Annotated in this window: 42 protein-coding genes (1 of these 42 running past the window's edge); 13 read left to right on the top strand and 29 right to left on the bottom strand. The window is 61.3% G+C overall.

Annotated features, from left to right (window positions below; all coding sequences use genetic code 11):
- The 3 genes from queA to DW136_RS06065 form a co-directional block, all read right to left on the bottom strand.
- Positions 1-773, bottom strand: partial view of a tRNA preQ1(34) S-adenosylmethionine ribosyltransferase-isomerase QueA gene (gene queA / locus DW136_RS06075; protein ID WP_117629596.1) — the 5' portion only. It extends 439 nt beyond the left edge of the window; the window shows 773 of its 1212 coding nt (coding positions 1-773); it begins with the start codon at positions 771-773; its stop codon lies beyond the left edge, outside the window.
- Positions 774-843: 70 nt separating this feature from the next.
- A complete protein-coding gene (locus DW136_RS06070; protein ID WP_117564473.1) occupies positions 844-1419 on the bottom strand; it encodes an epoxyqueuosine reductase QueH in 576 nt (191 codons plus the stop codon).
- 67 nt (positions 1420-1486) lie between these two features.
- Positions 1487-2056, bottom strand: a complete 570-nt coding sequence (locus DW136_RS06065; RefSeq protein ID WP_117564474.1) for a DUF3267 domain-containing protein — start codon at positions 2054-2056, stop codon at positions 1487-1489.
- 133 nt (positions 2057-2189) lie between these two features.
- Between DW136_RS06065 and DW136_RS06060 the strand changes: the two genes are divergently transcribed.
- Together DW136_RS06060 and DW136_RS06055 are read left to right on the top strand one after the other, a co-directional pair.
- Positions 2190-4340 carry a methionine--tRNA ligase gene (locus DW136_RS06060; protein WP_117629595.1) on the top strand — a complete coding sequence of 717 codons (2151 nt, stop codon included), beginning with the start codon at positions 2190-2192 and terminating at the stop codon, positions 4338-4340.
- Between the two features lie 36 nt (positions 4341-4376).
- Entirely contained in the window at positions 4377-5480 is a 1104-nt protein-coding gene (locus DW136_RS06055; protein WP_117629594.1) for an RsmB/NOP family class I SAM-dependent RNA methyltransferase, read from the top strand.
- Positions 5481-5504: 24 nt separating this feature from the next.
- On the opposite strand, the gene DW136_RS09980 is transcribed toward DW136_RS06055, so the two are convergent.
- Positions 5505-5675 carry a hypothetical protein gene (locus DW136_RS09980; RefSeq protein WP_156058414.1) on the bottom strand — a complete coding sequence of 57 codons (171 nt, stop codon included), beginning with the start codon at positions 5673-5675 and terminating at the stop codon, positions 5505-5507.
- A gap of 190 nt (positions 5676-5865) precedes the next feature.
- Between DW136_RS09980 and DW136_RS06050 the strand changes: the two genes are divergently transcribed.
- Positions 5866-6957: a hypothetical protein gene (locus DW136_RS06050; RefSeq protein WP_118289280.1), complete on the top strand. Its 1092-nt coding sequence runs from the start codon at positions 5866-5868 to the stop codon at positions 6955-6957.
- An 81-nt stretch (positions 6958-7038) separates the two neighbouring features.
- Here DW136_RS06050 and DW136_RS06045 read toward each other — a convergent pair whose 3' ends face one another.
- A complete protein-coding gene (locus DW136_RS06045) occupies positions 7039-7929 on the bottom strand; it encodes a DegV family protein (protein ID WP_117629592.1) in 891 nt (296 codons plus the stop codon).
- 320 nt (positions 7930-8249) lie between these two features.
- Here DW136_RS06045 and DW136_RS06040 point away from each other — a divergent pair, with 320 nt between their 5' ends.
- The 3 genes from DW136_RS06040 (at position 8250) to DW136_RS06030 (ending at position 11266) form a co-directional block, all read left to right on the top strand.
- A complete protein-coding gene (locus tag DW136_RS06040) occupies positions 8250-10166 on the top strand; it encodes a fructose-1,6-bisphosphatase (RefSeq protein WP_117629591.1) in 1917 nt (638 codons plus the stop codon).
- 78 nt (positions 10167-10244) lie between these two features.
- The gene (locus tag DW136_RS06035; protein WP_117629590.1) at positions 10245-10640 is read left to right on the top strand and encodes a GtrA family protein; all 396 of its coding nucleotides are present in this window, start codon (positions 10245-10247) and stop codon (positions 10638-10640) included.
- Positions 10641-10858: 218 nt separating this feature from the next.
- Positions 10859-11266: a GtrA family protein gene (locus DW136_RS06030; RefSeq protein WP_118289279.1), complete on the top strand. Its 408-nt coding sequence runs from the start codon at positions 10859-10861 to the stop codon at positions 11264-11266.
- 159 nt (positions 11267-11425) lie between these two features.
- Here DW136_RS06030 and DW136_RS06025 read toward each other — a convergent pair whose 3' ends face one another.
- The 7 genes from DW136_RS06025 to DW136_RS05995 all read right to left on the bottom strand — a co-directional run bounded on the left by DW136_RS06025 (position 11426) and on the right by DW136_RS05995 (position 21942).
- Positions 11426-12319: a DUF4430 domain-containing protein gene (locus DW136_RS06025; protein WP_233505679.1), complete on the bottom strand. Its 894-nt coding sequence runs from the start codon at positions 12317-12319 to the stop codon at positions 11426-11428.
- A gap of 9 nt (positions 12320-12328) precedes the next feature.
- A complete protein-coding gene (locus tag DW136_RS06020; protein WP_158552055.1) occupies positions 12329-16108 on the bottom strand; it encodes a DUF4430 domain-containing protein in 3780 nt (1259 codons plus the stop codon).
- Between the two features lie 431 nt (positions 16109-16539).
- Positions 16540-18303, bottom strand: coding sequence for an AarF/ABC1/UbiB kinase family protein (locus DW136_RS06015; RefSeq protein ID WP_117629587.1), 1764 nt, complete (start codon positions 18301-18303; stop codon positions 16540-16542).
- Between the two features lie 8 nt (positions 18304-18311).
- Positions 18312-18728, bottom strand: a complete 417-nt coding sequence (locus tag DW136_RS06010) for a hypothetical protein (RefSeq protein WP_117583986.1) — start codon at positions 18726-18728, stop codon at positions 18312-18314.
- Between the two features lie 99 nt (positions 18729-18827).
- Positions 18828-20351: a C69 family dipeptidase gene (locus tag DW136_RS06005; RefSeq protein WP_117629586.1), complete on the bottom strand. Its 1524-nt coding sequence runs from the start codon at positions 20349-20351 to the stop codon at positions 18828-18830.
- Between the two features lie 101 nt (positions 20352-20452).
- A complete protein-coding gene (locus DW136_RS06000) occupies positions 20453-21307 on the bottom strand; it encodes a bifunctional 5,10-methylenetetrahydrofolate dehydrogenase/5,10-methenyltetrahydrofolate cyclohydrolase (RefSeq protein WP_117583984.1) in 855 nt (284 codons plus the stop codon).
- A 2-nt stretch (positions 21308-21309) separates the two neighbouring features.
- On the bottom strand, positions 21310-21942 hold the full coding sequence (locus DW136_RS05995) for a cyclodeaminase/cyclohydrolase family protein (RefSeq protein WP_158571442.1): 633 nt from the start codon (positions 21940-21942) through the stop codon (positions 21310-21312).
- A 308-nt stretch (positions 21943-22250) separates the two neighbouring features.
- Here DW136_RS05995 and DW136_RS05990 point away from each other — a divergent pair, with 308 nt between their 5' ends.
- Positions 22251-22838: a hypothetical protein gene (locus DW136_RS05990; RefSeq protein WP_117583982.1), complete on the top strand. Its 588-nt coding sequence runs from the start codon at positions 22251-22253 to the stop codon at positions 22836-22838.
- A gap of 304 nt (positions 22839-23142) precedes the next feature.
- Positions 23143-25632 (top strand): phosphatidylinositol-specific phospholipase C, encoded by a 2490-nt coding sequence (locus DW136_RS05985; RefSeq protein WP_118289277.1) that lies wholly within the window; start codon positions 23143-23145, stop codon positions 25630-25632.
- Between the two features lie 95 nt (positions 25633-25727).
- Here DW136_RS05985 and DW136_RS05980 read toward each other — a convergent pair whose 3' ends face one another.
- Positions 25728-25997 (bottom strand): hypothetical protein, encoded by a 270-nt coding sequence (locus DW136_RS05980; protein WP_117583980.1) that lies wholly within the window; start codon positions 25995-25997, stop codon positions 25728-25730.
- Between the two features lie 88 nt (positions 25998-26085).
- On the opposite strand from DW136_RS05980, the gene DW136_RS05975 reads away from it, so the two are divergent.
- Complete coding sequence (locus DW136_RS05975; protein ID WP_117583979.1) at positions 26086-26526, top strand: helix-turn-helix domain-containing protein; 441 nt, start codon at positions 26086-26088, stop codon at positions 26524-26526.
- Positions 26527-26620: 94 nt separating this feature from the next.
- Here DW136_RS05975 and DW136_RS10055 read toward each other — a convergent pair whose 3' ends face one another.
- Both DW136_RS10055 and DW136_RS05965 read right to left on the bottom strand, forming a co-directional pair.
- Positions 26621-27088, bottom strand: a complete 468-nt coding sequence (locus tag DW136_RS10055; protein WP_117583978.1) for an SHOCT domain-containing protein — start codon at positions 27086-27088, stop codon at positions 26621-26623.
- A gap of 114 nt (positions 27089-27202) precedes the next feature.
- The gene (locus DW136_RS05965) at positions 27203-28540 is read right to left on the bottom strand and encodes a hypothetical protein (protein ID WP_117583977.1); all 1338 of its coding nucleotides are present in this window, start codon (positions 28538-28540) and stop codon (positions 27203-27205) included.
- A 218-nt stretch (positions 28541-28758) separates the two neighbouring features.
- Between DW136_RS05965 and DW136_RS05960 the strand changes: the two genes are divergently transcribed.
- The gene (locus tag DW136_RS05960) at positions 28759-29940 is read left to right on the top strand and encodes a cation diffusion facilitator family transporter (protein WP_117583976.1); all 1182 of its coding nucleotides are present in this window, start codon (positions 28759-28761) and stop codon (positions 29938-29940) included.
- Positions 29941-29952: 12 nt separating this feature from the next.
- On the opposite strand, the gene DW136_RS05955 is transcribed toward DW136_RS05960, so the two are convergent.
- From DW136_RS05955 to DW136_RS05900, 12 genes are all read right to left on the bottom strand, one after another.
- Entirely contained in the window at positions 29953-30942 is a 990-nt protein-coding gene (locus DW136_RS05955) for a hypothetical protein (RefSeq protein ID WP_089572154.1), read from the bottom strand.
- Positions 30943-31118: 176 nt separating this feature from the next.
- A complete protein-coding gene (locus DW136_RS05950) occupies positions 31119-32786 on the bottom strand; it encodes a formate--tetrahydrofolate ligase (RefSeq protein ID WP_117583975.1) in 1668 nt (555 codons plus the stop codon).
- A gap of 146 nt (positions 32787-32932) precedes the next feature.
- Positions 32933-34000 (bottom strand): Holliday junction branch migration DNA helicase RuvB, encoded by a 1068-nt coding sequence (gene ruvB, locus DW136_RS05945; protein WP_117583974.1) that lies wholly within the window; start codon positions 33998-34000, stop codon positions 32933-32935.
- Entirely contained in the window at positions 34000-34620 is a 621-nt protein-coding gene (gene ruvA / locus DW136_RS05940; protein WP_117583973.1) for a Holliday junction branch migration protein RuvA, read from the bottom strand. Before ruvA ends, ruvB begins: the two co-directional genes overlap by 1 nt.
- Positions 34620-35141 carry a crossover junction endodeoxyribonuclease RuvC gene (ruvC, locus tag DW136_RS05935; protein ID WP_035137351.1) on the bottom strand — a complete coding sequence of 174 codons (522 nt, stop codon included), beginning with the start codon at positions 35139-35141 and terminating at the stop codon, positions 34620-34622. The genes ruvA and ruvC overlap by 1 nt, the downstream gene beginning before the upstream one ends.
- A gap of 137 nt (positions 35142-35278) precedes the next feature.
- Positions 35279-37264, bottom strand: coding sequence for a hypothetical protein (locus DW136_RS05930; RefSeq protein ID WP_117583972.1), 1986 nt, complete (start codon positions 37262-37264; stop codon positions 35279-35281).
- Positions 37265-37381: 117 nt separating this feature from the next.
- Positions 37382-37744 carry a desulfoferrodoxin family protein gene (locus DW136_RS05925; protein ID WP_089572163.1) on the bottom strand — a complete coding sequence of 121 codons (363 nt, stop codon included), beginning with the start codon at positions 37742-37744 and terminating at the stop codon, positions 37382-37384.
- A 150-nt stretch (positions 37745-37894) separates the two neighbouring features.
- Complete coding sequence (locus DW136_RS05920; RefSeq protein ID WP_117716860.1) at positions 37895-41359, bottom strand: SNF2-related protein; 3465 nt, start codon at positions 41357-41359, stop codon at positions 37895-37897.
- A gap of 28 nt (positions 41360-41387) precedes the next feature.
- A complete protein-coding gene (gene dnaE / locus DW136_RS05915; RefSeq protein WP_117583970.1) occupies positions 41388-45191 on the bottom strand; it encodes a DNA polymerase III subunit alpha in 3804 nt (1267 codons plus the stop codon).
- 175 nt (positions 45192-45366) lie between these two features.
- Positions 45367-48990 (bottom strand): UvrD-helicase domain-containing protein, encoded by a 3624-nt coding sequence (locus DW136_RS05910; protein WP_117583969.1) that lies wholly within the window; start codon positions 48988-48990, stop codon positions 45367-45369.
- A 3-nt stretch (positions 48991-48993) separates the two neighbouring features.
- A complete protein-coding gene (locus DW136_RS05905; protein ID WP_117583968.1) occupies positions 48994-52164 on the bottom strand; it encodes a PD-(D/E)XK nuclease family protein in 3171 nt (1056 codons plus the stop codon).
- 219 nt (positions 52165-52383) lie between these two features.
- On the bottom strand, positions 52384-52683 hold the full coding sequence (locus tag DW136_RS05900) for a YerC/YecD family TrpR-related protein (RefSeq protein WP_022094855.1): 300 nt from the start codon (positions 52681-52683) through the stop codon (positions 52384-52386).
- A gap of 323 nt (positions 52684-53006) precedes the next feature.
- Between DW136_RS05900 and DW136_RS05895 the strand changes: the two genes are divergently transcribed.
- Entirely contained in the window at positions 53007-53372 is a 366-nt protein-coding gene (locus tag DW136_RS05895; RefSeq protein ID WP_117583967.1) for a phage holin family protein, read from the top strand.
- A 137-nt stretch (positions 53373-53509) separates the two neighbouring features.
- Here the strand turns inward: DW136_RS05895 and DW136_RS05890 are convergent, their stop codons facing one another.
- Entirely contained in the window at positions 53510-53938 is a 429-nt protein-coding gene (locus tag DW136_RS05890) for an Rrf2 family transcriptional regulator (protein WP_117583966.1), read from the bottom strand.
- A gap of 253 nt (positions 53939-54191) precedes the next feature.
- On the opposite strand from DW136_RS05890, the gene cysK reads away from it, so the two are divergent.
- A complete protein-coding gene (gene cysK / locus DW136_RS05885) occupies positions 54192-55130 on the top strand; it encodes a cysteine synthase A (protein ID WP_055250951.1) in 939 nt (312 codons plus the stop codon).
- Between the two features lie 57 nt (positions 55131-55187).
- The gene (mnmA, locus tag DW136_RS05880) at positions 55188-56411 is read left to right on the top strand and encodes a tRNA 2-thiouridine(34) synthase MnmA (protein WP_255413361.1); all 1224 of its coding nucleotides are present in this window, start codon (positions 55188-55190) and stop codon (positions 56409-56411) included.
- Positions 56412-56503: 92 nt separating this feature from the next.
- Here the strand turns inward: mnmA and DW136_RS05875 are convergent, their stop codons facing one another.
- Positions 56504-57523: a M42 family metallopeptidase gene (locus DW136_RS05875; RefSeq protein ID WP_118289275.1), complete on the bottom strand. Its 1020-nt coding sequence runs from the start codon at positions 57521-57523 to the stop codon at positions 56504-56506.
- Between the last annotated feature and the right edge of the window lie 148 nt (positions 57524-57671).

Genomic DNA, 57671 nt, shown 5'->3' with positions numbered 1-57671 from the left:
TGCTGCGTGGGGTCGTCCTCCTCCACCAGACGGAAGGTATCAATACCCACCTCGAGCTCGACGGCGGCAAACTTCGCGCCCTTGGCCTCGATAGCGGCCATGAGCTCGGGGGTAAAGTGCAGACCCGCCGTAGGAGCGGCAGCCGAGTGCTCCTCCTTCATGGCGTAGACGGTCTGGTACTTCTCGGGATCGCCCTCGTAATCGGTAATGTAGGGCGGCAGCGGCACGTGACCGGCAGCATGAATGGCCTCGTCGAGCGTGCGCGGCTCGCCGGCGGCATTGCAGCCGGCCGGCTCAAAGCGCACCAGACGGCCTCCGCGGCTATCAGTGACAAAGTCGATGACCTCGGCCGTCAGCACCACGGGAGCCCCCTCGGGCGCATGGGCGCCACCGGCGCGATACTCAATCTGAGCACCGGGCTTCAGGCGCTTACCCGGCTTGACCAGGCACTCCCAAACGTGGCCCAGCGGGTCAACATCCTCACGGCGCTTGAGCAGCAGCGTCTCGACCACGCCACCCGAGCCGGCTTTGCGACCGATCAGGCGGGCCGGCATCACACGCGTCTTGTTGATGACGAGCACATCGCCCGGCTCGATATAGTCGATGATGTCGCGGAAGATGCGGTGCTCAACGGTACCGCCGTGCTCCAGCGGCTTCCCCGCCTGGGAGCCTTTGCGATCCACCACCAGCAGGCGGCAGGAGTCGCGCGGCTCGGCAGGAGCCTGGGCAATCAGTTCCTCAGGAAGGTTGTAGTCAAAATCATCGGTACGCATAGACACGTCGGATACTCCTTATATAGCTAAAGTCCGCTCTACATCCTAGCAGGCTGACGTCCCAAACGAACTACTTTTTGGCGGCTTTGCGCTCGTCGCGGATGCGGGCGCGGTCCATGGCCGCCTCGACAGCAGAAAAGCGGCAGCCGCAGTAGTTCTGTCGATACATGCCCAGTTCGCGCGAACGGCGCGTAGCCTCGGGATAATACGGGCGAAAATCGCGAATCACCGGGGTGAGCCCATGGGCGGCCGCCAAACGCTCAAGCACGTCATTGCAGGTGTCGAACAGCTGATACGGCGAGACGGCGAGCGTCGTACCCACATATTCAAACCTGCGCTCCTGGGCAACGCGGCATGCCTCGGCCAAGCGCAAGGCATAGCACGAGCGACAGCGACGGGGCCGATCGGCACCCAGCGGGGCCACGCCGGCCTCCCAGCGCTCGCGGTCCTCCCCCGCCTCGATGAGCTCGATGTCGCCATCGGCACACCACCGGCGCAGCTCGTCCAGACGCCGCCGCCATTCATCGCGCGGTTGAATATTGGGATTGGTCCAGCAAATCGTGGGCTCAAACCCCTCCTCGCGCAGCAGGCGAACCGGCTCAAGCGAGCATGGTGCACAGCACGCATGCAGCAACAACGACTTCATCGACATCCCCGTCCCAGAAAACTCACCCCGACATCATGGCAGCTAAAATAGCCCCGTCCCAAAAAGACTACTTTGCGAAAAAGCGCACGCCAAAGGACGTATCCTCGCAGGCGACGATACGGCGGTCGCGCAGAATGGTCCGCACGTAATACCAATCACCCACACAGCCCGACAAGTGCAGACCAGCCGCCAGGTAGCACAGCAGCGGATAGTCCGAGAACGCAAACCCCAGGGCAAATGCTGTCGTCACAACAACCGTCGGCGCCAGGCAAACCGCCATGTACCGCCGGCGCGAATACACAACGCCCTCGGCGCAGGCATAGATCATCGCCGTCTCGCGATTCGCCCCAAAGGTCACCTGCGCGCCCGCAGGCGCCAGCAGCTTAAAAAACACCGCATGCACCAGCTCGTGCACGGCAAACGATGCCATTGAGACCGCAGCCAAGCCGACTATCCAGCCCACGACAGCCATCCAGCCGCCCGCCTCAGCCGCGTCCAAGTCCGCAGGCCCGCCCAACAGCATAAACACCGGCACCAGGCACACGGCAAACACCGCGATCACGGCCATCCCCCACACGAAGCAAGCGTGTAGAAAATCCTCGTCCTCAAACGCATGTATGTTGGAAATCTCATTCATAGCATCTTAGGATAGCGCCCCTGCCACGCACCCGCCCGCATGTGCGATAATGTCGAACGATATGCACGAATTGACCACCGCGCCGCCGAACCCCGTGCCCGGCCGCGCTCTTACCTATATGCGAAGGAGTCCCATGGCATCCAAATACTCCATGAACGACCGTCCCAGCTGGCCGCGCCGCGCCATCGTTACCGCCGGCGAGCCCTACGGCAACAAGGGTCTGCACTTTGGCCACGTCGGCGGCGTCTTTGTCCCGGCCGACTTCTTCGCCCGCTTCCTGCGCGACCGCCTGGGCCGCGAAAACGTCATCTTCACCTCGGGCACCGACTGCTACGGTTCGCCCATCATGGAGAGCTACCGCAAGCTCAAGGAGAACGAGGGCTACGACAAGTCCATCGGCGAGTATGTCGAGTCCAATCACTCCCGCCAGGCCGCGACCCTCAACAACTACAACATCAGCTGCGACATCTACGGCGGCTCGGGCCTTGAGCCGGCGGCCCAGATCCACAACGAGGTGACTGCCGAGATTATCGAGCGCCTGCACGAGCAGGGCACCATCTCCAAGCGCTCCACGCTGCAGTTCTACGATGCCAAGGCCGGCACGTTCCTCAACGGCCGCCAGGTCATCGGCCGCTGCCCCATCCAGGGCTGCAAGTCCGAGAAGGCTTATGCCGACGAGTGCGATCTGGGCCACCAGTTTGAGCCCGAGGAGCTCATCGCGCCCAAGAGCCAGCTCACCGGCGAGGTGCCCGAGCTGCGCCCGGTCGACAATCTCTACTTTGACCTGCCGGCCTACCTCGACTTTATGAAGACCTACACCGCCAAGCTCGCCCAGAACCCGCAGGTTCGCTCCGTGGTCTCCAAGACCATGGAGGAGTGGCTGCTGCCGGCTCAGCTCTACATCCAGAACAAGTTCCGCGAGGCCTTCGATGCCGTCGAGGACCAGCTCCCCGAGCACACCGTGCTGGAGCCCGAGGGCAACAAGAGCAGCTTTACCGTCACCTTCCCCAGCTGGAAGGAGCGCGACGACGCCCACGCGGTGCTCGCCAACGGTGGCGTGCGCTTCCGCAGCGGCAAGGCACTCGTGCCCTTCCGCATCACCGGCAACATCGACTGGGGCGTTCCGGTGCCCGAGGTCGATGGCGTCTCCGACGTCACCTGCTGGTGCTGGCCCGAGAGCCTGTGGGCGCCCATCAGCTATACGCGTACCGTGCTCGCGCGCGATGCCAAGGCCGCCGGCGTGACCGAGGGCGTCGCCGCCCAGGATGCCGCCCTCATGGGCGAGCCCGCCGCCGACTCCACGCAGGTGCCCGCACCCACCTACCAGCACAGCTCGCTCGACTGGCGCGACTGGTGGTGCTCTGACGACGCTCAGATTTACCAGTTCATCGGTCAGGACAACATCTATTTCTACTGCATCGCGCAGACCGCCATGTGGGAGGCCCTGGGCTGGGACCTCACGCAGAGCACCGTCAGCGCCTGCTACCACCTGCTCTACATGGGCAAAAAGGCCAGCTCGTCCTCGCAGACGCCTCCCCCGCCGGCAGACGACCTGCTCAACCACTATACCTGCGAGCAGATGCGCGCGCACTGGCTGTCGCTCGGCCTATCCGAAAAGCCGGTGAGCTTTAGCCCCAAGGCATACGACACGCGTGTGACCGGCAAGGACAAGGACGGCAACGAGGTACGCGCCTGCGACGACAAGCGCGTTATCGACCCGGCCCTTAAGGAGAGCGCGCTGCTGACCGGCGTGTTCAACCGTCTGGCCCGCAGCTGCTTCTACGGCGTCGCCGTCAAGGAAGGCGACGAGAGCCCCTACCGCAACGGCTGCATCCCCGCCGGTGCCGCTTCTGACACCGTGGTCGAAGCCGCCGAGCAGGCAGCTCTCGCCTTTGAGCAGGCTATGTACAAGTTCGAGACGCACCGCGCGCTTGCCGTGTGCGACGACTACCTGCGCGCCGCCAACAAGCGCTGGAGCGACGCTTCCAAGGCCGCCAACAAGCTCGAGGGTAACGAGGCAAACGCCGCAATGACGCAGGCGCTCGTCGACGCCTTTACCGAGCTGCGCGTGGTGACCGTGCTCATGCACGGCATCGTCCCTGCCGGCTGCGAGCTCATCTGCGAGTACTTCGACATCGACCCGGTCGCCTTCTTTAGCTGGGATAACATCTTCGCCTCCACGGATGAGTTTGTGGAGAGCTTGGGCGAGAAGCCCGGCGAGCACCGCGTAAAGCCGCTGCCCCAGCGCTTCGACTTCTTTAGCAAGCACGAGAGCCAGTACTAAACACTCGACATGTAATGGAATGGGAAGGAAAGACGGATGTCCAAGCCGCGTCGTCGTAAGCAGAAAAAGCAGGTCAAGGCCGAGCTCAAGCTCAGGCAGTTTGCCGCCACCGAGCTTTCCGACCAGCTTGCCGCCCTTCCTTGCGCCGCCGACCTGCCGCGCTTTATGGTCGACACGGTCGCCGGCGCCTATGCGCCCGCCGATGCCGAGCTCATGATCGAGGGCTTCGGCGCCGCGGCCACACGCCCGGTCACGCTGCGCGCCAACACGCTCAAGGCAACCGCCGAGGACATCGCTGCGGCGCTCGATGCCGCCGGCATCGCCCACAACGCTGTCGCCTGGTACCCGGACGCCTTTATCCTGCCCGAGGCCCAGGTTTCCGATCTGTGGGATCTCGACATCTACCGCGACGGCAAAATCTACCTGCAGAGCCTGTCGTCCATGATGCCGCCGCTGGTCCTGGGCGCACAGGCAGGCGAGGACATCCTGGACATGTGCGCAGCCCCCGGTGGCAAGACGACGCAGATCGCCGCCCTCACGCAGGGGCAGGCGCACCTTACCGCCTGCGAGATGAGCATTCCCCGCGCCGAGAAGCTCGAAGCCAACCTCCACCGCCAAGGCGCAAAAAACGTGCCCGTCATGCGCATCGACGCACGCGAGCTCGACGAGTTCTTCCGCTTTGACCGCATCCTGCTCGACGCCCCCTGCACCGGCACGGGCACCGTCATCAGCGGCAACGAGAAAAGCCTGCGCGGCCTGACCGAGCAGCTGCTGAGCAAGTGTGCCCGCTCGCAGCGAGCACTTCTGGACCGCGCCATGGGAGCCCTTAAACCGGGCGGCACGCTCGTCTATTCGACTTGTTCGATCTTGCCGCAGGAAAACGAGGACGCCCTGCAAGAGGCCCTCGACAAGCACATGGATTGCGAGCTTATCCCCCTCGACGGCACGCCGAGCGAAAGTGAAACGCGCCGTGCTCAGGAAGTTGGCGAAGAGCCACGCATCGAGTGCAACGCCCTCACCGAGGCCATCGCCGCCAGCCACGTCTCGTCCGTCGCCAACGGTATGCCCGGCACGCTGACCATTCCGCCTAGCCGCGACTTTGAGGGCTTCTACATTGCCCTGATCCGAAAACGCAGCTAGCGCACGGATCCAAAACTCAACAAGCTATCTCTGTGCGCGTTTGCCCTGCTGGTCGCGATGCTGTTTAAGCATCGTGCGCTCCTTGCGTTCGGCCCTTTTGCCCTTAATGGCCGTGACCACAAAGTAGATGACCGCGGCGGCTACGATTGCGCCCACGCATAGGCCAATCGAGCCCAACATTGCCGAAAATTCCATACCGCGTCACCTCTCTTTTAAACGGGACTTTCAAGATAGCACCCCGATCACCGCCACCACAGCTCCTTCACGTTCGCCGCCCTTCGGTCTAACGGAGGACGCGGCGGGGAAAAATCAACTCGTCAAACGGTTTAGCATTCGCAATTCCGGCTGCATCGCGCCGGCCGTCATCACATAGAATCGAGCTTCCATGGATACCCTCAACGATCTAAATGAGCGCGTCGACGCCTTCGTCGGCACCAGCTCTTTCGACACGCCTGCCGCGGCAAACGACCAAGCCCCCATCGATGTGCCCGCCGAGGTTCACGAGGACATTGTCGCCTCGGTCGATTTCTCCGAGGTCGAGCTCGCAGACGAGTTCACCGAACCCCAGGTAGCTGTGACCCCCAACGGACTGCTTCCCATGGAGCCGCTGCCCATCGACGGGCGCCTGCGCAAGGCGGCCCTTCGCATGCCTGACGAGATTGAGGAGGCCAGCGGCTTCACGCTCTTCGGCCGTCGTATCAAATCGCTCATCTACACCACCGACGTCGCGGTCATCCGCAACTCCAACGCCGATGCCGTCTTTGCCGTTTACCCCTTCACGCCGCAGCCCGCCATTACGCAGGCGCTGCTGACCGTCGCCGAGTGCCCGGTCTTCGTAGGCGTGGGCGGTGGCACCACCACCGGCAAGCGCTCCGTTCAGATGGCAGCCGTCTCCGAGATGCAGGGCGCGGCGGGCTGCGTGGTCAACTCCCCCGCCACCGCCGAGATGGTCGAGCACATCACCAACATCGCCGACATCCCCGTCATCGCCACGGTCGTACGTTGCGACGACGATGCTCACGCAAAGGTGCGCGCCGGCGCCAAGATTCTTAACATCGCCGCTGGCAAAAACACGCCGCAGGTCCTGCGTGAACTGCGCGAGCACTATCCCAACCTGCCGCTCATCGCGCCGGGCGGCAAGACGCCCGAGAGCATCCGCGAGACCATCGCTGCCGGCGCCAACGCCATCATCTGGACGCCGCCTTCGGCACAGCAGCTACAGACCGACATGATGCAGCGTTATCGCAAGATGAAGAAAGACGCCACACCTGTCATCTCGCACGACGATGTGCCCATTATCGACCAGGTCTCCGCCGCCGAGGTCAGCCAGGTCGAGAACATGAATCCCGACGTGCCGATTCCCGACGAGGTCATCGAGCGCGTCGCTTCGATCCACGAGCGCGTCGAGGAGCGTCGCGCCAACCGCGGGCTCAAGCCCTCACTGCACGGCTTTTTCTTCCGAGGAAAGAAACGCTAACCCCAACAGCAAGGCCCGCCCCACAAACGTGAGGCGGGCCGTTTTCGTTTGAGCAATCATGCAGCGATGTGATGGGGCAAATTAATCCACGCGCTTGTCGCCCATAAAGAAGAGCGCCACCGTACCAGGTCCGGTATGCGAGCCAATCAGAGTACCGATGTTATTGATCTCAATCTTGCCTTTAAGCTGCGGAACCTGTTCCTCAATCAGCGCCGCAACTGCCTCGGCATCCTCGCGGCACGCCGAGTGCGACATGATGCACTTACCCGAATAATCCGCACCGTCCTGCACGTGTGCCATCATGGTCTTAGCCATCTCGGAAATCGCGCGCTTCTTAGTGCGAATCTTCTCACGTGGCGACAGCTTACCTTCGCAATCGACCGTCATAAGTGGGCAAATCTTAAGCGCCGTGCCGATGATCGCGCTCGCAGCCGAAATGCGACCGCCGCGCAGGTAGCTCGACAGATCGGTCGAGAAGAACCAGTGGTGCAGGTTGAGCTTATGCTCCTCGATCCAAGCGGCCGTCTCGTCGAGTGAAGCCCCGCTATCGCGCACGTCGGCGGCACATTCCGCCAGCAGGCCAAAGCCCGAAGACGCTGCCAGCGAATCGATGACGCGCACCTTGCCGCCCTGGGGATAGCGATCCGCGAGCATCTGCGCCGCAACGCAGGCCGATCCATACGTGCCCGAAATACCCGACGACAACGTCAGGTGCAGCACGTCTTTGCCCTCGGCAACAAGCGGCTCCCAAAACTCTTCGTACTCACCCACGCTCACCTGAGACGTCTTGGGCATGGCGCCCGCGGATATCTGGGCAAAAAACTCGTCCGGCGTAATCGACTGATACAGATCGTCCGTATAGACAACATCGTCGATCTCGTAATGAAAACACACGACGGGGATATTGCGCGATTCAAAGAACTCACGGGTTCGATCGGCGGCAGATTCACAGGTCAGGACAAAATCACTCATATGAGGCTCCTTAAGTATTGCTGCGCAAATTATCGCACAGCAAGCCTAAATACGATACAAATGTCCGCTATTTACCAATGCGAACCATTTGCATCCAATATCTTTATCACGAACATCCCCATCCCCCGCCATGGGCCAACGTGGGCAAAATCACCCGCTTCGTCTCCACTCAACCGCCATATCTACCTCCACTAAATCGATTTAGCAAACCGTTCGGCTAACAATTCGGCCGCCCATCCCCAATCGAAACAAAAGCGGCGCATACTGATAAACGTTTGACACTGTTTATCAGTTTTACCAGCCCTATCGGAAGGTGTTTCATGGTCGCATTCGATCGCAATCCGCAAGACTTCAAGTATCTGCGCCTGCTGTCGAGACAGTTCCCCACCGAACAATCCGCATTTACCGAAATTATCAACCTCTCGGCCATCCTCAACCTACCCAAAGGCACCGAGCATTTTATGAGCGACGTGCATGGCGAGTACGAAGCCTTTATGCACATCCTCAACAACTGCTCGGGCGTCGTGCGCGAACATGTCGACGAGATTTTTGGCGACACGCTTTCCTTTGACGAAAAGGGCGAGCTGTGCACGCTCATCTACTACCCGCGCGAGAAGATCGACCTGGTCCGCAGCCGGCGCGAAGACTCGCCCACCTGGTACAGGACGATGCTTGACCAGCTCATCATGGTCGCCCGCTCGCTTTCGAGCCGCTATACGCGCTCCAAGGTGCGTAAGGCCATCCCACGCGATTACGCCTACATCATCGACGAGCTGCTGCACACGCATCCGGACGAGAACAACTATCGCGTGCGTTATCACGAGCGCATCGTGGAGTCCATTCTGGAGACCGCCAGCGCCGACGACTTTATCGAGTCGCTCGCCTCGCTCATCAAGCGCCTGGCCGTCGACCACCTGCACCTGGTGGGCGACATCTTCGACCGCGGCGGCGGCGCTGCCAAGATTATGGACCGCCTGCTCACCTACCATTCACTCGACATCCAGTGGGGCAACCACGACCTGCTGTGGATGGGCGCTGCGGCCGGTGAGCCCGCCTGCATCGCAACGGTGCTGCGCAACAACCTACGCTACGACAACTACGAGATCCTGGAGAACGACTACGGCATCTCGCTGCGTGAGCTTGTCGCCTTTGCCGATGCCACCTACACCGCCGGTGAGTCCATCACCCCACTGATCAAGGCCATCAACGTCCTGCTCTTTAAGCTCGAGGGCCAGATTATCCAGCGCCATCCCGAGTTCGACATGACCGACCGTCTGTTACTCGACAAGATCGATCACGGCACCGGCACGGTCACGCTCGCCGACGGCAGCGTGTGGCCGCTCACGACCAACGACTTCCCCACCGTCGACCCGGCGGACCCCTATACGCTCACGTCTCAGGAGCAGCACATCATCGACAAGCTCGTGTCCGAGTTTGTCACCGCCGATCACCTGCATCGCCATATCGATTTCCTCTATTCCCACGGCTCGATGTACAAGGTCGCCAACGGCAACCTGCTGTTCCACGGCTGCGTGCCGCTCAACGAAGACGGCACCTTTAGCAGCATGAACTGCCTGGGCACCTGGCACGCTGGCCGCGATTATCTCGATTTTTGCGACCACATCGCCCGCCGCGCCTGGCGCGTGGGCGACCGCGACGCTCTCGACTGGATGTGGTACCTGTGGATTGGCTTTAACTCACCCGCCAGCGGACGCCTGGTGCGTACCTTTGAGCGCGCCTATATCGCCGACAAGAGCACCTGGGTCGAGCCGATGGACCCGTACTTTACGCTTACCAAGTCGCCCTCGGTCTGCGACGACATCATGCGCGAGTTTGGCGTCGCGCCCATGGCATGCTCACCGACCGGTCACATCATCAACGGCCACACGCCCGTTAAAACCACCAAGGGCGAGCAGCCCATCCGCGCCGAGGGCAAGCTGCTGGTCATCGATGGCGGATTCTGCCGCGCTTACCATCCCAAGACGGGCATCGCCGGCTACACGCTTATCTCGAGCTCGCGAGGATGCCGCCTCAAGTCGCACCAGGCCTTTACCACCGTTGCCGAGGCACTCACGCGCAACGTGGACATCGAAAGCGAGACCAACCGCTTTGACGAGGCCGACCGCCGCCGCATGGTGAGCGACACCGATACCGGCGCCAAGATCCGCAGCCAGATCCAGGATCTGCGCCAGCTGCTCGATGCATATAGAAACGGTGCTATCGAGGAGCGCGTCTAGCCCCACCCGCGGGGATTGGCTAAACTTGCTGAGTTTGTCATCCCCGCGGCGCCCCGGCGCCACCATAAGGCAGGTACCATGCAAAAGCTCCTTGCGCAGATCATGAAGTTTGGCGTCGTCGGCGTCATTGCCACGGTCATCGACTTTGGCATTATGAATCTGCTCCACTACGGTCTGGGCCTTAACATCCTAATCGCCAACACCAGCGGCTTTATCATCTCACTCATCTTTAACTACCTCGCAAGCATGAAATACGTGTTTGCGCACAAGGAAGGCATAAGCCGCCGCCGCGAGTTCATTATCTTTGTCGTGCTGTCCGTGATCGGCCTGGCACTCAACGACGGTATCGTGTTGACACTCAACGCCGGCCTGGGACTCGAGGCCAATATCGCCAAGATCTGCGCCACCGCGCTTGTCATGGTCTACAACTTTGTGACCCGAAAGATCTTCCTGGAAGGCGACGAGACCAAGTAACTCGCAACCTTACAGCTTTACAATGCCCACGGATGACGCGCGTCGAGCGCCGTGTTGTTCGCGGGCATTGCTCGTTTACGGGCAAGTTTTCAACGTTTGCGGATTAGCTCTTGAAAATTTGGCGAGTTCGTATAGTTCTTGGCAAGGACCTTACGTTTCCCTTGCAAAAGCTCTAAAGTATCCTCTGCTCGATTCATCAACGCATTGGATGTGATTACGTGCGCAAGGCACTGGCACAACCTCATACCAAGCAGTTCCTCAAGTTCGCTGTCGTGGGTCTTGTCTCCTTTGGCATCGACTGGGGTATGCTCATTGCGCTCGTCGAGCTGTTTCACCTCGACTTCTTGATGAGCACCACGGTTTCGTTCATCACGTCCGTCGTGGTCAACTACTGGCTCAGCATGAAGTACGTGTTCGACCACCGCGAGGGCATGAGCCGCAAGCGCGAGTTCACGATCTTCACCATCCTGTCGGTGATCGGCCTGGGCCTCAACGACCTGTACATGTTTGTGGGCGTCACGTTTTTGAGCATCGGCTACCAGGCCATGAAGGCCATCGCCACGTTCCTCGTCACCTGGTACAACTACTTCTGCCGCCGCTTCTTCCTCGAGGGCGCACGGTCGTAGTCGATTCACTATTTGCTTGAATGTAAAACCGGTTGGAATTCCCGTTCCAACCGGTTTTTTGTTTGCCGAGAGACCCGGCGACCCAGTCCCATTCGCATGAAAAACGGGCGGCCCGGATGTTTGTCCGAACCGCCCGTCTGGCGCACTATGTCGAGGTCCCTAGCCTGTAACGTAATACCAGACCACGTTGTCGCCATTGGAGAGAACGTAGTTACTGCAGGCCGTCATGGGCGTTGTGCCGTTGACGGAGTACATCCAGCCGCTCGTGCCACCGTGCTGTTTCTCGGCCAAACCACCAATCGCGGAGACATACGTGCCGTACGACGAGCCATGTGCGTTAACGGAAAGGCCCAGCGCGCACAGGGCATCATAGACGGTAGCGCCTTCGTTAAAGGTAAAGGTGCCACCAGAAGACACAGGATTGCCCACAGCGCTCGATGTGACCGAAACCGTCACTGTTACGTAGCTGGACTCCTGCGAGCCGCTCTGGCCGCCCGAGGAGGCGTTTCCACCATTAGAGGATGAGGCTCCATCAGACGACTGGCCACCGCCAGACGCATTGGAAGTATCACCGGCTCCCGTATTTTGGGCAGCGGATTTATCGCCAGACTTCTTGCCGTCCTGGTCCTCGGACTTCTTGTTATCCGAGTTCTTGTCCGATTCCTTGTTTGAAGACTCGGAATCGTCCTTGGACTTGGACTCATCAGAATGCTTGGACTCATCTTTTGCGTCATTCGATGACTTGGAATCCTTGGAACTGGCCTCGCCCGAAGTCGTAGTCGAGCCAGACACCTTGGTGTCCTTGGTGACGACGCTCTCCCCCGTCACGGTCTGAATGATCCAGTCGATGGACCAGGCACCGCTCTCGGAAGGATGGACGAAACCCAGCGAGACGACGATCAGAATGGTGCACGCGGCAGTCAGGACGCCGAGGAACGTCTTGCGACGAAGGGCGGACGCCGCCGAAGCGGCGCCCTGTTGCTTTGCATCGTCAAGCTGGATAAACGAGGAATCTGGTTGCTTGGGGTCAGCGTCCTTGGATTTATTGGACACAGCCCTCACCTACCGACGTTTGGTGAACACGAACACGCCGACGATGGCGAGACCGATGACGCCGGCGGCAACGCCAACAATGGCGAGCGGGTTGGTGCCAGCCTCCTGCTCGGAGGCACTAGAGGACTTCTTAGCAGTGGTCGTGGAAGCAGCACCCGTATCGGACTTGGAATCGGACTTCTTGTCGGACTTGCTGTCCTTCTTGTCAGACTTCTTCTCGTCCTTCTTATCGGACCTATCGGTGTCCTTCTTGTCGGACTTGTTGTCCTTGGTCTCGGTCTTGGTCGACACCGTCGTCTTGGTCGTCGGCTTATGACCCGGGGCGATAGCGCCGCCGGCCTGCTGGCCCTTAGAGCCGGAGCCGGAACCCGTGCCAGTGCCAGCGCCAGCGCCGGAACCGTTGCCAGCGCCACCGTTGCCACCATTAGTGCCAGAACCGCCATTGCCGCCAGGGTTAACGGCATTCTTGGTCCACTTGGCATACAGTGTCAGATCGGCCGTCACTGGCGTACTGAAGTCATACGCCTGCGTGCAAGCCTCATCGGTATACCAACCACCGAAAGTGTAGCCATCGCGCGTCGGATCGGCCGGCTTGACCAGCTTGCCGTCGGCCGTAGCAACAAACTTAGTGTCGCAAGCAGACCCGCCGTTGGAATTAAAGGCAACCGTCCAAGACTCAACAGCCCCCAGCTTGAACAGAGTACCCGAATCATTGATGTAGTACAGGTTGCCAGAAGCATCGGCAATGACCGGAGAGTCACAGTACTGGTAATGGCCGGCCGCATCATAGATCTGCGTCGCCTCTGCATCGCCGAGAGTATAGCGATACACGCCACCACCAGCAGAGTAGTTGACGTAATCCTTGCTATCCGCGCTGTTCACGGTGAAGTACACATAGGTCTTGCCGCCCTGAACACTCACCAGCGGAGTAGCAGCAATACCGTTGAGGCCAGCCGGCAGCGCCTTGCCGTCGGCAGCAGCGACCATCGTGGTCTTGTCCGTCTTCAGGTTATAGAGAACCAGAGCAGAGCCCGTAGCCGTCTGTCCGCCGACAATCAGATTGTCACCAGACACCGCAGGGGCGCTCAGATTATTCGTAAGGCCCAGATCAACCGTCTTCTGTTCACTCAGCACGCCCTTTGCCGAAAGCAAAATCACATGGAGCTTTCCGTCGTGCGTCATCTGATAGAAGGTCGAACCATTGGACGGATCGGCAATGCAATCGGCATTTGCGACAGCGCCGAGCTTCATGGCCGAAACGACATCGCCCGTCGTCTTATCAATGCACTTAAGCGTGCCCGCGCTCGTAGGAACAATGGTGTACTTATCCGTCAGCGCAGCGCCAGTCCAATAATAGCCCTCGGAAGGGTCAATGTTCTGCCAAGAGACTTCGCCCGTGGCAATCTTGATACGCTTCAGGGAGCCGTTGCCGTAGGTCGCGTTGTAATTCTCGTCATACGAAATATCGACCGAGCCTACATAGACGTACTCGCCGTCCGAAACGACGGTGCAGGAGCTCTGCGTCAAGTCCGTCAAACCAGGCGTCAGCCACTTGCAGATCAGCTTGTCTGCAGTAATCGCCTGGACCGCACCGCCGTTGAGCGGAACGATGATAAGGCCATTGGTATAGATCGGACGAGAGGTATAGCTCACCTTGGAGGCAAGCGGCGCAGAGGCAACCTTTTTGCCCGTGGACGAATCGATCTTAATGAGCTCGTTCTCGGTCGCGATGTACACAAAACCGTTAGCAATGACAGGCTCGCTGCAGTTGGCATACTGCTGACCAGACTCGGCCTTCCAATCGAAGGCCCACTTAAGACCGGCGGCCTGCGCAGGCGTCTTGGCGTCCGTAACGGACGTACCGTTGCCGCTGTTGCCGTAGCCGGCCCACTCGGCATCCCAATCAGGAGTCGTCGCACTCGGGTCCACGACAATCTTGTCGGGATCGGGCATGGGCGAATCGTCGGTGGTATAGGCAAGCGTAACCTTATCGCCGCTCTTGAGCGTAATCTGGTTGGCGCAGAGTAAGGAGGGCTCTCCATTGATATACAGGTGCCAAGATTTATTGGTCGCAGCATCCCAGGCATACGGCTTGTGATCGAACGGCGAGTTGATGGAATTGAGGAACCAGTACTCACCACTCTGGGAGCCGTTGTACGTAACGCCCTTGGCCTTCAGGACCGTCTCAATAAGGTTCTGGGCAGTAGAGCCTTCGGGCAAAGAAACACTGCTTGCCGAGCCCCAGCAAGTATTGTTGCCGTTGACATCGGGGCCGACAACATCGACAGACCCAAGAACCTGACCGGGGAGGGCATCGGCGTCAGCACCATACATAAAGGTGACGGCGTCGCCCTCTTGGAGCTCGTAGTTGCCGGCACCGACCGTGGCGGACTTGCCATTTACATAGAATTGCCAATAACTGCGGGTCGCAGGATCATACTTATAGGTCTTACCGTCAAGCGGCGAAGTAATGCCGTTGAGGAACCAGCCCCAAGACGATTCGCCAGCATCGAGAGTAAGGCCGGTCTGCTCAAGGAGATCCTTGGCAGTAGAACCCGCCTTGAGACTCGTCTGGCCCGTCGAAGCCCAAACCTGCTGCTTGCCGTCCTTGTCCTTACCGAGGACCTGAACGGAAGCATGGACGGAATCGGACGGCAACTGGTCGCCCCAGCCACCGTAGAACCACGTAACGGTATCGCCAGCATGAATGGTGACATTGTCTGCCGTGTAGTCGCTCGACTTGCCGTTGATGAACAGCTGCCAATAGGTCGAATAATCGAGCGGCTTACCCAGCTCAACGCCGTTGTACTTAAGGCTCAGAATGAAGGAGCCCGCAACAACGGCATCGATGTCATTCGCCTCGAGCGCGACCTTCGTAAGGTCAAGTGCGTTCGAGCCGGACGTCACCACATACTGCGCGTTATCGACCCAAGTCTGAGTCTTGCCCTGGGCATCGCGACCAATGACGGTCACATTTGCGGCAACCTGGTCCTTAACGACAGGGGACGAGCTACCAGCCGTATAGGCAAACTCAATCTTCTGCCCCTGGGTGAGCTTGACGCCGCTCGCGCCAACCGAGGAAGACGCGCCGTCAACAAACAGCTGCCAGTAGGCATAAGTCGCCGGATCGAAGGCAAGCGTGCGGCCATCGCTCGGGGACGTGATGCTTTCGAGGTAAAAACCGTATGCCGTGTTCGGATCGTATTTCGCCTTGAAGCCCACCTTCTGCTGCAGCTTAACGAAGGCGTCCGCAGCCGTCGCGCCCTCGTCGAGCTTGAGTTGCGTAGGTGCCACCCAGGTCTGAGCCTTGCCGTCGGCATCGATGCCGATAATCGAGAACGAGACCTCGACTTGCTTCTTGGCGACATCGCCGGTTTCTGTCGGGTTCTCTGTCTGGACGGCAGTCGCGGCGGCAGATCCTGCTTGGCCAGCGGCTACCGTCGAAGACTGCTCACTCGCGGCAGGGTTCTCCCCCGTCGCCGAGCCTTCGTCGCCAGCTGCCGCCCCTGTTGTGGCGGCACTAGCTGCGGGCGCGCTCCCAGAATCTGAAACCTCGGCGCCGCTCTGCTCGGCGGCACCGCCCGCAAGCGCTGCGTCCTCACTCGGCGTCGCAGCCTGAGCCACAGCCTCGGCAATGCCCTCGGCGCCCTCGGCCCACAGCTGAGCCGGCGTGGTGCCAAAGGCCATCGCGAAGGCCAGGAATGCCACCAGGCCGCGCTTGGCTACGCCGCGCGCAATTGCGCCTCGGCGATGCGAGACGCGCTGGCGCTCGTCCACAAACATATCCATTTGTCCCCCATTGTCTGTACTTGGAGCGTTGCCTTGAGGCTGCCCCACGTCATCGCGCATGTTGCGCTCGAGTTCCCCCATCGGGGTCCTCCTTCCCTCCAGAGCCCTATGCACACCGGCGGCATACGCCGCAGCCGCACGCAAGATGGGAGGCGATCCGACTTAACCTTAACGACTCGGGCGCGCCGTCCGATCTGCGACGCGAACATCCCGAGCCAAGAGGAATTACGGTTACTGGTACAGCCGGGGACTTGCACCCCGATTCTCCCAAACGCGCAGGAAAACCGCGCATTCGTGCGTCTCCGCACCACCATCTAGGCCATCGATTATTACCGTCAAAATGGTATCACGCAAAAGGGCCTCGCACGCAGGCGAAGCCCAAGGTAAAAGCTATTGTTTGCGATAGGAAAATGCGGTGACGGTCGCAGCCTCTAGTGCTTGCCGCCGTGGCTGTTGAGCCAGATATTGCGGCCCAGCATAAGCGCCAGCACCAGCGCGCTCACGTAGCCAAAGAAGCCGATGACCGGAATGCCGAGGACAACCGGCTCGATGCGCGCGTAGTACACCACCGACGAACCGATAAACAGACCGGCGATCACGATAGCCATCGACATGCGGTCGATAATTCCGCCCAGCTGTCGCAGCGCCTTATCGCTGCTCATGATCTGCGTGTTCACCTTAAGCTGGCCGCGCGTGAGCATACGCGAAGCCAAGCCCAAATACTCGGCCGCCTCGAGCGAGCCTTTTGCCGCGCGATAGCTGCTCGCGGCCAGATCGCGTCCCATATCACGCATGCGGGCATAGGTGCTCTTCTCGTTTTTGATGTGCGTCTGGATGATCTGGATCATGTTGACGTTGGGCATGTACTCGGTCAACAGGCCCTCGAGCGTCACCATGCCGCGGGCGAACATCGTCACCACGCTCGGCAGCTCAACGTCATTTTTGCGCGCCAGATTGAGCAGCGAGGTCAAAAACTCGCCGATATCCAGGTCTTTAAGGTCGAGCCCGGCAAAGTCGGCAACGATAAAGTCCAAATCGGACAAAAAGGCCGAATGATCGAGCTCAGCCGAGTCGCCACGCGTCACGGCGAAGCGCATGAGCGAATCCTTGAGCTTGGGCACGTCACCCTCGGCCACGGCGAAAATCATGTCCTTTACGATACCGCGATCGTGGCTCGACATGCGTCCGACCATGCCCAGGTCAATAAAGTAGACGATGCCATCCTTGAGGATGATGTTTCCCGCATGCGGGTCGGCATGGAAAAAGCCATCGTCGAGCACCTGCGTCGAGTAGTCCTCGACGATTGCGGCACCGATCTTTTCCAAGTCATAGCCCTCGGCCACCAAGCGTTCAGGATCGGCGATCGAAATGCCGTCGACGTAGTCCATAACCACCACGTGCTCGGTGCACAGGTCCAGATAGGATTTAGGGCACGTCACGCCATGAACGCTCTTATGGAACTCGTAGAAGTCGTTGAGGTTTTTGGCCTCGGCCAAAAAGTTGGTCTCCTCGCGAAACGAGGTCCACAACTCCTCGACTACACCGTGCAGGTCAACGAATTGATCGGTGTTGACGAACTTGGAAACGATACGCACCACCGAGCGGATGATATCGATGTCCTGTGCCATAACCTGCTGCGCACCGGGGCGCTGCACCTTGACGGCCACGTCCTCGCCCGTCACCAGACGTGCGCGGTGCACCTGCGCAAGCGATGCGCTACCAAGCGGATTGGGGTCGATCGCATCGAACATCTCCCCCAGGCGCAGGCCGTATTCTTCTTCCAGACAACTGAGTACGACCTCGTACGGCACCGGCTCCACGTCGGAGCGCAGACGACGCAGCTCGTCGCAAAAGCGTTGCGGCAGAATCTCGGACCGGTTGGCCAGAATCTGCCCCATCTTGACGAACATGGGGCCGAGTTCCTCGAGCAGGCGGCGCAAACGAACCGGCGTGAGGTTATCCCACACGCGGTACTTTTTGACCAGGCGAACAATCTGTCCGATGCGCTCGCGGCGACCCGCCGGCGTGAGCTGGTATTCCTCGTCCGGCGCCATCGCGTCGGGCTCCTCGGGGACCATATCGACAGCGCGCGGCTTCTTGCGAGCGCCCGAGACGACGGCATCGACCTCATCGACAACCGCCGCCTCGTCACCCAAGGGATCTAGATTGTTGTAATCGGTGGTGGAATCTGCCATCTGCGCTGCTACTCGGCCTCTTCGGTATCCTTCGCATCGTCGGGCTCAACGGACTCGACGGGCACCGAGGTCACGTTGTCCTCGACCGAATCGACGATGTCGCGCACATGGGCCAGGAAGGCCGTGCGCTCGGGGGCGGTCATGACGCGGACGCGGGCCAGGATGAGCTCGTCGAGCACGCGCTGGGCCGCGGTCTCGCCCTGCATGCCCAAGCGCTCGGTCAGATCGGAGATGGTGCCACCGGCCTGCTCGAACATGTCGGACACGCTGCGGGCGATATCGGGGGTGGCGGTGTCCTTGCGGACCTGCTCGCCTTTGGTGTTAAGGTCGTCGAGGACCTTCTTGCCGCCTTCGACAGCAACGGCGGCAGCGCCAAAGCCCACGTTGATGGCGCCGTTAACAAGCTGATCGAGTTTCATAACCATGGTTGTCTCCAATCACAAACAACTGCATTGGCGTTCTTGTACCCAAGATTGAGTGAAAGCGACAAAGCGTTTAAGCGCTATTCGATCGACGGGAAATCCCTATCTCACGTTGTCGTTCATCGCGAAAGAGTTCTTCATGGCGCAGCTCGTGGTGTAGAGCACCTTGCCCAACAGGGCATCGGTCTCCACGCGCGCGAGCTCGGCAAACTCCTCGTTGGCGCGTGCAAGCTCGGCAGGCACCTCGGCCTCGGGCAGCGCGGCTACGGCAGCGTCGACGTCATGGATCTGCTTGTGGCCCATGCCACCGACCTTCTCCTGGTAGTCCTCCACAGCGCGGCCGCACTCATGGAAGCGGACGTCGGCCAGCGCTCCGATCAGGCGGTTGGCCCAGTAGAAGTTTTCGGACGTCACGCGAGCCTGCGTATCGGCATAGTACTCGGGCATGGTCTCGACGTTGGCGTACAGCGGAACCAGCGCGTTAAACGAGTTGGAACCAAAGGCCATCCACTGCACGGCGCGGTAGGCCGGCTGCGCATAGGGGCGCAGCTGCAGCACGGCGAGCTGGCTGTTACGGTTGATGCCGATGGGGCGATAGGCACCGCGCGTGGCGGGCGTGCCCTTGCTGCCGTAGCAGTCGTACTCCGTGCCCTGGTAGTGGCTCGAAAGCACGTACTTGATGTCCTCGATGGTCACCTTGCGCTCGGGCACGCGGCTCCAGGGGATATCGTCGCTCTCGGGCGTGTAGTCGGCCTCGGAACCGTCCCACACATCGCTGGGGTTGAGGCAGCGCTGCATGTACCAGGCGCGCGGCGTGTTGTAGACATGGTCGCTGTCGCTGTGCGAGCCAAAGGCCTCGCGCGGGTTAAAGATCGCAGCCGGGCCGTCGCCATCGACGCCCAGCGTCAGGTCCAGATGCCACTCGGCCATCCAGGCACGCAGGTCGGCGGAGCACATGTGGTCGGCCTGGGCGCCCTCGGCGTCATCCAGGTCAAAGCTGTCGATACCCAGCTGGTTGGGCATGGTCACATAGGCGTCATCGGGCACGCGCTTGGCGATCCAGTGGTGGCCGCCGATGGTCTCGAGCCACCAGATCTCGTCCACGTCGCTAAAGGCGATGCCGTTGTTCTCGTAGGTGCCATAACGCTCGAGCAGGTCACCCAGAATGCGTACGCCGTCGCGGGCGGATTTGGCATATGGCAGCACCAGGGTCACCATGTCCTCCTCGCCCAGACCGCCGGGCTGCGCCGGAACATAGCCGTCCTCGTCCTCGTTGCCCTTGGCGGGCACGTAGTCGACGAGCGGGTCGGCGCCGCGAACGCGCTCGTTGGTGGTGAGCGTCTCGGTTGCGGACATGCCCACATTGAGCTCGTTGAAACCGGCCTCGGCCCAAATGCCATGGCCCGGGACAACGTCGGGGACGCTTGTGTAACGCATGGGATTGTCGGGCAGCTCAACGGTCAGGTGGCTCAGGAAGCTCGTGTAGACACGCGGCTGCTCGTCGGGATGTACTACGCGCATGCGCTTGGGCTCAAATACTCCATTGGACGAGTCCTCATTGCGGGCAACCAGCGTCGAGCCGTCGTAACTCGCGTTCTTACCAACCAAAATCGTTGTGCACGGCATGCGCATCCTCCTTGAGCGAAGAAATCAAACGGCAACAGTGTATCGCTTCGGCACAAAAAGGGCGAAACCGCGACCTCGGCAACCTCTGTGGTCAAAAACGCCTATTTCGATGCGCGCTCCGCCGCCTCAATCACGTGCTTGGCGAGAATCGCGGTGGTCACAGCCCCCACGCCGCCCGGCACGGGAGTAATGGCACCAACAACCGGCTCTGCAGCATCAAAATCAACGTCCCCGACCAGCTTGCCAGCGGCCTCGTCCCAATTAATGCCAACATCGATAATCGTCTGGCCATCGCGAACCGCATCCGCGCCAATCGTGCGCGCGCGTCCAACGGCCGCAACCATAATATCAGCCGCACGGCACTCGGCAGTCAAGTCACGCGTATGCGTATGGCACGTCGTTACCGTGGCATTGCGAGCCGTAAGCATGGCGGCAACGGGACGGCCAATCACCAGCGATCGACCGACGACCGCGACCTTGGCCCCATCCAGCTCAACGTCGTAATGGTCCAGCAACGCCAACACAGCCTCGGCCGTGCAGGGAGCAAAGCCCTCGCCTCGCCCCGAAAGCGTGGTAAGCAGCGAGGCCGGCGTCATGGAGTCAACATCCTTGGCGGGATCGAGTGCCGCGGCAACCGCATCCTCGTCAAGCCCAGCGGGCAACGGACGAAACATCAGGCAGCCATGAACAGCGGGGTCGGCATTGATGTCCTCGATGGCGGCCAACAACTCGTCCTGCAAAACATCGGCGGGAAGCAAAATGCGGCGAGCCTCAATGCCAACCTTTTCGCAGCGCTTGAGGGCGCCGCGCTCGTAGGACAGGTCGTCCTCGCGCTCGCCCACACGCACGATGGCCAGCGTCGGAACAACGCCGCGCTCGCGCAGGGCTGCGCAGCGAGCAGCATGTTCCACGGTCAAAGCGCGAGCAACGGGAGCACCCTTCAGCAGTTCAGCCATGGCTATCCCCTCTTCCTTGCAGCGTCGGAGGCGCGGCGCGCCAGCGCATCGGCGCGCGGCAACCATGTGTCGAGCAACTCATCACACGCCGTCTCGAGCTCCTCAGCACGAGCGCGATCCTTCATAGACGTGGTGTTCGCAAAGAGCGTCAAACTCGCGCCCTGCATAGCGGCACGGCAGAACACGGCGCCGCACGCCACATCGGACAGCAGCTGACGCGAACCCTTATCGGCCATGTCCTCGAGCAGCGCCAGTGCGCGCCCGCAGGCATCCATAATGCGATACGGCGGCATGGCTGCCACATGCAGCGCATCCTGAATCGCGGTCGCTCGAGCCGGATCGTCACGCGGAATACCGTGCGCCGCGGACACCCGCCTGTAGGCACGAACGTCCTCGGAAACCAACTCGACAAGCTCCTGGGCCAGCTCATCAGCCTGGGCAAACGCGCGCGTCAGGTCATCCGCACGATCAGCAAGCGCGGGATTGGTCGCACCGTAGCGGGCAACCATTCCACACAGCGAGGCGCCCAGCGCGCCCACAAAGGCGCTCGCGCTGCCACCGCCGGGAACCGGCTCGCGCGCGGCCAGCGCCTCGGCAAACCCGCGACAGGTCTTGTCCATCATCTCTTGGCTCATACGCATGCACCTTCAAGTCATATAGATCGGTCGGGCGGCAACCGCCGGCCAACCGCATCAAACACGTAATGATGCTAAGTCTAGCCCATAAGCACATAAGCGTCAGCACACCTGGCCATCGCGGATTTCTATGACGAACGATAGGCGTCGGCACCGGCCCTCCCCTCTTTTGCGCCCGCGCATATTGCCACTTAACGGCGCAAATCCGGCACCCAGAATGGGACACATGGCCCACCCTAGCGAGCCGTCCGCGCGTACAGTAAAGGCAGGTAATCCATGGGCGGTTACAGATCGAGGAGGACACGACCATGAAAAAGAAGGCCTTTGCGATTCTCACCCTCTGCATGAGTCTCTTTGCCGCAGTTGCCCTGGTGGGCTGTGGCGGAAGCGGTGGAGCTACCGGCAGCGGTGGCGGTGCGGAAAAGCCAGCCGTGGATATGAGGACCGACTTCATCTGGTTTAAGGTCGAGGTCCCCGAGGGCGTCGAGGTCACCGACGTCGCAGGCGATACCGCCGACAGGGCCCAGTTTAAGTTCACCGAGAGCGAGCACGCCAGCGATCGCTTCATCCCCGTCTTCGATCCTGACAAGAACGCCGACGAGCTGTTCGACTACGAGGCAAAGTGGAATGCCAGCTTTGAGTGGACCGAGAATGACCCCGTCAAGTACAACGGCAAGACTTGGCGCAACGCTTCCTATACACACTCGGGCGGCGTGACGACTGAGTACTTCACCGAAGCAGGCGGCGGCAGCGTCTACGTGCGCATCGACAACGTCGAGGAGCACAAGGATGCCGTCGAAACCATGATGAAGTCTCTGGAATTTGCCGATGATATCGCCAAGGCCAAGACCGAGGCCATGGATGTTAAGCTCGACGATATCGAGATTAAGCGCTAAGCGACTCGCGAGCGCAACGAAAAACACGAGCGCAGCGCCAACAAGCGGCGGTGCCCCAGCGTTTCGTACTAAGGGAGGATCGGCTCGCCGGCCCTCCCTTTCTTATGCCGATAGCCGGCGAACGCGAGGGTGCCGGACGGCAAAACCACCCCCAGCGCGGTAGCAACACAAATAGACAAGCGCCCCAACGCGTCCGCCCGCCGATTAATAGCACCGCGCAGACAATTAAGCCAACACGTTTAGACATCCGGGCAGTATAGTGACCAAAACGAGCGCATAACCGCACCCCGCGAATGGAGGAGTTATGACCGAACACCACGCCATCAGTCGTCGAGCATTTACGCTGGGCCTAGGACTCGCAGCATTGTCGCCATTTGCAAGCCTGCCCGAAACCGCGGCGCTGGGCCTTCCCGTGCGCGCGGCATTTGCAGAAGACACGCCCACACCGGCGGCCACCCTCGACAAGTTCATCATTCGCCTTCGCCCCGCGGGCTATTTTCGCACCGCGAGCGTCAACCAAGACGGCAACGTTCGCGGCAACGTCTGCCACCTGTTTAATGACGGCACGTCCAGCAAACTCATCCTTGAACACGTAGTGACCGATGCAGATAATACAAATTGGTATGCCATCCGCACCTTACTCAATTTCGAAGAGCATAAAAAGACGGGCTACAGCATTTGGTCGGTCGACGGCGACTCGGACAAAGATGGAAAGGTCATCCACGTATGGAGTGGCGAGTATGACGACAAGCCCAGCCGCGCTTTTGCGTTTAAACGCCAGTCAAACGGAACCTATATCATCCGAGACCGCACGGTCGAGAAAGAAACCGAGAAAAAAGACATTAAGTACCTGGCAATAGAATCGGACGGCAAAGACCAGGACAACAATAAGATCTGCCATAAGAGTAAGAGCATTCCGTGGGAGCTCGAACTTATCGGTTACGATATGAAAAAGAACGATGCCACGGTTAGCAGCCTCGACTGGATCACGTACAGCAGCTACGTCGACGGGCCCTGTTGGATGAAATACGTCGACAACAGCAAGTTCCTCGACGAACTGAGCATCCCGGGCACGCACGATTCGGGCACCTGCAGCGTGGACAATGACACCGAGCCCCAATCCTCCCAAGCAAAATGCCAGCAGGATTACATCCCCACGCAGTTGCTCGAAGGCATTCGCTACTTTGATATCCGACTTGGAAAGAACGACGAGAACGGCGACCCCGGCATCGACCACGGAGCTTGTTACCTGCTCAAAAAAGACGGGAACTTTATGCATCTCTCCGATGTCATCGGGTACTTCAATACGTTTTTGAGCGAAAACCCGACAGAAGCGCTCATCATGCTCGTGTCGCGGGGCAATGGCGAGGCTACCAACGAAAGCCTCACGACGGCCTTTGGCAAGGTTTTGGATGAGAACCCCGACCTGTTCTACACATCGAGTCGCATCCCCACGCTGGGCGAGGTGCGCGGAAAGATCGTCCTGCTGCGTCGGTTTGGGCTCGCCGGCAACAGCGTAAGCAGCCACACATGGGGCCTCGACCTCACCCAATGGGACGACAAAATCGCAGCACACACCGACAGCACCTCCATGTGTCTCGTTCGAGACGAGCGGGGCTTTGAAGCCGTGGGGAAAACGGGTGACGAAGAGCCCTATTGCACCAAGGTATACGCCCAGGACCATTACGAATGCACAGGAACCGACAAAATCGGCTGGGTCGATATGGCGCTGCAGGAGACAACCAAGCTCGCCCGCATCATGGTGGACGTCGAGGACAATGACGGGGCCAAGGTAAAGGTCCTGGAGCACAGCTGGTGTATCAACTACACCAGCTGCACGAACTACAAGCAAGGAAGCAATCCTTTTACCGCAGCACGAGTGGTCAACGAGCATCTATACAAGAGCCAGTATATAAACAGCACCGGAAATGAGAGCACAAAGGAGGACTGCCTCAAGCACATTGGCATCATTGCGTCCGACTTTGTTGATGCGGCACTGGCCCGAAGCATCTACCAGCGCAATTACGATGCGAAGCACAAGCGGACCGTTTCGTACTACCTCCCGACCCGTATGCGCATGACATACGGCGACTCGTTGAGCGATGCCTCACTCCGGGATGGAAAGACCGTTGGCGAGGGTCGTTTCCGCCTTGTCGACAGCAGTAACGTACTCAACGTGGCAGCTTCGGGCAACACGTTTGCTATCGAATACGTGGATGTCGACGCCCTGGGCAACGAGACCGTTACGGAACTGCAGGGTTCCGTGCCCATCGATATCGACCCGCGCGCATTGACGCCCCACTTTGAAGGGCTCGAGGGCCTTAAGGCCGGCGAGGACGTGCGCGCAAAGATCGCGGCGCCGCTCGACGGCAAGCTCGAAGGCGATGCCTGCACCGCCCAGCTCGAGTTTATGCACGATGCAAACGGCGCTCCGGGCACGGCAATGGCCGAGGATGAGGCATTTGCCGCGGGGACGTATTGGGTGCGTGCGAAAGGCCTGTTGGGCGACGCGGCGCAAAACTACACGCTCGCCACCGACGGAGCCGCAAGCTTTACTGTGACGACTTCGGGCAACGCGGACGGTGCAGGCAACACCGGCACCGGCACCAACGCGGGCAGCGCCAACAAGAACGGCAAGGGCAACAAGAGCAAGGAATCGGGCGAGAAGCTCGCCGGCACGGGCGACGGCTCTGGCATCGTCGCCGGGCTCGCCGCTGCCGCCGTGGCGACAACGGTCGCCGGCGCGGCAATGCTTGCCAACGATCGCGAAGACAGCGAAGGCGCTAGCGAATAGGCAAGCCGACCCTTTTGGACACATCGACCCGACGAGGGGCGCAGGACACCGTTCTGTGCCCCCAATTTTTACCTTGGCCCGAACGCCGCCATAGGCTACATCACCATATTCAGCACGTTAACAAACTCCTGGGCCTTCGCACGGCTGCTCAGGCTAAAGACGCAAGCAGTCAACAGCCTGTTACGCAGAAAAACATCGCGGCCTTTGATTCTATTGACGCCCGTGATGTCCTTAAGGTAGACAATCTCGGTGTGCTTGCCGCCGAAAGCGCCCTTCTTGAGCACCTCGATACGGTTAGGGTAGATCTTGACGTCTTTAAACCTACCCGAACCCTTGTCCTGAAACAGCAAGGTGTTGTTGTCCATGCGTGTCACTCCCATGGGGTTCGCTAAAACTGCCTCTATGGTCACATTTTAGTCACTTCGGGAATCCCGCACGAAGGCGCTAGGTGACATGGGAATTCGAGTCTTTGATTCGGACGGCGTCGTCGACGCTGTGCCATGTGGCTCGCTGGGCGGAGGTGGGACGTTCGGCTCCGACCTAAACGACGCCGTCGAAAGCGCCGCTGATTTTCTCGCATGTATGGTCGACGATCACCTTATGGGTGGCGTCGACCTGCCTGCGCCGGACTTTGGCCACGAGCCGCAGCACGGTGGCAAAATTATCGCCGTGGCCGTCAGTTGCGAACTCAACGATACCCCCGCCGTCACCGCAGCGGATGCCGCGCGCATGCTTGGCGTTAGCTCGGCAAGAGTATCGCAACTGATAAATGCTGAACTGTTGGATTCATGGAAGGATGGCACCAAGCGAATGGTGTCCAAAGCTTCCATCGAGGCACGACTCGCCGACGCACCAAAGGCGGGACGCCCCAAAGAGGTCCCTATTGCTGTATAAGGCGAGGCTACTGCGCACTTTTATTCCACACGATGTTTTCAGCCTGGTATAAACAAGTTCAATACCAGAATGCAAATCCAACCATCGTGTCTAACTACGAAAGGATTTTCGCCTTTTCTGCAGCAAACTCTTCCTCGGTAAGTACTCCACTATCACGCAGCGCTGCAAGTCTCTCGGGCCTTGCAACTACATCACCACTATCCACCAGCGTCTCAATAGTCTGTGAAACCTGCGGATACTGCTCGAGCTCCTTCGATAGGGCATCGACTATCTCGGCAATATTCTTTGCATTTTTGCCCCCGTTTAGTACGTTTGTCCTGACCTTAGATGACGAGTTGACAGTAACGCCAGATCCACCTTCAACTGGAACAACCGAAATACTGACATTTTCACCCCAGGACCAAAGGCTCATACCAATCTCGGCTGCAACTGTTCTTGTTGTGGGCGATGCGCTATCAACTTTTACTTTAGGTAGCTTTTCCATAGCTGCCTTCAAGGCATTAAACGTGTCGTCAGGAGAATACGGTATCTGAATCTGAAGCTGCTGATCGGCAAAACCCATAATCCGACCTCCGCTTTTGCAAGATTAAGGCTATCGGCAATGTTAGCACGTTCCCAGCACTTTTAAATTCATCTAATGACCTTGTGATGCAGCCCGACACCCCGGCACTACTCCCTACTTCCCAAATAGCGCACCCAGAAGACCACGGCGCTTGGGCTTCTCTTCTCGGTAGGAACCCTCGACGGCGGCTGTAACCTGGCGCGGTTGCTCGCCGCCTCCACGGCGCACGATCTGATATAGGAAGGGTGATTTAACGTATTTGACCTCGATGGGCGTGGCATGCACAGTGCTTTCACCGGACAGATGCAGGCTCGGGTTGAGTGGCGCCACCACATGCGTCTCGCGCTTGTCGCTAAACACCACCGCGGCCGCGCGGCCCGTCTGGCCGTTTACGGCAATGCGCACCTGCTCGCCATCGCGGCTGTCTGTCGCCGGACGATCGACAAAGTAGACCGGCACCATCAGCAAACCATCCTTGTGCTTGCGGGCCTTGCGCGCCCAGGTGCGGATGCTCTTTTTATTGAGCCCCAGCACCGCCTCGGCATCGTTGCCGGCAATGTCGAGCGCCAGCTTATCAATGACCACCTGGTCCTTGGTAGATGCATCGACGGAGACAACGCGGAAGTCACCTTCCTGCATGGCCGGGTCAAACGGCCCAACCTTGGCAAAGTCCCACGGCTCCAAAATCCCCATAAGGCGAACGTCCAGGTAGTTTGCCCTGGAATACGCCCAGTCGAGCACCTCGTAGTACACCAGGGTCTCCTTGCTCAGCCCCTTGCCCGGGAAGGACGCCATCATGCGTAGATCCGCGAGCGCCATGGGGAAGTAGAAGAGCATCATGTCATTTTGAATCGCGTCTTCCACGTCGTGCCCGGCAAAGGCGTCGGGGTACTGGCGCACCAGCTGCAGCGCGTTGGCACGTGCCTGCTGCGGCGAGATTTCGCAGGGAATACCCTGCTCAGGTACATACTCCGCACCAACGCCCATAGTCAGGCGCTTGCTAAAGGTACCGGGTTTGAGCAGGTCGGCAACGCCGATCGTATTACCGCAGGACGGGCACTCAAACACGCGCTGGGTCGATGACCCCTCAAAGGACGCACCGCAGAAGGGGCAGGGAATGCTCACGTGCGCTGCCTCTTGGAACTCTTGAGCCGTGCCGCGGTCCTCCCACAGCAGATGCTCCAGAACCGACTGGTTGCGCCAGTACGAATTGAAGAAATACCAGTCCGGGTCCTCCGGGCGCTCGAGCTGCGACACATAGGTGAGCTTAAGCAGTCCATCGACAACCGTCAGTGGCGTATGGCGAATGCCCAGGGCGCTCTTGGGCTCCCCCGCATCGGCCTGCCACGGAACGACCGTGCCGCAATAGGCGCACTCAAAGCTGCGTTTAGCCTGGTGTGAGTACATAGGGCCGCCGCAGTTTTGGCATTTAATGGCAAACATCTCGTCCATGGATACGTCCTCCTTTGCGCAGGGGCTGTCGACATTAAGTATGTCGGGCGGGCAGGCACATGCCCATACCCATGTGGCCCAAAATGGAGCACCCGGTCGGACAAGAAGCCCCACTCGTTAGCACCAGCAGACCATTGCTGCATTTTCTGAGCATCGGCGCACGGTGCGCCCATGCGAGCTACACTATCCCCTTAACCATGATTGTGAGGACGATTGCCATGCTATTTGTAAATCGGCTGGTACATACGCTTGTTCCCGGCAGTGAGGACGAGCCGGTCGATACAACTTGTCGCACCAACGCGGGCTTTGCCGCAAGCCTTATCTGCATTGGCCTCAACATTGCCCTGTGCCTAGCCAAGGGCATCGCGGGCCTGCTCGCCGGCTCCGTCTCGCTCATCGCCGACGCCTTCAACAACCTCTCCGACGCCTCGAGCAACATCGTGAGCCTGCTCGGATTCCGCCTTGCCAGCCGCCCGGCAGACGAAGGCCACCCCTATGGCCACGGCCGCTACGAATACCTCGCCGGCCTGTTTGTCGCCGTCCTCGTTTGTGCCGTCGGCATCAACCTGGTGCTCGAGTCCGTTACCAAGATCATCAAGCCCTCCCCCACCGCCTACACGCTCGTTTCCCTTGCGGCACTGGCTGCGTCCATGCTCGTTAAGCTCTGGATGGCCGCGTTTAACCGCACGCTGGGCGACCGCATCGACTCGGAGACGCTCATCGCCACGGCGCAGGACTCCAAAAACGATGTCATCACCTCGGGCTCGGTCTTAGCAGCGGCGCTTATTTCGCAAACGACCGGCTTTGACCTCGACGGCTGGGCGGGCCTGGGCGTGGGCGTCTTCATTTGCATCAGCGGCATGGGCCTGGTGCGCGACGCCATCAGCCCGCTGCTGGGGCAAGCGCCCGACCCCAAGCTCGTCCAGGAAATCCGCGACAGGATCATGTCGTACCCCCAGGTCCTGGGCACGCACGACCTCATGGTACACGACTACGGCCCCGGCCGTCAGTTTGCCAGCGCACACGTGGAAATGCCCGGCGAGGGTGATGCCTTTGAGCACCACGAGATTCTGGACACCATCGAGCACGATATCAAACGCCAGATGGGCATTGGCATTACGCTGCACTGCGACCCCATCGCAACAACCGGTGATGACCTGCGCGGCTGGGTCAAGCGCGGCGTAGCGCAGATCGACCCCGCGCTTTCCATCCACGACCTGCACGAGCACGACGGGTTCGTTTCGTTTGACCTGGTGCGTCCCGACGACTTTGACATATCCGACGAGGAGCTGTTGGAGCTCGTCACGCGCATCGTGCACGAGCGCCGACCCAATGCCTCATGCGTCGTTACGTTTGACTCGGGCTTTAGCTCGCCCGACCGTCCGGCCGAGCAGCTGTAGCCCGCTTAACAGCTAGTTTCCCTGCGCGCCCGAGATGCCGTTTTGCAGTGCATTCCAGGCACCCGTCGCCATGTCGCCCAAGTTCTGCGCGGTGTCGCCCAGGTTTTGTGCCGTATCGCCCAGCTCTTGCGCCTTGTCTCCCAACTCCTGTGCCTTGTTGCTCAAGTCCTCCAGCGTATTGGAACTCGAGCTGTCGGTACCGCTTTGGCCGTCGGGCGAGTTGCCCGAGCTATTCTTGTGCGTGAGTTGAATTTCGAGGTTGCCGCTGTCGTTATAGTAAGCAGAAGTAACGACCCAGTTGGCATCGATGACGGGCGTTGAGCCATCATCAGTCAGGACCACGGCATTCGAAAGATTGGCGCCGCGCGACTTGAGAAGTTTCTTGGCGTTGGACCAGTACTGCCCCGGGATATCGCTCAGATCGACGGTGCTAGACGAGGCGGACTCGGTTTGCTCGGCAGCGGTATCAGCCGTTGAACTCCCTCGCTTGTTGAGCATGCCCGACACAATGGCAAACACAACCGACAGCGCAAAGAAGATCGCCAGCACGATGAGGATCTTCTTGATCACGCTCGACGAACGCGACGGCTTCTTCTCCTCGTCCTCGCCATATTGCGGAATCGACTTGGGGTACTCGCGATACGGCTCGCGCGACTCGTAGCGAGACTGCGCCGTGCGAGGCATATACGTCGTCTGCTGAGGCTGCGGAATGGGATTTTGCGGCAGGTCATCATAGGGATTCGGCGTCGAGGCGGCATAAGAATCCTGCGGCGCGTAATCAAACGGGTCCGGAGCTGCGTTGCCATAGGGGCCTTGCGAAGATACGGCATAAGAATCCCGCGCTGTGTCGCCATAGCCCATAACCCGGGTTGGCTCGGCAGAAGGCTGCGTCGCGGCGGGGTCGGTATAACCGGGGTTGGGAACAACGCGGGTCGCATCGGCGCTATCGCCAGCCTGCGCGGAACCGTAGCCGCCCATCACGGTTGTCTTGTCCTGATCCATGCAACGATTCCTTTCCGTCGCCCGTAAGCATCAAGTTATCCATGCATTCTACCCGCGCAAAAGCCCGTGACGGACAGAGCCCGTCCATATCTACAAGACAAGCGCGGCTAGAAAACAAAAGCCCCGCCGGGCCTTGTGGGCACGGCGGGGCGGACAAGCAGCTATGGGCAGCAGGCTTAGAACAGGCCGGTAATGTTGCCGTCGTTGTCGACGTCGATGTTTTCGGCCGCGGGAACCTTGGGCAGACCCGGCATGGTCAGAACGCTGCCAGTCAACGCAACCACAAAGTGGGCACCGGCGGAAACCTTGAGCTCGCGCACGGTGATGCGGAAGCCCTCGGGAGCGCCCAGCGCCTTGGCGTTGTCGCTAAAGCTGTACTGCGTCTTGGCGACGCACACCGGCAGGTTGCCAAAGCCGTTCTCGCGCAGCTCGGCGAGCTGACGCTTGGCAGCCGGAGTAAAGTCGACACCATCGGCGCGGTAAACCTTGGTGGCGACGGCCTCGAGGGCATCGGCCACATCGGCGCCGTCCTCGTAGGCAAACTTGAGCTCGCTCGGCTGCTCAATCAGGCGCATGACCTCATCGGCCAGGTCGAGCGCGCCCTCGCCGCCCTTGGCCCAGACCTCGGAAAGCTTAACGTTGACGCCGAGCTGCTGGCACTCGGACTCGATGAGCGCAAGCTCGGCCTCGGTGTCCGTCGGGAAGCGGTTGATGGCGACCACGCAGGGAAGACCATAGACGTTCTGGATATTGTCAACATGGCGCAGCAGGTTAGGCATGCCGGCCTTGAGGGCATCGAGGTTCTCGTCGTTGAGGTCGGCCTTGGCAACGCCGCCGTTGTACTTAAGCGCACGGGCGGTGGCGACAATCACGACGGCGCTGGGACGAACGCCCGTCATGCGGCACTTGATGTCGAGGAACTTCTCAGCACCCAGATCGGCGCCAAAGCCTGCCTCGGTAATGGCGACATCGCCAAAGCGCATAGCCATGCGCGTGGCCATGATGGAGTTGCAGCCGTGGGCGATATTGGCGAAGGGGCCGCCGTGGACAAACGCGGGCGTACCCTCGAGCGTCTGCACCAGGTTGGGCTTGAGCGCATCCTTAAGCAGCGCAGCCATGGCGCCCTGAGCCTTGAGGTCGCGGGCGCGGACGGGCTCGCCGGCAAAGCTGTAGCCGACGACGATCTCGCCCAGGCGCTCCTTGAGGTCGTTGATGCTCGTGGACAAGCACAAGATCGCCATGACCTCGGAAGCAACAGTAATGTCGAAGCCATCCTCGCGCGGCACGCCCTGGGCCTTGCCGCCAATGCCGTCGATAACGTGGCGCAGCTGACGGTCGTTCATGTCGACGACGCGCTTCCAGGTGATGCGCTTAACATCGATACCGAGCTGGTTGCCCTGCTGAATATGGTTGTCGAGCATAGCGGCCAGCAGATTATTGGCGGCACCGATAGCGTGGAAGTCGCCGGTAAAGTGCAGGTTGATATCCTCCATGGGGATGACCTGGGCCCAACCGCCACCGGCGGCGCCGCCCTTGACGCCAAAAACGGGGCCGAGCGAAGGCTCGCGCAGGGCCACGGCGCTCTTGACGCCGCGACGGCGCAGGCCATCGGCCAGACCGATGGTCGTGGTGGTCTTGCCCTCGCCGGCGGGCGTGGGGTTGACGGCGGTCACGAGGACGAGCTTGGCCTGGTGGTCAGTCGGCTCGTTGAGCAGTGAATAGTCGACCTTAGCCTTGTCGAAGCCGTACGGAATCAGGTGCTTTACGTCGACGCCGGCGTTCTTAGCCACCTCGGTAATAGGCAGCGGCGTGACGGAACGTGCGATTTCGATGTCAGTAGGCATGGGCGGTCCTTTCGTTACCGGATGAGAAAAAGACCAATTCAGCATAGCACGGGCGCGCAATAGTAAAACACCCGTAACCGATGAATGGCGATATGTTTACCCGATGCCCAGCGATAGCCTACAGACCAGCCAAAACAAACCCGCCTCTAAACGGCTGGCTCGATGCCCAAGTGCTCAAAGGTGCGAAGCGTTGCCTGGCGGCCCTGGGGCGTGCGAATCATCAAGCCGCACTGCAGCAGGTAGGGCTCATAGACATCCTCGAGCGTACCCGGGTCCTCGCCCACCGCGCTGGCAAGGGTCGTCAGGCCCACGGCACGGCCGGAGAACGTCTTGGCAAGCGTCTCCAAGATACGAATGTCCATCCAGTCCAGACCAAGTTCATCAATCTCGAAGAACTCGAGTGCCTGACGGCAGATATCGAGCTCGATGGGGCCGTCGCCGCGCACCTGCGCATAGTCGCGCACACGCTTGAGCAGACGGTTGGCGAGACGCGGCGTACCACGCGAACGCGAGCCGATCTCGAGCGCGCTCGGATGGTCGATCGTCACGCCCAGAATGGTCGCCGAGCGCGTCACGATCTGGGCAAGCTCCTCGACCGTGTAGTAGTCCAGGCGATACGAAATGCCAAAGCGGTCGCGCAGCGGGCCGGTCAGCATACCCGAGCGGGTCGTTGCCGCCACCAGCGTAAACTTGGGGATATCCAGGCGAATCGAACGTGCGGCCGGGCCTTTGCCGATCACGATATCGAGCGCAAAGTCCTCCATCGCGGGATACAGGACTTCCTCGACCGAACGGTTAAGACGATGGATCTCGTCGATAAACAGCACGTCACCCGGCTGCAGGTTGGTAAGGATAGCCGCCAGGTCACCGGTACGCGCAATGGCCGGACCACTCGTCGTCTTGATCTGAGCGCCCAGCTCGTTGGCGATAACCGTAGCCAGCGTGGTCTTGCCTAGACCCGGAGGGCCCGAGAAGATCACGTGGTCGAGCGTCTCGCCACGACTCTGCGCCGCCTCGATGAGCACGCGCAGGCTCTGCTTGATATGCTCCTGACCGCAGTAGTCGTCCAGGCGCTGGGGACGCAGGGTACGGTCGACATCGAGGTCTTCGGGCGTCAACTCCGAGCCCACCATGCGCTCACCGTGCGCCATGGATGCCGCCGGCGAGCTGCCGGGCGTCGCCCACAGGTCCTGAGAGTCATCGGCTTCCCACATCACGCATCCATTCCGAGTCGCTTAAGCGCCGCGCCGAGCAGGTCCTCGACACGCATATCCTGCCCATCATACCCGCTCAGGGCAACCTCGGTCTCTTGCGGACTAAAGCCCATGGAAAGGAGCGCCGCACGGGCGTCATCGATCGCCGAGGGAGCGGCGGCGGGAACCGGCATCGCAACCTGACCGGGAATTACGCCGACCGGAACAAAGCCCTTGTCCTTGGCAAAGGTACTCTTGAGCTCCAGGATGAGGCGCTGGGCGGTCTTTTTGCCCACACCGGGCACCTTAGCCATGCCTTTGTCGTCCTCGGCCATCACCAGAGAATACAGCTGGCCCACGGTATAGGTGGAGAGCACGGCAAGCGCCAGGCGCGGACCGACACCCGACACGGACACGAGCCGATCGAACATCGTGCGCTCGTCCTTGGAAGCAAAGCCAAAGAGCGTCATGGCGTCCTCGCGCACCTGCATACGGGTATAGAGGCGAACCTCACCGCCGGGCGTCGGCAACGTGGCCGCAGTGCTGCCCGAGATGCCGAGCTCAAAGCCAACGCCCGACACATCGACGACAGCAGAGCTCATCGTGGCCTCGACAAGCGTTCCGTGGAGCTGGGAGATCATCAGTATCCGGTTCCTCTCTGTTGATAGAACTCGCCGCCGGTAAGCGCCCGGGTGCGGCTGAGGTTAACGTGGCAGATGGCGCAGGCCAGGGCATCGGCGGCATGGTCGGGATGCGGGTCGTGATCGAGCTGCGTGAGCGTACGAACCATATACGCGACCTGCCGTTTGTCCGCAGCGCCGGTGCCCACAACAGCCTGCTTAATCTGCATAGGCGTATACTCGCCAATCTCGAGCGCGCATTCCGAAAGCGCCACGAGCGCGGCGCCACGGGCATGCGCCGTAGGGATGGCCGAGCGAACGTTGGCGCCAAAGTAAATGCTCTCGATAGCAGCGGTATCGGGTCGATAGCGCTCCACGACACCCTTGAGGTCGCGGGCGATATGCGACAGGCGCACCGCGAGCGGACTGCCTGCGCTGGTCTCGATGCAGCCATAGGCACGGCAGCGAACCTCGCCACGCCGCTCCTCGATAATCCCCCAACCCGTATGAGCCAAACCGGGGTCGATGCCCAAAATAACCAAGCCAACCTCCCCTCGTCTTTTACCAAGCGCAAGGCAAGGCCCCGCGCACTACTCACGAACGTCTGTTCTAGAATAACACAACGGGGTCAAGATGCTTAGTTGAAGTATCGGGGTTGAGAGCGAATCCCATCCCCAGTTTAGTTCTGCGAGAAGAATGGGAACTGTCGGGGATCAACCGGCGGATGCGGCATCGGGCCACCCTGGGGCCCACCCTGCGGGCCACCCTGGCCGCCCATCATCTTATCGATGGCGTCCTGAACCTCGCCCTCGAACTTTTTCATTCCCTCGTGTAAACGACGCTGACCGTCTTCAGAGCGCAACTCCTCCATTTGTTCGGGCGAAATACCCAGTAGCTCGCCCAGCACGCCCATCATCTCGTTTCGCACGCGCTCACTCGTATCCTCGTCAGCAAAACGGCGCACCTCGGCGCGCGCCAGCGAATCGACCGTCATACGCTCCTTGCCGTTAAGCCCCAGGTCGGACCACGCGAGCATGTACGGCCAGGAGCGCTCGGCAAACGAACGGGACGAAACGATCGGCGCCGTCGGCAACATGCGGCGGGCAGCCTCACCCTGTCGAACGAGCATCAGCAGCAGCGAGCAGGCCTCAGGCTTGGCAGCGGCCATCGGGATGTCGTCAAAGGGACGGTTGCGGTCCACGTGCGACTCGAGCGCACCATCGACCTCGCCCGGCTCAAGCCCGCCAAGCAGCTGCGCCGCGCGATCGAGCATATCAACCGGGCCGGCGAGCGTCGCGAGCGCCTGCGACAGCACGCGATCCATGCAATCCTCTACCGCGTTGAGCGTCACGAGCTCTTGGGGCACCACGGCAGACGCGCGGTTGCGCACACGCGCCACAAACTCAAGCGTCGACAGGTACACATCGCCAAAGGGCGCGTAATCGCCCTGGTAGCCGCCGCAAAGCGCCGGCGCCGCCAGCGCGTACTCGGTTTTGGACAGCGGACTCAACGCCATCGCACCCAGCTCGAGCGCCGTATCCTCCAGCATGAGGCCCAGCGTGCGAGAGCGCAGGCGCTCGGCGTCGCCCGCCGACACATCGCGGTCGAGCACGCGCGCGGCATCCGGCGCATCGCGCTCAACCGTGCGAATATGCAGGCGCTCGGCAATGGCGCGAACGGCGGCACAGCGAGCAGCCTCGGCCTCCTCCTGCGCCGGCGTAAAGATGCGGTTGCGCCCCAGCACCAGGCCAATCACATTACGTGGGCCCAGAGCGTCGACGGCCAGCGCCGCCAGCAGGGACGACGGCAAGTCGCCCTCGAGTGCCACCACGGCGCGCGACGCACCGTGGGCCCGGGCGTTGTCGCGCACGGCGAGCACCAGCGCCTGCCACAGCCACTCCTCGGAACGGAACTCGGGCAGTTCGTGATCTTCCAGGGCATCGAGCATCACGCCGCGCTGAATCTCCTGAACCAGCAGGCTCTCCTCAAAACACGGCGCTTGGGCCACCACGCGACCGCAGTCGTCGAGCACAAACGAACCGCCGGTATACACCGACTCGTCATAGGCACCGACCGGCGCCATACAGGCAAACCACACGCTGCGCTTGGATGCGATCTTGCGGTAGGCGCCGCTGCGAACGGCGGCAATGGCGGCAGTCTCGCGGTCGGTCATGTCAAACGCATTGAATTGGAAATACGCAATGAGGTCAACACCGGTCGGCAACATCTCGAGTTCGCGGTCCAAGTCAAAAATCACGGCGATGCGCACGCCGTCCACGTCGAACACCGGCGGCGCCCAACGCGTGTCGTTGTTCTCGCCACGCTGCAGGGCAATGCTCGAACGCGCCGGCACCACATGACCGTCCTTGAGCATCATGTAGTCGAGCAGCGGCTGACCCTCAAACGAAACCGCCGCGGGCACGATGCAGATCATGTCAAGCTCCTGGATGCGCTCGGCGACACCAGTCAAGCCGGCAAGCATGTCGTGCTCAAAGTCGGCAGCGCCCACCAGGCCACCGGGCATGGCGCCCATAAAGAGCGGAGCCGGAACGCACAGCACGCGCGCCCCGCGCTCGTGGGCCAGACGAGCCTGGTCCTCGATGCGGCCGCAAATGCCCTCAATATCACCCAGGCGCATATCGATCTGTGCAAGCGCGAGCTTCATGGCTCAGCCCTTTCCGTCGTAAACCATCGAAATCGTAGTAAAAGCGCCGGCCGCATGATGCAGTCGGCGCTCGCATGTGCATATGCTAGCTATGATACCCCGAGCGGGGGCGCGCTCCTAGAACGTCGCGGACCACAGCCCGTGCAGGTTGCAGTAGGCATAGACGGTACCGGTCTTGGAACCGCCGGCAAAAAACGTCGCGGGCTTCATGCCGGGCTCAAGGTAATGGACCTCTAAGCGGCCCTCGGCCTCAAGGGCGATCCACTCGATATAGTGCTCGGGCAGGCTGGGGTGCTCGACCGAGCCAACGCGTGCGCGAATCACGTGACCGTCGCGCTCGGTCTCGACAACAGGCACGTGCTTCTCGTGCGCCGCGTCCTCAGTGTTTGCGGTCAGTTCCGTGCAACCGGCAGGGGTTGCAACGTCGTTGCCAAGGGCGGCAATGAGCTTACCGTCGGGGTCCTTAAAGAATTTCGCCATGATGTTCTCCTTTGCTGACGTGCCAATGTTCTTGATGGTTCTTATGCCCAAAGGCAGACAAACCATCCACGGCATTGCAAACGAACACATAACGGGCGGGGACGATGGGGCAGCGTGCGCTATCCGCCCTGGCGGCCCCACCCGAGCGGGTTAGCGCCCGTCGCCGCCCAGCAGCGCCAGAACATCTTCGCGGGTAAACAGCGCCGACGAGATGCCGTCGCCGCCGAGCACGCTGTTGACCAGGTCGCGCTTGGACTCCTGCATCTGCATAATGCGCTCCTCGATCGTGTCCTTGGCGATGAGCTTGTACACGGTCACGGTATGTTGCTGGCCAATACGGTGCGCGCGGTCGGTCGCCTGGTCCTGCGCTGCCACGTTCCACCACGGGTCGTAGTGGATGACCACGTCGGCCGCCGTCAGGTTAAGGCCCACGCCGCCCGCCTTGAGCGAAATCAAAAAGACCGGAACCTCGCCCGCTTGGAACTGCGCGACCATCTTGGCGCGGCTCTCCTTAGACGAAGCGCCCGTGAGCTTAAGGAAGGCGATGTCCTCCTTGGCCAAGCGCTTACCGATGATATCGAGCATACCCGTAAACTGGCTGAACAACAGGATGCGATGCCCGCCGTCGAGTGCGCCGTGCACGAGCTCCATACACGTATCGAGCTTGGCGCTCCCCGCCTTGTAATCCTCGTAGTGTAGACGCGGGTCGCAGCAGATCTGGCGCAGCTTGGTGAGCTCGGCGAGCACCTTGAGCTTGTCTTTCTTAAACTCCCCAGCCTCGCGGTGCTGCACCTGCTGGGCGATGCGGTCCTGGTTGGCCAGGTAGAGCTTGCGTTGCTCGCCGGTAAGCTGTGCCATGACGGTGTCTTCGATCTTCTCGGGCAGGTCGGCCACCACGTCTTCCTTAACACGGCGCAGCACAAACGGCGACACGAGCGCCTGCAGGCGAGCGGCGCTATCGCCCTCGGCATGCTCGACGGGGCTCTCAAAGCGCTTGGCAAACGACTCGCGTGTCCCCAAAAGGCCCGGCATCAAAAAGTCGAAGATGCTCCAGAGCTCGGACAGGCGGTTTTCGATGGGCGTGCCCGTCAGGGCAAAGCGCACGCCGGCAGGCAGGCGCTTGGCAGCGCGCGCCACCTGCGTGAGCGGATTTTTAATGTACTGTGCCTCATCGAGCACCACGCGGGCAAAATCCTGCTCGACGTACTCGTCGATATCGCGCCGCATAAGGTCATACGACGTCACGACCACGCTATGCTCGGCCACGCCGGCGATCTGCACGCGGCGTTGAGCCTTGGCGCCCACAATGGCGCACACATCGAGCGACGGGGCAAAGCGCTCCAGCTCGGCAGTCCAGTTGTACACGAGTGAGGCCGGGCATACCACGAGCGTGGGCTTGGTGTCCCCCGCCTCCACGCGCGCCAGAATATGCGCAATCATCTGGAGCGTTTTGCCCAGGCCCATGTCGTCGGCCAAGATGCCGCCAAGGCCCAGGTGTTCGAGCGAGCCGAGCCACTGGTATCCGTCGACCTGGTAGCCGCGCATCGTTGCCTTGAGCGATGCCGGCACCGTAAAGTCCATCTTGCCGAGCGTGTCCAGGCGCTCGACGGTACGGCGGAACGCAGCGTCGCGATCGGCCTCGAGCGCCGGCGTGCGTGCGAGCATGCTGTCGACGAACAGGGTGCTCGACGCGGGAAGCGACACGCCGTCGAGCAGGTCGACGGCATCGACACCCAGGTCCTCGGCAAGGCCAAACGCGGCGCGCGCCCCCTCGTCCAGGCGAATGATGTCGCCGGACGTAAGGCGCGCAAACGTTTGATGGCGCTTGTACGAATCGAGATAGACGGCAAGGTCCGCGGCCGAAAGCCCGCTCGCGCCCAGCTCGACATCGAGCAGATTGCTCTTAACGGTCGCACGAACCGAGAGCTTGGGCGCGGGGCGGACCGAGATCTGGCGCAGACGGTCGCTGAGCATGACCTCACCCAGTTCGGACAGGGCGGACAGGCCCTCGGTCAGCAGGCAGAACAAGCTCTCATCATCGCGCTCCTCAAACGCCAGACCGCCCTCGTAGAAATCGAAGTACAGGGCCGCCGTATCCATAACGCGAAACTCCGCCACCTCGTCGCGGGGCGGCACGCCGGGGCGCTGCTCTTCAAAGGGACTGCCCGGAGCGCCCAGGCTAAAGAGATCCGCCGACCAGTCGCCGTAGGTAACCGTAATCTTGCAGGTCACGAGCCCATCGTCGACGCCGATTGCCATGGCAAAGCTCGGCTCGGGCGCCACGGTATCGAGCGCGGCGGGCGCGGTGAGGTCGGTATAGTCGCGCAAAATGGGCAGCGCCATACGGCAGAACTCACCCACCTGCTCGGCGGCAATATGGGCGGGCGTGCGGCACGGCAGCAAGCGCGACAAAAAAGGTGCGGCATGCTGAGCAAATGCAGCGTCGGTACGGCGCGCGCGGCGCGTGTCAACCAAGTAGGCGGCATCGCCCGACGCAAAGCAGTACATATCGGCGGGCAGGCGCAGGTCATAGCTACCACCAGCCGCCGGCGCGATTTTGGCGGCAAGAAGTGGTGGGCGCTTAGCGGACGCCTCGTCCTCCCCTTGCGGAGACGGCTCAACCGCCACGTCGTAGGTGCGACGCGTCGTCGTCCCCCGCGACCAGGCGGGCTCAAAGGAGATGGTCTGGCCGCGCAGCAGGTCCAGCACATATACGATGCTATGCTCGGACAGCGGCAACTGACGCTCGGCAACAAAACCGCTGCGGGCAAAGTCGTACGACGCCGAACGCGAGCTTGTGATGTCATCGAGATAGGCAACTGTCGTCACAACAAGGTTGAGCAGCTTTGCCGATGTTTCGTCAAAGGCCTCAGGTGAATGGACAAACGTGAGCTTCTTGCCATAGGAGAACGTGCCGCCGCGCACGTAGGCATCGGCCATGCCGTCGATGTCCTTGACCACGTAGGAGACCGATCCACAGCGAATGCGGAACTCGAGCGCCCAGCTAAAGCGGTCAGCGAACAGCGGATTGTAGTACGGCACCAACGAGGGCTCCAACGCCGCTTTGGGGGCGTCGGGATCAACGGCACCGGCAAGTTTGCGGCGCATGCTCGCCAGCTCATCCATGCGCGCGTCCGAAAGATCGGAAAGCGCCGCCACAAGGCTCGGGCTCGTGGGGACGGGCGCCGGGAAGGGAAAGTTGGGGTTGACGGCCGGCGCGGCGGACGCGGCACGCGCGGGCTGTTTCGGCTGCGCCGTAAACGTGCGAACCGGCGTGCGCAGCCCCTCAACAGGCTCAATGCCGCTGGTGTCCAGGTACGCCAGCGCTGTGGCGATGGCGTGCTTGCACATACCGGGATAGCGGTATGCGGCGGGGCAGTCGCAGTCGTAGTCGACCACCTCGTGCTCGTCCATATCGAGCGCCACGTGCGTCTTGTACAGGTCGCCGCGCGAGCCGCGCACCGAGCCCTCAACCGTCACGTTTTTGGAGAAGCGCGAGCCGCTGTCCTCAATCGACAGCACGGCGCCGTTGAGCATGAGCGAGCGGCCCTTCATAAAGGTGCCGCTCAACGCCGCCTCTTTGCGAAGCGCCTGCACAAACGTCCCCTGCGCCATCACTTCCTCCAATCTCACCCGGGGTAGCTTAGATCACCGTCACGCGACCCTGGTTACCCACAATGGCCTTGGCCTCGGCCAGCAGCGGAATCGAGCGCGCGTTGACCTTGGCCGGCACCTCGGCACGTAGCACGCGCCCGTCCACCTGCTCGATAAAGATCTCCACGCGATCGCCGCCCGGGTTGGCGGTAAGCACCGTGGCAAGACGCGCCATATTGCCCTGGCTAAAGCGGCTGTTGGGCACCATGACCTCAAACACCTTGGGCTTGTTGTTCTCCTCGTTAAGCTCGAGCGGCACGATCTCCTGCGCGATGATCTGGTCGCCGCGGTCCGAGCGCTCGAGCTTGCCCTTAATGCGCACAAAGGCATCGGACAGCTGCGCGCCGGTCTCGGGATCGACCTCGCCGTACAGGTACCCCTCGGCCTCTTTATAGGTCTTGGGGAACACGACGACGGTGGCCTCGCCTTCCATGTCCTCGAGCTGCACGATGCCCATGGGGTCACCGTTTTTGGTCACGCGCTTGGACACGCTCGAGACCATACCGGCCCACCACAGCGCCTTGCCCTCGGGAATCTCCTGGTTGATGGTGCCGCCCGTAGGATTCTGAACCTCGTAGCCGGTGTCGATCTGCGAGAACGAGAAGTCGCGCGCCTTGGCTAGTGCATACTCAAACGGGCGCAGCGGGTGGTCCGAGACATAGATGCCCAGAACTTCCTTCTCCTGGCTCAGCTTAAGGTGGCGGTCCCATTCCTGGCCATCCGGATCGGGCACGCTCACCTCAAAGCCCGAGCCCTCAACGTCGCCAAACATGTCGAAGAACGACGTCTGGCCGCTCGCGCGATCCTTCTGGCGCTTCACCGCGGCATCGATGATGTTCTCGGGGTTGTTCTTATCCACAAAGTGCATCATCTGGCGACGCGGATACCCCGTGGAGTCGAAGGCGCCTGCCTTGATGAGCGATTCGATCACGCGGCGGTTGGCCTGGCTCGAGTCCACGCGCTCGACAAAGTCGTGCAGCGTCTTAAACGGGCCGCCCGCCTCGCGCTCGGCGATAATCGCCTGCGCCACGCCGGTGCCCACGCCGCGGATGCCGGCCAGACCAAAGCGCACGCCCTCCTTGGTAGCCGTGAACTCGGTACCGGACTCGTTGACATCTGGCGACAGCACGGGGATGCCGTCGTGACGGCATGCCGAGACGTAGTGCACGATCTTGTCGGTCTTGCCCGTATAGGACGTCAGAACGGCCGCCATGTACTCGTGCGGATAGTGCGCCTTGAGCCACGCCGTCTGCATAACCAGAATGGCATAGCCGGCGGAGTGCGACTTGTTGAAGGCGTAGGACGCGAACTCGAGAACATCGTCCCAAATCTTCTGGGCGACCTCGCGCGTGTAGTTATTTTTGATAGCGCCGTTCATCCAGTGGTCGTAGGTGGTCTCGTCCGAGCCATCCTCCCAGTGAAGCACCGTCGACGTGAGCAGCTTGATCTTTTTCTTAGCCACGGGCTTACGGATACGCGAGTCCGATTCGCCCTTGGAGAAGCCGCACATCTCGACGGAGATGAGCATAACCTGCTCCTGGTAGACCATGGTGCCGTAGGTTTCGCCCAGGATGTCGTCCAGGCGGTCGTCGTAGGAGACCGCCGGCTCCTTGCCGTTCATACGGTTGATGTAAGACGAGACCATGCCGGCGCCCAGCGGGCCCGGGCGGTACAGAGCGATCAATGCCACGACGTGCTTGTACTCGGTGGGCTTCATGTTCTTGATCGTGGCCGTCATGCCGGCGGACTCGACCTGGAAGACGCCGGCGGTGTGGCCGGAACCCATGAGCTTAAAGATCTCGGGGTCGTCAAAGGGAATCTCTTCCTCTTTGATGTCGATGCCGAAGTTCTTTTTGATGTTTGCCTTGGCCTTGGAGATAACAGTCAGCGTGCGCAGGCCCAAGAAGTCCATCTTGAGCAGGCCCATGTCGGCAACGGTATGGCCCTCGTACTGGGTAATCTCGACGCCGCCCTTGGTGTCGAGCTTGGTGGGCACGTGCTCGTTGACGGGGTCGCGGCAGATCAGAACGGCGCACGCGTGCACGCCCTCGCCACGGGTGAGGCCCTCGATTGAGAGCGCCGTGTCGATGATGCGGCGGGCGTCGTCGTCCTTTTTATATGCCTCGGCAAAATCGGGGTTAAACAGGTCCTCTTTGCCGGGTTGCTTTTCGAGCACCTGCTTGAGCTTGACCTTGGGGTCGCTCGAGACCATCTTGGACAGACGCTGGCCCATGTAGACCGGGTAGTCCAGGACGCGAGCGGCGTCGTTGATGGCCTGCTTGGCCTTAATGGTCGAGTAGGTGATGACGTGGGTGACCTTCTCGGGGCCGTAGAGCTGGCGAACGTGCTCCACGACCTCGAGGCGCCGCTCATCGTCGAAGTCCATATCGATATCGGGCATCTCGGTACGCTGCGGGGACAGGAACCTCTCGAACATCAGGCCGTTCTCGAGCGGATCGAACGCGGTGATGTTCATGGCGTAGGCGACGATAGCGCCGGCAGCCGAGCCACGGCCGGGGCCGACGCCGATGCCGTTGTCTTTGGCCCATTGCACGTACTCGGCAACAATCAAAAAGTAGGCGGCAAAGCCCTTGTCGCAGATGACTTTGTATTCGTACTCAAAGCGCTCTTTGATGTTGACGCCACCGATCTCGCGCGTGGCCCAGTCGTCACCGTAGTGCTGGCGCAGGCCCTTCTCGCACTCGCGGCGGAACTGACTCTCGTGCGTCTCGCCGGGGTCGAGCAACGGGAAGCGCGGCAGGATGATGGAGTCCCAGTCCAGCTCGACGTAGCACTTGTCGGCGATCTCGAGCGTGTTGTCGCAGGCCTCGGGGCAATGCGGGAACATCGCCCGCATCTCCTCCTCGGTCTTCATGTAAAACTCCGAGCCAGTCATGCGCATGCGGTTGGGGTCGTCGACCTTGGCGTTCATGCCGATGCACATGATGACGTCCTGCACGGGAGCGTCCTCGCGGCGCAGGTAGTGGAAGTCGTTGGTGGCGATGACCTTGACGCCTACCTGCTTGGCGATGTCGATGAGCGTGCGGTCCATCTGCTCATCGGTCAGGCCGTTGTCGGTGGTGATGCCGTGTTCCTGGATCTCGATATAAAAGTCGCCGGGTTCGAAGGTATCGCGGAAGGTCTCGGCCCACTTGATGGCGCCCTCCATGTCACCGCGGTCGATGTATTTGGGAATGATGCCCGCGATGCAGGCGCTCGTGCAGATCATGCCCTTGGCATGGCGGCGCAGGTTGTCGAGCGTCACGCGGGGCTTGTAGTAAAAGCCCTGCACGGCGGCCTCGGAAACCGTCTGCATCAGGTTGACGTAGCCCTCCTGGTCCTTGGCCAGGAGGATCATGTGGTAGAGCTCGGGCTTATGGTCGCGGGCAAGGGTCTCGTCCGGCGTAAAGTAGACCTCGCAGCCAAAGATGGGCTTGATGACCAGGGGCGGCTTGAGCTCGTCGATATTGCCCTTCTCGTCCCACATAGCCATGTCCTTAACGTACTGGGCATGCTCGCGCGGGTTTTCCTCGGGGTCGGGCTCCACCAGCTCGTCGCGGCGGTCCTTTTCCAAGAAGGCCTTGTCGTGGCTCCAGGTTTTGTACTCGGGCGTGTTGTGGTTAACGGCGTCGCAGGCCAGCGCCAAGTCGGGCACGCCATACATGTAGCCGTGATCGGTAATGGCCACGGCAGGCATGCCAAGCTCAACGGCACGGTTGACCATATCCTGGATACGGGTTGCGCCGTCGAGCATGGAGAAAACAGTGTGATTGTGCAGATGGACGAATGCCATGTGATGAGCTCCGATGCGGGTTCGTGTTCTGACTGAACGATTTTACCGCACGGCGCGGACGGCACCCGAACCTAGCCAAACCCACACGGCTCCTCACGCAGTTGCGGTGAAATGCGGACTGTTTGGCGGCTTTTTTGGCCAAAACAGTCCGTATTCCACCGCAAGTTATTGAGGGCTAGAGGCTGTAGGTGACCACCTGAGGCTCGCACGGGTTGGCGGGGTCGACTTGCTCCACGCGGACGAACTTGACGGTCACGGCCTCAAAGCCCGCCTTGTGCAGAACATCAGCGTAAACGCGCGCCTGCAGGGCGTGCTTCTCCTGCAGCTGTTCCGGCGTCTCGTCCGGTGTGCCGCCCGTCTTGTAGTCGATGACCAGCGCGCGTGACGAATCCGCCGGGTTCGTCGCCAAAGCATCGATGGCGCCCTCGGCATATGCACCGTAGCGAGCGATGTCCTCGTCCTCGCAGCCCAGCGAAAAGAACGGCACCTCGGCGCGAACGCACGGCCAGGCAAGCAGCTCGGCACGGACCGCCGACTTGAGCCAGCGATCCAGGGCAACGTCGAAGCGTTCGCGCTGTTCCGGCGTCAGGCGCCACAGGCGAGCCAGGGCGTCGGCACGCTCGGCGGGCAGCGCATCGGCACCCATCTCGATCAGCCACTGGCAGGCGGCGTGGAAGGCCGAGCCCAGCGCCATGGGATTGCCGGCGGGCTCGACAGCGGCCACGTCTGCATCCGCCATCTCGGAACCATCAGACTCCGCATCATCGCCAGCCTCGTCCATGGGCACATGCGCCTCGGTGGCACGGTCCTCGGACTCGGCATGCAGCGCCGCGGCAATTGACGAGTAGCTGTACGAATCGCGCACCGGATACGGGCAGATGCCCATGCGTACGCCCACCGCTTGGGGATGCACGAGCTCGAACGCATCGGGTTCGGGGTCGGCAGGACCGGGGACGATTGTACTGGCCGAATCGTCGGCAGTATCTGTATCGACATCGCCGCGAACAAGCCTGCCCTCGGCATCCAGTGAAGCGTTGGCCTCAAACGCCTGCTCGCCAAAGGAAAAGTCCGCGAGCGAAATGAGCTCGTAGTCGCCCGGCTGGGAGTTGTCGAACACCAGGCGGTCGGCATCGAGCTGCGGCATGTCCAGAGCGTCGGTAGGCAGAATACGACGCAGCACGTCATAGGTCAGATCGGTCTCGACGTCGAAGGTCGGCGCGCACAGCTTGCCGCGGCTCACGCCGGCATCCATCGCCAAGATCACCAGCTCTCGCGCACGCGTCATGGCAACATAGAGCAAGCGGGCCCGCTCCTCGAGCGAAAGCTGCAGGTCGTCGTCGCGCAGGCGGGCAAATGCCTCGGCGGGAGAGCCCGTCGCACAGACGTCCTCCATGAGCTCTGGCGGCAGCCACAACGACGTGCCCTTGCCCTTAAACGCATGCTCAAACTGCTTTTTGACGTCGTCGCCCTTCACAAAGGTTCCGTCGGCGAGCTTAACGCCGTCGAAGCGTGCCGGCAGCGCCACGATCTGCGCTCCGCCCTCGACGCGACCCATCTGTGCCGCACCCGAGGACTTACGCACGCCAAAACACTCGGCAACCGCTACGACCGGATACTCCAGACCCTTGGACGCATGCACCGTCATGATGCGTACCGCGCCGTCGCCCTCCTCGTTGAGCGCGCCCGGGGCCTCCTTGCCCGCCAAGAAGCGGTCGAAGGCGAGCGCAATGGAGCGCGGCGAGTTGCCGAGCTCGGCCTCTGCCTCGGCCACGGCGTCGAGCGCCTTGAGCACGTTGGCGGCAATGGCCTTGCCCTCGGGACCACGCTGTGCCAGACGTACAAACCAGCCGGAGGCGTTGACCACGTCGCGCGCGATGGCGGCGAACGAATCGCGGCCCACGCGACGGAGCGCATACCGCAGCACCTCGCGGGCGCGCGTCACGAGCGGCAAGTCTTGCAAACCCGGCACATCGGAATCGCTCATGATGCCCACGTCGATGTTGCGGCGCGAGGTTTCCCCCGTCTGGTCGTCCAGCTTGGTCGCCAGCGCCAGGAACTCCTGAGCGCCGAGCGCAAACATCGGCGAGGCCAGCAGCGGCATAAGACCCTGCGCCGTATCGGCCGGGTTAGCAAGCGCGCACACCAGGGCACGCACCGTCTGCACCTCGGCTGCCTGGGCAAAGACCGAGCCGCCTGCGATCACGCAGTCGAGCCCCTGGTCGCGGAAGGCCTGCGCATAGACATCGGCGTTGGTCATGCGGCCCAGCAGCAGGACCATGCTGCCCTGGGGCTGGCCCGCTTTAACGAGTGCTTGGAATCGCTCCGCAATCGCACGAGCTTTCGCCTGCGTTCGCTCCTGCGTACTGCCACCGGCAACGAAAATCGCCTGGCGGCGCGATGCCTTCGCCTTGAGCTTGTCCTCGCGTTCGTCGCTCGGTTCAAGATCCAAGAACCCCTGCATCAAACCACCGGTGTCGCCGTCAAAGACGCGCGCCACATAGCGCAGCACCTCGTCGTGGCTGCGGAAGTTGCGTACAAGCTTGACGAGCTCGCCGGCGGGGGCATCGGACGTGGCGACCGTCTCGGACGCCGTCGTCGAACCCACCTTGCGCTCCTGGCGACGGAATACCTCGACCTCGGCACCACGGAAGCGGTAGATCGACTGCTGCGCATCGCCTACGGTGCACAGTGCGCGCTCCCCCGCGCCCGTCAGGTGACGGATCAAATCGACCTGCATCTGGTCGGTATCCTGGAACTCATCGATCATGACCATCTTAAAGCGACCCTCATAGGCCGCTCGGATGGCGGGATAATCGCGCAGCGCCTCGTACGCCATGCGCAGCAGGTCGTTGTTATCAAGCGCGGACTGGTCAGCCTTGAGCGCGCGGTATTCCGCCTCCACAGCACGAGCAAGCCCCGCCAGCGCATCGAGCGCGGGACCACCGCAGGCCAGCACGATATTGATAAACGCATCGGCAGCCTCGGCCTTGAGTAGCTCCACCTGCTCCTTAGAAAACGCCTTGCTCGCCCGAGGCATGCTGCACGACATCATGAGTCGCGCCGCATCCTCCATGGTTTTGCCGCTCGCCTCAAACGCGTCGATGGCATCGAGTGCCACCTGCGCTTTCTCGGTCGCGGCCTTGCTTGCGCCCAGCGCCGCACGATAGGCATCGGCGAGTGCCGAGGTATCGGCCTGGCCGCGCGCCACGCACACGTCGTCCATACCGCCCGGCAGCTGGCTCGAGAGCTCCAGCAGCTCACGCACCAGCCCTTTAATGGTGGTACCGGCGCCAAACGGCCCACCCTCGCCCGCCATGGGATACCAAGCGTAGAGGGCCTTAAGCGAAGCGGCGAGCTCGGGGGCGGCATCGGGCGCCGTCGCGCGGGCCAGCACATGCTCAACAGCCTGGTCCATAAGCTCGTCGGTATCGGTGAGCACCGTGAACTCGGGATCGATGCCCAGCTCCAACGCATGTGCGCGCAGGATACGCGAGCACATGCCGTGAATGGTCGAGATCCACGCATCGTCGACGGTCAGGGCTTCCTCGTCCATGCCCTCGTCGATGAGCGTGCGGCGCACACGGTCACGGATCTCGGCCGCGGCGTCTTTGGTAAAGGTAATGGCGAGCACCTGGTCCAGATGCTCAACGAACGGACCGGATTCGGGCGAGAGCGCGTAGACGATGCGGCGCGTGAGGGTAAAGGTCTTGCCCGAACCGGCACCCGCCGAGACAAACAGCGGACGGTCGAGCGTTTTGACGATCTGCAGCTGTTGCGGCATCAAAGTCGAAAGATCCATGGTCTACACGTCCCTTCTTACAAACGTTCCTTCGTGGTTATACGAGCAGCGCGCATGCGCGGCCTGAGCCGACGTCGGGTCGACGGCGGCAACGTCGCCTGCCTCGAGTTCGTGCAGGCGCTCGGCGATGCCGGCCTCCACGCGATCGAGCAGGGCGTCGAAGTCCATGCTGCCACCCTCGCCGGGAAAGCCCTTCTTAAGCCCCGGGATGCGGCCGTCGCCGCGCTCTTCCTCGAGCAGCTCGGCACTCGCGGCGCCGCGCAGCGCCGGTTTGCCGCCCTTGGTCGAAAAATAGAGCGCCGCACGGGCATCCAGATCCAGCGCCCGGCGCATGGCCTGCGCATAGATAAGCGTCTGGGTATGGGGCGGCAGCCACCGCGGGTCGTCGATGGCGGCCTCGCCCGATTCCTCGTCGCGCACCGTGGGGTCGGCGAGTTTAAACTCCTCAACGCCCGTGCGATGCTTGTAGTCGATTACCACGGCGCGATTCTCGGCATCCACATCCACGCGGTCGATGCGCCCGCCGAGCGGCCAGCCGGCATACTCGACCTGGAGCTCGTTGAACGCAAACTCCAGGTAGCGCGGCGCGAAGGGCGCGAGCGCCTCGGACTCGTAGGCAAGAACGCCCTCCAGCTGCGGCAAAATCTCGGCCACCTGGCGCTCCTCCACCGGGGAGAGCGGCACGAGCGGGCCCTCGGTACCGCGCTTGCCCGCATGCTCGGCCAAGGTCTCGTCAAAGACCTCGCGCAGCAGCTCCTTCGCGCGTGGCAGATTCATGGGTGTCACGCGCTCCATGCCCTCCTGGGGCAGACGGGCATGCAAGTGTTCCAGCACGTCGTGGACAAAGTTGCCCTTCTCCATATTGCCAAAGCCAGCGTCGATCGACTGGGGCTTCACGCGGTACGAGACGAACCAGCATAGCGGGCAGGTCGAATAGGCCTCGATCTGCGAGGCAGACGTCAGGCGCGGCACCAGCGGCGCATCCTCGCCCTCGCCATCGCGACGACGCAGGACCAAATACGGAATGGCTTCATCGCTCAGGTGCTGAGGAGCTTCGCAGGTCACGCGCTCGCGCCTAAGACCTTCGCCTGCCGCGGGATCGAAGTCCCTTACGATATCGCCCTCACCCACACACTTCGCCTTGTCGGCGCCAACGGCCTTAGCGTCGTCAGCGGCCTTGTCGGCGTCAGCGGCCTTGTCGGCGTCAGCGGCCTTAGCATCGTTAGCGGCCTCGGCATGCGCCCGCAACTCGGTCCACACGGCCGCCGGATAGCACTCGCGCGCCTGACGATCGTGGGTCACACGGGCGAGCGTAACCGGACCACGCGACGCTTGTATCGCGCGGCCAAAGCGTGCGCGCAGCAAGGCCGCAGGCTCAAGCGTCACGCCCTCGCGACCGAGGCTCGCCGTCAGCGTTGCCAGCGGGCCCTCCTCATGTGAGAGCGGATAACTGTCCAGGTCGACGTCGGCAAACAGCACGGCATCGTAGCTATCGGGGCGCAGGGCCGCCGCATCGGCAAGCGAAGTAAAGCGAACCTGGGCACGTGGCGCACGGTCAACCTCGTAGGTCTCGTAATCGTAGGCGGTGCTACGCTTGTCCACCTTGGTGCGAATGCCATCGAGCACGGGCACGGTCGCGGCCTGCGACACGTCGAGCGCGCGAGCATCGTTCATAAGGATGTCGATCGCGTGGCGCAGCAGGGCCACCTCCGCCTGGCGACGGGCCTGGCCGTCGAGACCACCAAGCGCGCGATCGGGCAGTGCCTCGGCAACGGCAAGCATGGCCTTGAGCGCCGTCACGGGCTTGTCACGCCACAGCGCCTGGAACACGTCCGAGACCACGCACGGCACGTTCTTAAACCAGTTCTCGTCGCTCGCCGCCTTGCGCGCGCCCCTCACCTGGCCTTGGACGCTCTGCAGCAGGCTCTTAACGCCCGCGGTAGTCTTGCTGCGCGAGAGACGCATATTCTTATCGAAGGTACGGGCATTGACGGCATCAGCGCCCGAAAGCGGACTGTAAATCCAGTCGGTAAGCTCCGGCGCGGGCCACCACTCAGTCTTAGAAGCTGCCCCTTCGTCGGCGGCCTTCATACGCTCGATCAGGTTGGCGAGCGCCGTGAACTGCCTGCCCGCAATGGATTGAGAAAACGCCGTGAACTCAACTGTCTCGGCAGCGATATGACGGGCCGCCAGACGAGAGGCGAGCTCACCGAACAGCTGGGGTGCCCGGGCAGAAACAACGAGCACGCGCACGGGGTCAGCGGGCGTTGCAGTAGCTTTATCGTCCTTGGACTCCTTGTGCGTTTTCACCAACGTATCGATGGCGTCCGCATAAGCATGGGCACGGGCATGGGGGCCGGCGACCTCAATAAAGGCAGGCTGAGCGGCGGTCCCGCAAGCGGCATCAGACGCGACGGCGTCCTCCCTCAGCGGCGCGGCCTCGAACAGCACACCGCGGGCATCAAATGCCGCGGCAAGCTCCTCGCGCATCGCCGCCTGCTCGCAGGCAAGCAGTACGACGACCTCCCCCCCATTGTTCGCCACGGCAGACAGCAGCTCGAGCAGGCCGTGCGTAATCGACGTGATACCGCGCACGCATACGGCGCGGGTGCACGCCGGCAGGTTATCGGCCAGGGCATCGGCCATAATGTCAGCCGCCTCGCAGGGCTCGACCATATCTCGACGGTCCAAACCACCCGCGTAGGCACGCAAAAGCTCGAACACACGAGCCTCGGCATCGCTTTTTGGCTCAGGCTGGCAATTGTTGCCACGGCATCGCTCGGCCGTCGTCCCCGCAACGCCCGGCAACACGTCGCGGGCCATGCGCGCAAGCATGCGCACTGTGCCCTGGCTGCGCGAAAGCGGCTGCAGGTCGGCATCGTCGAGACGCGTGACCATGTCCGAGAACAGCATCTGACGCTGCAGGTTGTCGACGAAACCGCGCCCGTCGCCCAAAAGCTCCCAAAGCGAGCGAAGCCACGATGTAGGCGTTTTGTAGTCAATACCCAGCGAAATCCCGGCTTCCGCCGCATCATGGCGACACAGGTCGAGCTCGGCAAACGTTGACGCCAGAAGCACGGCACGTCCATGGCGGGCAATAAGGTCGGCAAGCAACGCCGACTCGGCATCGCTCAAATCCGTGCCGGCATTGGTGGTATAGATTCGAACAGGCATGGTCCTCCGCTCAAACTGTTCGCAATAATCAATGTATCCATCCTACCCGCCCACGCGGACAGATTTGCCCCACGCCAACAGATTTGATCCCTTGGGGACGGAGGAAAACGGATCACCGAAGGGGTCAGTCTAACCCGGTGATCCGTTTTCCTCCGTCCTTAAGGGATCAAAAAACCGCCCCCGGAGGAGCGGTTTTGCACAATTCGTTTTTGGCGCGGCCTACTCGCCATCCTCCAGCTTAATGAGGATTTTGCGGTAGCCACCGTACTCGCCGTTGAGCGCCTTGGACACACGGCTCACCGTGGTGGACGAAGCGCCGGTACGCGCCTGAACCTCAACATAGGGCTCGCCCTCGTCCAGATAACGCGCGACCTGCAGACGCTGCGATAGATCGCAAATCTCGCGCGGCGTGCAGATATCGGTCAAAAACGCTTGGATATCTTTCTCGTCGTCCAAAAGGCTAAATGCGTGGACCAGCTGCTTGACATCAGGCTTGTCAAACATGTTCTCGATATTCATCGATCACCGCCAAACCCGCCAAAAGGCATCGAAGTTGATACTGACATCGGGCATCGTTCGCCCGTTCTATGCAATAGGGCAACGCCTGTGGCTTTTGCCCGTAGCAGTTTAGCACACCACCAAACTAAAGCGACAAAACTCTCTGCCAGCGGCGCGTTTTCTAGGACGAACGCCGTTTTGAAACCGAATGCGCACGCAAGCTCCACGAATATCTGAGACAATGGGCGCCCAAACAGAGCCGTGCCCGAGCATCTGTCCGAGTTGCAAAGGCATGTGCCTCTCACGCTCCCTCACCACGCCATGCGCAAGAAAGGATTCACACCATGCGCTTTATGCTCAACTGGCTTTTGACCTCAATCGCCATCGCGATCGCAACGTTTCTCGTCCCCGGCATTCAGCCCTTCGGCATGGCCGACGCCTGGGTCTGCTTTGCCTTCGTGGGACTGTTCCTCAACATCGTCGACTCGCTCGTTAAGCCGTTCCTGACGGTCATCTCGCTGCCACTCACTATTATCACGCTTGGTATTTTTCAGCTTGTGGTCAACAGCTTTATGCTCGAGCTGGCCAGCTACCTGTCGGTCAATCTGCTGGGCGCGGGTATCTCCATCGCCAGCTTTGGATCGGCGTTTATGGGCAGCATCCTGGTATCCATCATGCGCAGCATTCTCGACAGCATCGCCAGGAACTAAAGCGACCGGATACGGGCCGCCACAACACGCCAAAACGAAGGCCGTCCATCGCAACGATGGGCGGCCTTGTCATTTGCCAAGCCTCAGAGGACAAGAAAATCTACCATTTCTGCCCCGTCCCCCAATAGCAGGTGGGGCTAGATGACGTAGTCGTAGCCCTCGTTGGGGGCAACGAGCGTATCGAGTGTCACGCCGTCGAGGTAGTCGTTGATGAGCTTGTCCAGGTTCTTCCAAACATCGAGTGTAGGACACTCATCAGATCGCGAGCAACCTTTGCAGTCGCCGTCCAGGCATGCGACCGGTGCTAGGCTACCCTCGGTCAGGCGCAGGATCTCGCCCACCGTGTACTGCTCGGGCGGGCGCGTGAGCACGTAGCCGCCGCCCTTGCCGCGCATGCCCGAGAGCATATTGGCGCGCACGAGCGTAGCCAAAATGTTCTCCAAATATTTCTCCGAAATCCCCTGACGCGCGGCGATCTCTTTGAGGGGAATGCGGCCTGCCGCCTGATGCTCGGCCAAGTCGACCATAACGCGCAGGGCATATCTGCCCTTTGTGGAAACCAACATATATATTGCTGCCTTTCGGTCTTTTAATTCGTAGAAATTCTAGCCGAAAAATTGGTTTTGAAAATACCTATTCCCGTCAAGATGGTTAATCGACTCGTAATAATCTTCTATTTCCTATTGCATTACTAGGCTTTAGTGCCTACTATGCTTGCCAACAGCAAAACGAACAACCCATAAGGTTTGTGGGTTTCGTTGCTACACACACCGTAAAACCACACGGTATCCAGTCATTTGAACACTTTGGAGGTTCACCATGAGCAATGTGTACACATCCATTGATCAGCTTATCGGCCACACTCCGCTTCTGGAGCTCACCCACTTTGAGGCCGATGAGGACCTCAAGGCCCGCGTGCTCGTCAAGCTGGAATACTTCAACCCCGCCGGATCCGTTAAAGACCGCGTCGCCAAGAACATGATTGACGAGGCCGAGAAGGCAGGCAAGCTCGTGCGTGGCGGCGACTACACCATCATCGAGCCCACGAGCGGCAACACCGGCGTCGGCATCGCCTCGGTGGCGGCCGCCCGCGGCTACAAGGTGATCATCACCATGCCCGAGACCATGTCCGTCGAGCGCCGCAAGCTGATGCAGGCATACGGTGCGCAGCTCGTGCTCACCGACGGCTCCAAAGGCATGAAGGGCGCTATCGCCAAGGCCGAAGAGTTGCAGAAGGAGACCCCCAACAGCATCATCGCCGGCCAGTTTGTGAACCCCGCGAACCCGGCCATTCACAAGGCCACGACCGGCCCCGAGATCTGGGACGACACCGACGGCAAGGTCGACATCTTCGTCGCCGGCGTCGGCACCGGCGGCACCGTGACCGGCGTGGGCGAGTTCCTCAAGGAGCAAAACCCCGAGATTCAGGTCGTCGCCGTCGAGCCCGCCACCTCCCCGGTGCTCTCTAAGGGCCAGGCCGGCCCGCACAAGATCCAGGGTATCGGTGCCGGCTTTGTGCCCGACGTCCTCGACACCCAGGTCTACGACGAGATCATCCCCGTCGAGAACGACGACGCCTTTGCCACCGGCCGCGCCGTGGGCCACAAGGAGGGCGTGCTCGTGGGCATTTCGTCCGGCGCCGCCGTGTGGGCCGCACTGCAGCTGGCCAAGCGCCCCGAGAACGAGGGCAAGACCATCGTGGCGCTGCTCGCCGACACCGGCGAGCGCTACCTGTCCACGGCACTCTTCCAGGACTAGAGCTCTCGTTCTTAGAACGAGTCCAAGGCACGCCGGTCTCCCCTCTCTTCTGGCAGCCTGAGCTCATCCCAACAGGGTGTCCCACAGGACGCCCGAACTTGCTACAATGTCTGCGGCGCGGAACCAGCCTCCCGCGCCGCTTTTCTTTTTTGGCCACATGCCACCAAGGAGAACCTCCCCATGCACAACAAGCGCGTGCTCGTCGCCATGAGCGGCGGCGTCGATTCCAGCGTGACCGCGTATCTGCTCAAAAGTCAGGGTTACGAATGTGTCGGTGCCACCATGCGCCTCACCTGCCCCGCGCCCGATCCCACCACGGGCATGAGTAAGGTCGACCGCGACATCGCCGATGCAAAGGCCGTCGCCGAGCGCCTGGGGATACCCCATCACGTGCTCGACTTGCAGCAAACCTTCGACCGCAACGTTGTCGAGCGTTTTATGAACGCCTACCAGGAGGGGCTGACGCCCAATCCGTGCATCATCTGCAACCGCCATATTAAGTTTGGCGCGTTGCTGGATGCGGCGCTGGATATGGGCTGCGACTACATCGCCACAGGCCACTATGCCAAAACGAGCCAGGCGCCCGACGGCACCTGGCAGCTGCATCGCGGCGAGGACCCCAAAAAGGACCAGAGTTACTTTTTGTATTCGCTCACGCAGGAGCGCCTGGCGCACACGATCTTTCCGCTGGCAGGCCTAGACAAAGAGCGCGACGTGCGCCGCATAGCCGCCGAGCAGGGCTTTACCAACGCCCAGAAGGCCGAAAGCGAGGACATCTGCTTTATTCCAGACGGTGACTACGCGGGCTATATCGAGCGCCGTTGCGAACATCCCGCTGCACCGGGCGACATTGCGTGGCGCGACGGCAGCGTGGTCGGGCGCCACAACGGCGCGCTGCGCTACACCATCGGCCAGCGCAAGGGCCTGGGCGTCGCGATGGCGCATCCCGTGTACGTAACGGGTGTCGACGCCGTCAACAACACCGTACATCTGGGCGAGGCAGAGGACCTGACGGCCACGGCGCTCACGGCCAACGACTGGATCTGGAGCGCCCCTGCCGACCGCATGGAGGCCGAGCTGGATGCCGGCGGCATCCGCGTGGGCGCCAAGTACCGCTACCGTCAAAAGGACCAGGCAGCAACCCTTACACGTGGCGAAGACGGGCAAATGCTGCTAACTTTTGACGAGCCACAGCGAGCCATCGCCCCCGGCCAGGCAGTCGTCGTCTACCGCGGCGACATCGTCCTGGGCGGCGGCACCGTTACGTCAGCCATCAAATAACAGCTCCCCGCCACCGCAAGTTATAGAGGACGCCCCGGCTGGCATCGCTGCAACAACCGGGGCGGCAGGCTCGATGAGCATTGTCGATGCGTCTAGCGCTGAACGTAGGCACGAACCAGCTCGTAGGTATTGCGCACGCCGTCGATGTGGCTGCGCTCGTAGTTGTGGCTCGCGTACACGCCGGGGCCGATCAGACCATGGCGAATGTCGTAGCCGGCCGAGAGCGTGGCCTCGACGTCCGAGCCGTAATGCGGGTACACGTCGATGGCGTAATCGAGCTCGAGCTCGCGCGCGATGTTGGACAGCGTGGTTACCAGGTCGTAGTTGTAGGGGCCACCCGAATCCTTAGCGCAAATCGAAACCATGCGCTCGGTGCAGCCCAGGTCGTCACCCACGCAGCCCATGTCCACGCTGATCATCTCGCGCGTGTCAGCCGGCACAAAGGCACCGCCGTGGCCGACCTCCTCGTACACCGTAAAGAGCAGCGAAACCTTGCGCGAAAGGGTCACCTCGCCGTCAGCAACGGCGCGGGCCAGACCCAGTAGAATCGACGCCGACAGTTTGTCATCCAGGAAGCGACTCTTAATGTAGCCGCTCTCCGTCACCGTGGTACGCGGATCCATAGCGATGATATCGCCCGTCTGAATACCCAGCTCAAGCACGTCGTCCTTACTGTCGACATTCTCGTCGAGCAAGATCTCCATGTTCTTCTCGATGGTTTTGACCGGCTCATCGGTCACATGCGCCGAAGGCTCGGTATTGAGGACCACACCCGTGTAGTTATTGCCATCGCGCGTATAAACGGTGCAGTTCTCGCCATCGGCCGTAGACCACTGATGCCCGCCGAGCGTCGTGGGACGCAGGCGACCATTGTCCTTGATGGAGCGCACCATAGCGCCCAGGGTATCGACATGGCTCGCCAGGACAAGCGGCTCGCCCTCACCACCAAGCTCAACCAACACGTTGCCCTTATTGGAGCGCTCGGGGCCAAAGCCCATATCGCGCAACGTTTCCATTAGATAGTCAGTAGCCGCACGGGTATAGCCCGTAGGCGAGGCAATAGAAGTCAGCGTCTTAAGCTGGTCAGTAATAAAACCAAGCGTAGAATCCATTTGGGACACCATCCACAACTCCAAAGTCAACATCCCGTAATCAGTAAAAGCCCCAACAACGATACCATCACGCACAAATATTTACCCAGCGAGATGACCCATCGAGCTCTTCCGAACAGCGCCCGCCACGACAACGAGCCGGCGGGCC

The sequence above is a fragment of the Collinsella sp. AM12-1 genome, assembly GCF_003472325.1.
Classification (GTDB): Bacteria; Actinomycetota; Coriobacteriia; order Coriobacteriales; family Coriobacteriaceae; genus Collinsella.
Note: the sequence above shows the minus strand (reverse complement) of the source record. Positions and strands in the feature narration are given on the sequence as shown.

What these genes read in the sequence shown, in the direction of transcription:
- DW136_RS05910 (WP_117583969.1), bottom strand. Translation starts at nt 48,990, where the DNA reads ATGGATCTTTCGACTTTGATGCCGCAACAGCTGCAGATCGTCAAAACG.
- DW136_RS06035 (WP_117629590.1), top strand. Translation starts at nt 10,245, where the DNA reads ATGCAAAAGCTCCTTGCGCAGATCATGAAGTTTGGCGTCGTCGGCGTC.
- DW136_RS05950 (WP_117583975.1), bottom strand. Translation starts at nt 32,786, where the DNA reads ATGCCTACTGACATCGAAATCGCACGTTCCGTCACGCCGCTGCCTATT.
- DW136_RS06010 (WP_117583986.1), bottom strand. Translation starts at nt 18,728, where the DNA reads ATGGTTATGAAACTCGATCAGCTTGTTAACGGCGCCATCAACGTGGGC.
- DW136_RS06070 (WP_117564473.1), bottom strand. Translation starts at nt 1,419, where the DNA reads ATGAAGTCGTTGTTGCTGCATGCGTGCTGTGCACCATGCTCGCTTGAG.
- DW136_RS06015 (WP_117629587.1), bottom strand. Translation starts at nt 18,303, where the DNA reads ATGGCAGATTCCACCACCGATTACAACAATCTAGATCCCTTGGGTGAC.
- ruvA (WP_117583973.1), bottom strand. Translation starts at nt 34,620, where the DNA reads ATGATCTCCCAGCTCCACGGAACGCTTGTCGAGGCCACGATGAGCTCT.
- DW136_RS05900 (WP_022094855.1), bottom strand. Translation starts at nt 52,683, where the DNA reads ATGAATATCGAGAACATGTTTGACAAGCCTGATGTCAAGCAGCTGGTC.
- DW136_RS05995 (WP_158571442.1), bottom strand. Translation starts at nt 21,942, where the DNA reads ATGAGCCAAGAGATGATGGACAAGACCTGTCGCGGGTTTGCCGAGGCG.
- DW136_RS06045 (WP_117629592.1), bottom strand. Translation starts at nt 7,929, where the DNA reads ATGAGTGATTTTGTCCTGACCTGTGAATCTGCCGCCGATCGAACCCGT.
- cysK (WP_055250951.1), top strand. Translation starts at nt 54,192, where the DNA reads ATGAGCAATGTGTACACATCCATTGATCAGCTTATCGGCCACACTCCG.
- DW136_RS05920 (WP_117716860.1), bottom strand. Translation starts at nt 41,359, where the DNA reads ATGGCGCAGGGGACGTTTGTGCAGGCGCTTCGCAAAGAGGCGGCGTTG.
- DW136_RS05960 (WP_117583976.1), top strand. Translation starts at nt 28,759, where the DNA reads ATGCTATTTGTAAATCGGCTGGTACATACGCTTGTTCCCGGCAGTGAG.
- DW136_RS05875 (WP_118289275.1), bottom strand. Translation starts at nt 57,523, where the DNA reads ATGGATTCTACGCTTGGTTTTATTACTGACCAGCTTAAGACGCTGACT.
- DW136_RS06020 (WP_158552055.1), bottom strand. Translation starts at nt 16,108, where the DNA reads ATGGATATGTTTGTGGACGAGCGCCAGCGCGTCTCGCATCGCCGAGGC.
- DW136_RS05980 (WP_117583980.1), bottom strand. Translation starts at nt 25,997, where the DNA reads ATGGACAACAACACCTTGCTGTTTCAGGACAAGGGTTCGGGTAGGTTT.
- DW136_RS10055 (WP_117583978.1), bottom strand. Translation starts at nt 27,088, where the DNA reads ATGGGTTTTGCCGATCAGCAGCTTCAGATTCAGATACCGTATTCTCCT.
- DW136_RS06055 (WP_117629594.1), top strand. Translation starts at nt 4,377, where the DNA reads ATGTCCAAGCCGCGTCGTCGTAAGCAGAAAAAGCAGGTCAAGGCCGAG.
- DW136_RS05975 (WP_117583979.1), top strand. Translation starts at nt 26,086, where the DNA reads ATGGGAATTCGAGTCTTTGATTCGGACGGCGTCGTCGACGCTGTGCCA.
- ruvB (WP_117583974.1), bottom strand. Translation starts at nt 34,000, where the DNA reads ATGTGGGAAGCCGATGACTCTCAGGACCTGTGGGCGACGCCCGGCAGC.
- DW136_RS05925 (WP_089572163.1), bottom strand. Translation starts at nt 37,744, where the DNA reads ATGGCGAAATTCTTTAAGGACCCCGACGGTAAGCTCATTGCCGCCCTT.
- DW136_RS05905 (WP_117583968.1), bottom strand. Translation starts at nt 52,164, where the DNA reads ATGCCTGTTCGAATCTATACCACCAATGCCGGCACGGATTTGAGCGAT.
- DW136_RS05890 (WP_117583966.1), bottom strand. Translation starts at nt 53,938, where the DNA reads ATGTTGGTTTCCACAAAGGGCAGATATGCCCTGCGCGTTATGGTCGAC.
- dnaE (WP_117583970.1), bottom strand. Translation starts at nt 45,191, where the DNA reads ATGGCATTCGTCCATCTGCACAATCACACTGTTTTCTCCATGCTCGAC.
- DW136_RS06065 (WP_117564474.1), bottom strand. Translation starts at nt 2,056, where the DNA reads ATGAATGAGATTTCCAACATACATGCGTTTGAGGACGAGGATTTTCTA.
- DW136_RS05955 (WP_089572154.1), bottom strand. Translation starts at nt 30,942, where the DNA reads ATGGATCAGGACAAGACAACCGTGATGGGCGGCTACGGTTCCGCGCAG.
- DW136_RS06005 (WP_117629586.1), bottom strand. Translation starts at nt 20,351, where the DNA reads ATGCCGTGCACAACGATTTTGGTTGGTAAGAACGCGAGTTACGACGGC.
- DW136_RS05985 (WP_118289277.1), top strand. Translation starts at nt 23,143, where the DNA reads ATGACCGAACACCACGCCATCAGTCGTCGAGCATTTACGCTGGGCCTA.
- DW136_RS06060 (WP_117629595.1), top strand. Translation starts at nt 2,190, where the DNA reads ATGGCATCCAAATACTCCATGAACGACCGTCCCAGCTGGCCGCGCCGC.
- DW136_RS05895 (WP_117583967.1), top strand. Translation starts at nt 53,007, where the DNA reads ATGCGCTTTATGCTCAACTGGCTTTTGACCTCAATCGCCATCGCGATC.
- DW136_RS05990 (WP_117583982.1), top strand. Translation starts at nt 22,251, where the DNA reads ATGAAAAAGAAGGCCTTTGCGATTCTCACCCTCTGCATGAGTCTCTTT.
- DW136_RS09980 (WP_156058414.1), bottom strand. Translation starts at nt 5,675, where the DNA reads ATGGAATTTTCGGCAATGTTGGGCTCGATTGGCCTATGCGTGGGCGCA.
- DW136_RS06050 (WP_118289280.1), top strand. Translation starts at nt 5,866, where the DNA reads ATGGATACCCTCAACGATCTAAATGAGCGCGTCGACGCCTTCGTCGGC.
- DW136_RS05930 (WP_117583972.1), bottom strand. Translation starts at nt 37,264, where the DNA reads ATGAAGCTCGCGCTTGCACAGATCGATATGCGCCTGGGTGATATTGAG.
- DW136_RS05965 (WP_117583977.1), bottom strand. Translation starts at nt 28,540, where the DNA reads ATGGACGAGATGTTTGCCATTAAATGCCAAAACTGCGGCGGCCCTATG.
- DW136_RS06040 (WP_117629591.1), top strand. Translation starts at nt 8,250, where the DNA reads ATGGTCGCATTCGATCGCAATCCGCAAGACTTCAAGTATCTGCGCCTG.
- DW136_RS06000 (WP_117583984.1), bottom strand. Translation starts at nt 21,307, where the DNA reads ATGGCTGAACTGCTGAAGGGTGCTCCCGTTGCTCGCGCTTTGACCGTG.